Below are 46,913 nucleotides of genomic sequence, written 5' to 3' on the forward strand. Positions count from 1 at the left end.
CAGTTTTCGGAGAGCCGGGCCCTTCGGCGTGTACGACCGCGGACTAGTCGAGGTAGTCGCGCAGGACCTGCGAACGGGACGGGTGGCGCAGCTTCGACATCGTCTTCGACTCGATCTGGCGGATCCGCTCACGCGTGACGCCGTAGACCTTGCCGATCTCGTCCAGCGTCTTCGGCTGGCCGTCGGTGAGACCGAAGCGCATGGAGACCACGCCGGCCTCACGCTCGGAGAGCGTGTCGAGGACGGAGTGCAGCTGCTCCTGGAGGAGCGTGAAGCTGACCGCGTCGGCCGGGACGACCGCCTCGGAGTCCTCGATGAGGTCACCGAACTCGCTGTCTCCGTCCTCACCCAGCGGGGTGTGGAGGGAGATCGGCTCGCGGCCGTACTTCTGGACCTCGATGACCTTCTCCGGGGTCATGTCGAGCTCCTTGGCCAGCTCCTCCGGGGTGGGCTCACGGCCCAGGTCCTGGAGCATCTGGCGCTGGACGCGCGCGAGCTTGTTGATGACCTCGACCATGTGCACCGGGATACGGATGGTGCGGGCCTGGTCGGCCATGGCGCGGGTGATCGCCTGACGGATCCACCAGGTGGCGTACGTGGAGAACTTGTAGCCCTTGGTGTAGTCGAACTTCTCGACGGCGCGGATCAGACCCAGGTTGCCCTCCTGGATCAGGTCCAGGAAGAGCATTCCGCGGCCGGTGTAGCGCTTGGCCAGCGAGACCACCAGTCGGAGGTTGGCCTCCAGGAGGTGGTTCTTGGCGCGGCGGCCGTCCTCGGCGATGATCTCCAGCTCGCGCTTGAGCTTGGGCGCCAGCTTGTCGGAGTTGGCCAGCTTGTCCTCGGCGAACAGACCGGCCTCGATGCGCTTGGCGAGCTCGACCTCCTGCTCGGCGTTGAGCAGCGGGACCTTGCCGATCTGCTTCAGGTAGTCCTTGACCGGGTCGGCGGTGGCACCGGCGACCGCGACCTGCTGCGCCGGAGCGTCGTCCTCGTCCTCGTCGGACAGCACGAAGCCCTTGTTCTCGCCCTCGGCCTCTTCGTCCTCGCCCTTGCCGGGCGCGACGTCGTCGAGCAGCTCCTCGCCCTCGACGGCCTCGTCGGCGTCCTTCTTGGCGGCGGTCTTCTTGGCCGTCGTCTTCTTGGCGGTGGCCTTCTTCGCCACCGTCTTCTTGGCCACGGTCTTCTTCGCGGCCGCCTTCTTGGCCGGCGCTCCGGCCTCGTCGGCCGGGTCCGCGCTCTCTGCCGCCGAGGCCGCCGTGGCGGCCGAGACGGTCTTCGTCACGGTCGTCTTGGCGGTGACGGTCTTGGTGGCGGTGCGCTTGGCCGGGCTCTTCGCTGCGACGCTCTTGCGGGCGCGCTTCGGCGACTCCGCTGCACTGACCATCAGCGTCACACCCTCTTCCTCGAGGATCTGGTTGAGGCTGCGCAGAACATTCTTCCACTGGGTTGGCGGAATCTGGTCAGCCTCGAAGGCCCGACGCACGTCATCGCCGGCGATCTGCCCATCAGCCTTTCCCCGCTCGATGAGCGCCATCACAGACTCGGACTCGGCGATCTCCGGCGGGAGCGTACGGGATGTGCTGGCCGACACGAACAACCTCTCGGAACGATGGAAAACGGCTTCCGGCCCCGCCCGGGATCGGGCCGGAGCCGACGACCATCGGCTGGGAATGTGCCGACGGCGCGGGCTGGACCGGGGAACTGCACAGCGCCTCAAGCGGCTGCTGTATTCCTTCCTCGGCTGTCACCTCTTAAGTCATCGCACGGCTTCGAGGAGTGTTACGCCCAATCCGCGTGGCCCCAGTCACACCTCATTTGCGACGAAGCGGCCAGAACGGGTGTTCGTCGCACATTCGGACCCCCCGAGCCGCCGCGGAACCCTGGGGATGCGCCACGATCCCCGGGTTCCGCATGGCTCCGGCGGCACGCGATGCGTACGGCTCCGCGCCCCTGGCCGTGGCCCGCGGGTCAGTGCTCACGCGGAGCGGGCACGACGCGCTCCACCTCCGGGTGAACGGTCAGCAGCTGACGCATGGCCGTCTCGGCGCCCTGCGCGTCCCCGGTCGCGAGGCAGTCGACGATGCGCGCGTGGTGCGCCAGGCAGTGCTCACCGGGGCGGTCACAGCCGGTGACCGGACCGCCGGAGACCTGGAGCGCGGCGGCGACGATGCCGGAGAGGTGCTCCAGCATCCGGTTCCCGGCGAGCTGGATCAACAGGGAGTGGAACTCGACGTCGGCCCGGGAGAAGGTGATGCCATCACCCTGGGCGTAGGCGTGACCCATGATCTCGACCATGTCGGCCAGCCGCTGCTGGACGTCCTCGCGGCCGTGCCCGGCGGCGAGCCTGGCGGCCAGGGGTTCGATCGTCCAGCGCAGCTCGTTCAGCTCGCGGCGCTGGTCGTCGCGCTGAGGGCCGAAGGCGCGCCACTCGATGATGTCGGGGTCCAGCAGGTTCCAGTCGCTGACGGGCCTGACCCGGGTGCCGACGTTGGGGCGGGCGCTGACCAGGCCCTTCGCCTCCAGGACGCGCAGCGACTCACGCACGACGGTGCGGGAGACCTCGAAGCGCTGACCGATCTCCTCCGGAACGAGCGGGCGGTCGGCACCGAGGTCGCCGGAGACGATCATCTGTCCGAGCTGCTGGACGAGCTGGCCGTGGAGGCCTCGGCCGCGACTGCCGGCCGTGCGACGACCGACCCGGCCGAGGTCCGTCTCCACTCCTTCCCAGGAGGGCGGACCCACACGGTCGGCGACGGACGCCTCCGCGTACGGGTAGCGGTCGTGATCGCCCGGGGCGCCGAGGCCGGAGTCGACGGGGCGGGCGGCGGTCATCATGGTGTGCGCAAGGGTACTCACGCATCCTTTGTCGGCGTGCCCCCCGTGACCCTTGAGGTCTTTGGTGAAAAGCACACGAAAGGGTGATCGGCACCCCCTACACAATTGACGATTAATCGGACATAAGCGGCGATTTTTAAGGGAGTTGCCGCGGAAGCGGAAGCTTTCGATCCGGAAGTGATCACCAACGCGCCTTGCGACGAAGGCCGGTGAACAGATAGGCGCAGAGCAGGGCGGTCAACACCAGCGCCAGCGCCACCCCCACGGGCTGGGCGACCACCCGCAACACCCCCGTCAGCCAGCGGTCGGCCGCGGCCGGCCACTCCATGCTGACGAAACCCCGCAGCCGTGCGGGGAGACCGGAGATCGCACGGGCCGGGTGCCCTGAGGTCGCCATCTGCAGCAGGGGCGCGAGGGCCACCGGCACCGCGAGGACCGCCGCCACTCCCGCCGCGGCGACCCGGAAGACCCCGGCTCCGAGCACCCCGGCCCAGGCGCAGCCGACGGTCAGACCGAGCCAACTCGCACACAACGTCGGCCAGTTTTTCGGCACGGGAATCAACTCGCCGCCGTAGACGAGGCGAAGGGTCATCAGGTCGGCGGCCACGACGAGCACGGCCAGGACAAGGGCGACGGCGGCCGCGACAACGAGCTTGGCGAGCAGCAGTCCGAGACGGCGCGGAACCGCGCCGCGGCCGGTGGTGAGCGCCGGGTATCTGTACTCGTCCGCGAACGAGAAGGCGCCGAGCAGCCCGGCTCCGATGGCAGCTGGCGGCAGCGGGGAGAGGGTGGGCCAGCCGGCGAGGAGGGTGGGCACGGGCGTCCGGCCGTTGCGCGCGAGCACCACCGAGACCACGACCGAGGCGACCAGGACCGCGGCCACGACGAGCGGGGTGGCCGGAACGCCGAGCAGTCTGCGGATCTCGTACCGGAGCGGGCGGAGCGGCGAACGGGTCGGCCGGCGCACCGCCTCCGGCTCGGGCTCGCGCACGACAGCGGCGGCGCCTTCGGATTCGGAGGTGTGGCTGCCCGCGGGAGTGGCCCCTGAGGGTTCGGGCACGTCACGCGGGCCTGTGTCGCCCACCTCGTCGGAGAGTTGGTGGATGAGCACACCGTGCCGGTAGGCGGCCTCGCCGATCGTGGCGCAGTCGCTGCCGTAGACGGAGAGCCGATTGCCCTTCTCGGTGACGACCTCGACGGTGCGGCGCGCGGCGCGCGCCTCCTGCGTGACGACCGAGGCGAGCCGTGCGGCGTGGGGGGTGCGAACGGCCACCCGCGGCCTCAGCCGGGTTCGGGCGAAGTCGGCCGCCTCCTGCTCCGCGACGAGGCGACCGTCGGCGACGGTGACGACCCGGTCGGCGTTGCGGGCCGCGTCCTTCGGGTCGTCGGTGGTGTACAGGACGGTGCCGCCCTCCACGGCGTGGGCACGCAGGAGTTCGTGCAGCCAGGCCTTGTCCCGTGCGGAGAGACCGGCGCCGGGCTCGTCGAGCAGAAGCGCGTGCGGATCGGCCAACAGAGCCGAGGCGAGGCCGAGTCGGCGGTCCATCGCGCGCGGCAGGGTGCCGATGCGCTGGTCGGGGAGGCCGGTGAGCCCCACGGCCCTGAGCATCTCGTCGGCCCTGGACACGGGAACGCCGGTCGCCGCGCACAGCATCCGCAACTGGCTCCGCATGGTGCGCGAGGGGTGTCCGGGGACGTCCCCCAGCAGCACACCGACCTCACCGGCGGGGTGCGCGATGCGATGGAGAGGGCGGCCGCGGAAGTACGTGACGCCACGGCCGGGCTCGAGTTCGAGCATCAGCCGCAAGGTGGTGGTCTTGCCGGATCCGGCGGGGCCGAGAAGGGCGGTGACCTGCCCCGGCCGGGCATCGAAGGTGAGATCGTCCACGGTGGGCGGGCGGTCGCGGCGGGGGCTGCTGGTGAGTCCGATGGCCTGGAGCATCGCTTCTCTCGCGGTAGGTGACACCGCTCCGCGGCAGGGCGGCTGTCGAAGCAAGATAACGCGACATTTCGGACTTTTGGCGCAGGGTTGGAGCCTCGGGTCGCCCTGAAGCGCGCCGTCAGACCTCGGGACGCAGCATGGGCGGGTTGAGCAACGTCGCCCCACCCGCACGGAAGAGCTGCGCGGGACGGCCGCCCTGGCGCGTGGTGGTGCCACCCGCGGGAACCAGGAAACCGGGGGTACCGGTCACCTTCCGGTGGAAGTTGCGCGGGTCGAGCGCGACACCCCACACGGCCTCGTACACCCTCCTGAGCTCGCCGACCGTGAACTCCGGCGGGCAGAAGGCGGTGGCCAGCGAGGAGTACTCGATCTTGGAACGGGCCCGCTCCACTCCGTCGGCGAGGATCTGCGCGTGATCGAACGCGAGCGGCTCCCCCTGCCCCTCCTCGCGCTCGAGGGAACCGTCCTTTCCGAGCACTTCCTCGACCGGCGCCCAGCGTGCATTGTTCGCGTCTCCACCCGCGCGCGGCGCCGGCAGGTCCGGGGCGAGCGCCAGATGGGCGACGCTGACCACGCGCATCCGGGGGTCGCGCTGCGGATCCCCATAGGTCGCCAGCTGCTCGAGGTGAGCGCCGTTGCTCGCCATCGGCGACGGGGCCCCGGGGTCGTGGACGCAGAGCCCGGTCTCCTCCACCAACTCGCGCGCCGCCGCGGCGCCGAGGTCCTCGTCGTCGCGGACGAATCCGCCCGGCAGCGCCCAGCGGCCCTTGAACGGAGCTTCTCCCCGTCTCACGATCAGGGCGCACAGCGCGTGGCCCCGCACGGTGAGCACGACCAGATCGACGGTGACGGCAAAGGGCGGGAAGGCCGACGGGTCGTAGGGAGACATGCCGCGATCATAGTCGTCTTCCTGACGATAAACACTCCCCTCCGCTACATCGAGAATCACTTCCTGTCCCTCCCGTGAGGCTTCCTTCGCGCTGCCACCCCGCATGGTCAGCCTCCCAGCTGAAGGCCGTCGGCGGCCTCCTCGACCATGCCGAGCCCGAGGCGGCTCACCCTCACCGTGAACGGCTCCCCCGCGACCCGCAGACCCGACAGGCGTACCGCGCCGAGCGGAGCCGACCGGACGGGATGCAGGGCCACGGTCCGGCCGGGCGCATCGGGCCGGATCCCGGCGAGGGTCGTCAGGAGATGGACGCCGGCGGCCGCTGCCACTGCGGCCGGACGGCAGGCCGCCGGGTGCGGCACCGGAACACCACCGGCCGTGCGCTGGGCACCGGCGTACATCTCGGGCAGGCGGTGGCCGAACGCCTCCGCCGCGTCGAGGGCGCCACGGAGCAGGGACGCGGCCTCCCTCTCGTATCCCGCCGCTACGAGCCCGGCCACGGCGACCGCCGTTTCATGGACTCGTACGGCTCCCGCCCGGTGTCCGAAGGGGTTGTGTCCGGGTTCCTTGGCACCGAGGCTGCGCAGCCCCCAACCGGAGTCCAGGGCCGGGGTGCCGAGCAACCGGGCCAGCTGTTCGGTCTCTGCCCTGTCCAGCAGGCCGGGGGCGTACCGGCCGCCGCCCAGCAGGCCGGTGTCGAGGAGGTGTGCCGCCCACCCTCCGAGCTGGGTCCATGGTCCGCCGCCCGGCGCCCGGGCGGCGGCGGGTCTGCCGCCGGACCTGTCGTCGAGCCAGAACTCCGCGCGGAATCGGGCTCGAAGGATGCTCGCCCACTCCCGCCAGGCCTCCCCGCCCGGTCGGCCGCAGGCGTCGAGGAGGTCGGCGCCGAGCACGGCCGCACGGTGGGCATGGGCCTGAGTCTCGGCCCGCCAGGGGCCGGAGGGCCCCGGGTCCGGGACGAACCCGTGCGGGTCGGCGGCGGCCCGCAGCCACTGCAGACACCGTTCCGCCGCGGGAAGCAGCTCCTCCAGGTCCTGCTCGGGCAGCCCCCAGCGTCTGGCCTCGGCCAAGGCGGCGGGGAAGGCGAGTGTGGCCTCGATTCCGGTGCAGCGGGGCGGCAGGTAGGGTCCCGCGTCCCTGAGGGGGCCGGGGATGCGCCCCTCCGCCGGGCCCGGTCCACCGATCTGGGTACGGGCCAGCGTTCGGAGCGTGGTGACGGCGAGCCGAGTACCGAGGGGCAGGGCCATACGCGCTGCCCAGAGCGCTTCGGAGGTGGCGGGTCCGCAGCGCCAGGGCACTCCGGCCGCGAGATGGACGTCCGACGGGTGGGCCGCGTCCCGCTGGAGGAGGGCCCGCAGATCGTCGACGGATGTTCGCAGGAGTTCCCCGATCCGAGGATCGTCGCCCTCGGCACGGGCCTCGGCGAGGACGCTGCCGCCGGGCCGCCCGGCCCCCGGCGCCGAGAGGGTGGCGGACCGGGGTGTCCGGTCCGCGCGCACCCTGAGTTCGATGGTGCTTGTGGCTCCGGGAGCCAACTCGACCTCCCACCGCAGGAGACCCGCAGCGGCCAGCGCGTCCATCGGCGGCGGGTCCGCGGTGACGGCCGCGTACCGGCCGTCGTCCGCCGTCCAGCGCATCCCGGTGCCGTGGACGCTGGGGAAGATTTCGGGCCCCGGCTGCCCGGACGCCACCGCGCCCAGATCCGCGAGATCCGTCCCGAGAGCGATTTCCACCGGGAGGCGCAACGGTCGCGCGACCGAGCTGCGCAGGGTGATCCGCTCGGTTCCGTCGGCACCGCGCGAGCGCTCGACGGTGATCCCGGGGTCGGGTCCGTTGTCCCCTGCCGTACGCAGAGCCCCGAGGAACACGGCCCGGTCGGCGGCGGACCGCCTGCCCTGGAGTGCGATGGGTTCGCGTCCGGCCACCCGCAGCACACAGCGGGAGAGAAGTCTTCGTCCGGACAGATAGACCCCTTCGAGGCCGTGCCCGGTGAGCTGTCCGTGGTCCGCACAGATGACGAGGGCGGGCAGGGCGACGCAGATGAGCGCGTTGTGCACCGAGGGCAGCTCGCTCGGCCGTGGGGCGCCCGGGAGGGTGAGTCCGGCGAGGGTCGCGGGGCCGGGTGCCGCTGCGGAACTGGGGGCCATGGGTGGTGTGCGGTGCTCTCTGTGCGATCCGGACTGCCGGTGTGCGGTCGGCGGGACGGGTCGTGGGGCTCCGCCACAGAGCTGAACGCCGCCACGGGCGGCCTGGTCACGGGCGTCATCGGCCGCTCCTCGTCCCCCGCTGTCCGGTGCGCCGGGCCGCGGCGTCCCGCGGAGGCTTCGGTGAGGCCTTGCCAGGGCGGGTGCCGGCGGCGGGCCTGCCCCTCCTGACCGACTGCGGACGGGCGCCCCGCGAACCCGGGCGGCGCGCCCCGGCACGGGGCTCGACGGCCGCCGTCCTCGACTCCCGTTCGTGGCGCAGGCAGCTGCGCAGCGACTCGGGATCGAGCCCTTCGTTGCAGGCCTGGTGCAGCAGGCGGGCGAAGACATATTCCGGGTCGGCGTCCAGCGCGAGGCCGAGCGCGACCCGCGCGGCGGGTTCGTCCCCGGTGGACCAGGCGACCCAGCCGACGAGCGTGAGCGGCGCCGCCGCGTACTCGTCGAACGGCGTCACGCATCGCCGGGCCAGTACTCCCCACAGCCGCAGGGCCGCCGCGCCCTCCGGACCTTCCATCCATTCGGCGGCCCGGTCCCGTGTGTCACGGTCCTGCAGCCCGAGAATCAGTGCCGCGGCCTCGTCGGGGTCGATCAGTGCGTCGTCGGCCGCGTCCCGCTCCGTGGTTCCCGTGCCGCGTACCACCCGGACGGCCTCGGACGTCCCTGCCGGCCCTTCGGCCACGGTGGCCGGCCCGCCGTACCGCCGCAGCATCTCGCGGGCGAGCGTCAGCGTCTTCTCCCTGATGTCCTCCCTGCCAGGGCCCGGCGGGTCGTCGAGGATCTTGGGGACGATCACGGACGCGGCCTCGTTCAGTGCCTTGCGCTGCCGCTCGTCGTCGGGCGACGCCCGCGGCCTCAGTCGCGCCTCCATGTCGCGCAGCGATCCCCTCACCTGGATTCCGGCGTAGGCGGCCGACGCCGCCATGACCGATGTACCGGTCAGGGCGAGGGGGGTGCCGTCGGGCGGACAGCAGCGGGTGTCCGGGCAGACGTACGAGAAGTAGAGACCGTCGGAGATGCACAGGACTTCGTAGACGGGGATGTCGAGCTCGCCGCAGGCCGTACGCAGCCGCTGGGAGAAGGGGCGCAGTCGCTCCATGACGTGGCGGCCGGTCTCGCCGGGCGCGGGGTCCTGGCAGAGGAAGACGACGATGCCGTCCGGGCGGGTGCCGCGCCGGGCGCAGCCTTCGACAAGGCACTCCGCGAGGTGCTCCGCCGTCGAGGGCCACTCGGCGGCCGAGCGCGGGATGCCGAGCCTGACCCTGCCGCCGAAGCGGCCGTGCTCGCCGTGGAGGGCGACGAGGACGACGGAGTCGGTGGGGTGGAAGCCCAGCATGAAGGGGAGAGCGTCGGCCAGTTCGGCTGGGCCACGCAGGGTGATCTGCTGCGATTCGGTCGATCCACGGGATTCGTGCGGGTTCGTGTTCATGGTCACGACGGTCTCGCGGTCGGCGTCGACTCCGAAACCCCTGTGGATAACTCCGGGCTGCCCTCGATCCCGGTTGTCCACAGGTTTCGCGGCTCGTTCGCGCAATGTCCGACCCATCGGGTTGCATGGGGGGATGACCAACGCAGACCGTCTCGCCGACCGCGCGGGCCTCCGAGCCACCGCCGATGCCGTACTCGCCCGTCTCGTCGGGGATCCGACCGGCACGGCGAGACTGCGGGAGGACCAGTGGCGGGCCATCGAGGCGCTCGTCGCGGACAAGCGAAGGGCGCTGGTGGTGCAGCGGACCGGGTGGGGCAAGTCCGCGGTGTACTTCGTGGCGACGTCCCTGCTGCGCGAGGCCGGAAGCGGCCCCACGGTGATCGTCTCCCCGCTCCTCGCTCTGATGCGCAACCAGGTCGAGGCGGCGGCCCGTGCCGGTATCCGTGCCCGCACGATCAACTCGTCGAACACGGAGGAGTGGGAGACCGTCCAGCAGGAGGTGGCCGCGGGCGAGGTCGACGTGCTGCTGGTCAGTCCCGAGCGGCTCAACAACCCCGACTTCCGCGACGAGGTCCTTCCCCGGCTCGCCGCCGCCACGGGTCTGCTCGTGGTCGACGAGGCGCACTGCATCTCGGACTGGGGCCACGACTTCCGGCCCGATTACCGCCGTCTGCGCACGATGCTGGCGGAGCTTCCGGCCGGCGTCCCCGTGCTCGCCACCACGGCGACGGCCAACGCCCGGGTGACGGCGGACGTCGCCGAGCAGCTCGGCACGGGCGCGGGGACGGACGCGCTGGTGCTGCGCGGCCCGCTCGACCGGGAGAGTCTGAGTCTCGGTGTGGTCCAACTGCCCGACGCCGCGCACCGGCTGGCCTGGCTGGCCGACCACCTCGGCGAGCTTCCCGGATCCGGGATCATCTACACGCTCACGGTCGCGGCCGCCGAGGAGGTCACCACCTATCTCCGCCAGTGCGGGCACACGGTGTCCTCGTACACGGGCCGGACGGAGAACGCGGACCGGCAGCAGGCGGAGGAGGACCTGCAGGCGAACCGGGTCAAGGCGCTGGTGGCGACATCGGCCCTGGGCATGGGGTTCGACAAGCCGGACCTCGGCTTCGTGGTGCACCTCGGTTCGCCGTCCTCCCCGATCGCGTACTACCAGCAGGTGGGCCGTGCCGGGCGTGGGGTGGAGCACGCGGAGGTGCTGCTGCTGCCGGGCAAGGAGGACGAGGCGATCTGGCAGTACTTCGCGTCGGTCGCCTTCCCGCCCGAGGAGCAGGTGCGCCGCACTCTGGACGTCCTGGCACATGCGGACCGCCCGCTCTCCCTGCCGGCTCTGGAGCCGCTGGTCGAGCTGCGGCGGACCCGGCTGGAGACGATGCTCAAGGTCCTGGACGTGGACGGCGCCGTGCATCGGGTGAAGGGCGGCTGGACGAGCACGGGACAGTCATGGGTGTACGACACCGAGCGGTACGCCTGGGTGGCACGTCAGCGGGCGGCCGAGCAGCAGGCGATGCGCGAGTACGCGGCGACGACGGGCTGTCGGATGGAGTTCCTGCGGCGCCAGTTGGACGACGAGGAAGCCGCCCCGTGCGGCCGCTGCGACAACTGCTCGGGGTCCCGGTTCGACCCGAAGGTGACCGACGCCGCGCTCGACGCCGCCAAGGGTGAGCTGGGGCGGCCGGGCGTGGAGGTGGAGCCGCGCAAGATGTGGCCGACCGGACTCACGGCGGTCGGTGTCGATCTGAAGGGCCGTATCCCGGCGGGTGAGCAGTCGTTCGGCGGGCGGGCGCTCGGGCGGCTCTCGGACATCGGTTGGGGAAACCGCCTGCGTCCGATGCTCTCGGAGCGGGCGGCCGACGGTCCTGTTCCGGACGATGTGGTGCAGGCGGTGGTCCGCGTACTCGCCGACTGGGCCAAGGGGCCCGGTGGTTGGGCGTCCGGCGCGCCGGACGCTCCCGCTCGGCCGGCCGGCGTGGTCACGATCGCCTCGCGCAGCAGGCCGAACCTTGTCGACTCGTTGGGGCGGCGCATCGCGGAGATCGGCCGGATGCCGCTGCTGGGAGCGGTCGAGTACGTGCCGGAGGCGGAGGAGCTGCGGATCTCGCGAACGAACAGCGCCCAGCGGGTGGTGGGGCTCCATCAGGCACTGACGGTGCCTCCCGCGCTGGCCGAACGGCTGGCCTCGGCCGGCGGTCCGGTGCTGTTGGTGGACGACCTGTCGGACAGCGGCTGGACCCTCGCCGTGTCGGCCCGACTGCTGCGCCGGGCGGGAGCTGACGGCGTGTTCCCGCTGGTGCTTGCCGTCCAGGGGTGAAACAGGGAGTGAACACTAGGTGGCTGGGCAGGGATATGAGTGTCATACCGGCGCATTCCAGTCAGCTGCCTCAATTGCTCGTTGCCGCCCGCGCACAGGCCCGCAAGAATTGGGACCCCGCCCCGCACAGCCTTGTACGCGGTCCGGAAGGACTGTGCTGTGGTGCGCCCTCACTCGACTCTGCCCGCCAGCGGGCGCGTATCCGAAGGGAGGACCGTGACCTTCGGATTCGCTCCGTCCGCAGCCACCTCGATCAACTCGCCGTCCGAGTCCGCCAGCCGCCTCGCCCGGATACTGGAACCGTCCGAGTGGGCCGCGGCGGGGATCCCGCTGCTCGGCAATCCTCGTGAGGTGGTGAGCGGTCTGCACACGCGCCACCGGCCGACACCCACGACCGCTGTCGTCGCCGTCCTCGACCACGAGGAACGGCTGGCCGCCAGTGCGTCGTTCACCCGCCGCGCCGTCCCCGCGGACGGCTGGGAGTTCCGCAACGCGCTCCTCGCGCATCTGCGCCGGGTCATCCCGCACGATCTGCGACGCCGGACCCCGGTGCGGACGGCCGTGCTGCTCTACTGCCGTGACGGCGACGAGCGATGGACCGAGGAGGACGGCGCCTGGATGTGGGGGCTGCGCGACGCCTGCACGCTCCACGGGCTTCGCTGCGGTGCGTACATCACGCTGACCCGCGGCGGTTGGCAGGTGCTCGGTGAGGGCCGGGGTGGCCGGCATCCGGGCTCCGACTCGCGTCCGACCGCCTTGGGAGACGTCGCCTCCGAGATCGGTGTCCTGACTCCGCGTACCGCGGGCGGCGCCACCGAGTTGCTGCGCAGGACGGCGGCACGCTGACGCGGCAACTCCCGCGCCGGTGCGCGGGGCCCTCGGGACCACGGCCCGGCCGCCCCCATGGGGCAGCCGGGTCAGGACCGCGAGACGTACTCCGCGTCAGACACCCGCGCCGAGCACGGCGTTGATGCGCTGCGGGTCACCGCAGACGACGAGCAGCGCGGTCGCGCGTCCCATCGCCAGGGGCAGGGCGTGTGCGGCGGCGTCGTCGGCTCCGCCGTTGACCGCCATGACGACCACGGGTCGTGCGGCGGCCCGCTCCACAGCGGCGGCGTCCGCGAAGAACACGTCGTCGCGGGCGTCCTGCTGGGCCCAGTAGGCGGCGTCGCCGAAGGACAGCTCGTGCGCCGCCCACGGGTGCTGCTCACCGGTGGTGAGGACGAGGATGTCGCCGGGCGGGCGGCCGGTCTCCAGAAGCAGATCGACGGCCTCTTCGGCGGCGTCGAGCGCGCCGTCGACCGGGGCGGGGATCAGCTGGATCTGCGGACCGGACCCTGGTTCGGAGCGATTCTCCGAACGGGGCGACGGGGACTGCCCGGCACCGGGGTGCGGGCGCTGCGCCGGCGGCGCGGGCCTGGCCGGTGCGGGGCCGGGACGCCCTGGACGCGGCGAGGCCGCCGAGCGCGGACCGGGTACGGGACGAGGGGTCGGCGCGGGGTGGCCGGCGGCCATTGCGCGGGGACCCTGGGCACTCTCGTGAATCTGAGGCTCCTCGGGGATGAGAGGCATGGGTGGATGTCTATCAAACGCCGGTGCGCGAGGCTCCGGCGGGTGGGCACAATCGTGCGACCCGGCTGGCGACATGGCGCTGCCGGGACGTTCAGAAGTCGAAGCCGAGTTGGCCCCCGCTTTCCAGTGCGACCGCCTCGGCGGAGATGCGGACCTTCTTGAGGTGCCGCCACTGGGGCAGCGCGTCGAGATACGACCAGGAGAGCCGGTGGTACGGGGTGGGCCCCCGCTCCTCCAGGGCAGCCTTGTGGACCGGCGAAGGGTAGCCCGCGTTGGCGCCGAAACCGAAGGCCACGCACTCCTCCGCCTCGCTCTCCAGCTCGGCCATCATCGCGTCGCGCCGGACCTTGGCGATGACCGAGGCCGCCGCGACGGCGATGCAGGACTGGTCGCCCTTGATCACCGTACGGACCTTCCAGGGGCTGCCGAGGTAGTCGTGCTTACCGTCGAGTATCACCGCGTCCGGGCGTACGGGCAGGGCCTCCAGCGCGCGCACGGCCGCCAGCCGGAGCGCCGCGGTCATCCCGAGCTCGTCGATCTCCTGGGGGGAGGCATGCCCGAGCGCGTAGGCGGTGACCCACTTCTCCAGTTCCGCCGCCAGGGCCGTACGGCGCTTGGGGGTGATCAGCTTGGAGTCGGTGAGTCCCTCGGGGGCCCGGCGCAGGCCCGTGACGGCCGCACAGACCGTGACCGGGCCGGCCCATGCCCCGCGTCCGACCTCGTCGACCCCGGCAACGATCTTGGCGCCGGTGGTGGCTCGGAGCGATCGCTCGACGCTGTGGGTGGGTGGTTCGTACGGCATGGCGCCAGACAGGTTACGCCGGTGGGGACCGCCCGCGATACCCGGATTCCCATCGGATGTCCGAAGCTGCCGCGACAGCTTGCTCACGAGCCTGGAAAGCGGAGCAGCGACACCATGGTCCGATCGATCACGGCGGCAATCCCGCCGGCGAGCTGTTCACTTACGCACACCATTGATCAGCACACCGCCACCCCTGACATGACACCGAAAACAGGCCACCGACGATATCGGCGCACACATCTCGCACAAGTAACACCTGCTCAACCACCCATCAGAGGAGTCGGACGCAGGGGTTCGATCACCGGTCACGACTGGCCCGCGCAACCACTCTTCAGCCCATCCATCACATTCGCGAATACTTCGACCGCAGAGCGAAGTCCGGCTTCCAGGCCGGCTGTACCGCAGCTGTCGGCATCGAGGCCCTGACACGGATCACGGCGGTGGGCCGTGGGCCGGGTACGCAAGAGCGATCTTGACGCGCTCAGCGGCAAGGCCGAGGCCGCGGACCCGGCCGTCCGGAGCGCCGCGGGGCGTTCGCGCGGCTGCCCCTCCCCCGAAGCGAGTGGGGAGGGGCAGCGCCAGTGGTTCCGGTGCGATGGAGGGGCGATCGGACTCAGGGGATGCTGTACGGATCGCCGTCCGCGTCCGGGTCGTAGTCCTCTTCCCTGCTCGGCCCGCCGCACTCCACGGAGGACCGCTCGATCCCACGCTCAGCCAGCATCGAACGGGCCCTCACCTCCGACCAGCTGGTGGCGAACCACCCTCCGTCGTCGGCGCGCAGTCGCGCCTCGATGTCCATCAGGGCGCAGGAACGTTGCGGCTCGGGCAGCCGATCGAGCGCGGGCACGGCGTCGGCCGAGAGCCCCGCGAGATAGGGGACATCGATCTTCTCGAGGCGGTCGTACCGCGCGACGTTGTTCTCGGCGACGATCGCGTCGGGCGAAGCCAGACCGAAGACCAGCACGGCCGCCGCGGCACTCGCCGCCACCGCCCGCGGCAGCAGGCGTGCGCCGAAGATCCCCGCGGCCATGATCAACAGGATGACCAGTCCCAGCCAGATCTCCATCGCGGCGACAGAGATGCGCAGCCGGGTGAGCCCGTACGCGTCCACGTACAGATCCATCCTGCGCAGCGCGGAGGCCACCACGACCAGGGTGAGAACACACAGGGTGCCGAGCACGGCGCGCACGAGGGTCCGGTCGCGGGCCTCCGCGCGTGGCGCCCACCGCAGGGCGAGCCCGATGACCACGAGGGTGAGCAGGGTGGCCATCAGGAGCTGCCAGAAGCCCTGGCGTGCGTACTCGGAGTAGGTCAGGTCGGTCTCTTCCAGCACCTTGTCGTATCCGCCGAAGAGAACCGTGAGTTGGACCGCGTTGAAGGCCGCGAAGAGCAGGTTCAGGACGATCAGCGGCGCGGCCCATTCCAGTCGGGCCCGCGCCCGGCCGGGACGGATGACCATACGGTCCCAGCGCAACGGAGCGGCGGCGGTACGGGCGAGGGAGATCGCACCGAACAGGCCGAGCAGGAAGAAGGAGAGCCGCCACGGCACCTGGGCCGGCGAGAAGTCGGGGATGAGCGAGCCGAGCAGATCGGCGAAGGCGGCGTCGGCGCCCGCGAACAGCGCGCCGAAGACGACGAGGAGGGCGACGGCCACTCCGACCGTACGCACGACCGGGCCCCATCGGCCACGGGAACCGTCGGCCCGGTCGCGCAGCCCTCGCCACGCCCAGGTGGTGCCGGAGCCCAGCGAGTCGATCAGACCGATGGGGCCGAACAACATGCTCGGCCAGCCACGACCGCCGTGCAGGGCGAAGGAGGTCAGCACCAGCGCGGAGACGACCGCGAGGAAGGTCGGCCAACCGGCGTCCCGCAGGGCGGGGATGCCGAGGAGGGCGAGTCCCCCGATCGCCCAGATCAGCGTCCAGGGGCGAAGGCGGCGGCCCGCCGCCCGCGCGGCGAAGGACGCGGCGATCACCGCCGGGACGGCCACGAGCACCAGATTCACGCCGAGTCCGTCGCCGAGGAGCAACGCGCTGAGGAGCGCGGTGGCCCCGACGGCCGCCAGGGTCGCAGTCGTGGCCCGGGCCGGCGCGGCCGGCCGCAGGCGGGTCAGCCAGCTGTCGCTCGGAGGCCTCGGTGGTGCCCAGGGATGCTGAGGTCTCTGTCCCCCGGGCCATCCGGACGACGCCGATGCCCGGTGCTGTGGCGGTACGGGCGGTACGACGCCGGGCGGCGGTATCGCGGCAGCGGGCGGCGGCGTCGCGGCGGCGGGCGGCGGCATGCCAGGCGCCGGCTGGGACGCGGCACCGCCCGTCGGTTGAGGAGTGCTGCTCTCTGGTGAAGGAGTGCTGTCCTTCGGTGGTGGTGCGGACGATGTGTCGGACACGGGACCCCCTCCCGACCCGGTCCGCAAACGGGGCCATGGGGGCGGAGGGCCTGCGTCCGGGTGTCTCGTCGGCGCTCTCTCTTCATGATCAGCGCTTGGGAGTGGCCGACTCTAACCGTGCCCCCGGATATTCGACCCGGGTGGACCGGCGCTGTGGCAGGACCGTGACATGCATCCCGGCCGGGGCTGCGTCATTCCGCGTGCCCGGCGACTCGGCGGATGGGGCTCGCCGGGCAGGCGGAGCGTCGTCAGGGGCGTACGGCGGCCGGGAGCCAGTCCGGCAGTTCCTCGGTCTGGTCCAGCCAGGCGGTGGGAGGTGCACCGGTCGTGGCGGAGGCCACGACGCCTCCGGCGATCGCACATGTGGTGTCGACATCGCCGCCCACCTGCGCGGTCGTCCAGAAGACCCGCTCGAAGTCGCCGAGGCCGCGGGCGGCCGACCAGAGCGCGTACGGCACGGTGTCGTGTGCGCTGGTGCGGCGGCCGCTGCCCAGGACCGCGGCCACCGTCGCCGCGTCGCCGTAGTCGAGCATGTCGCGGGCCCTGCGCAGCCCCGCGCCGACGGCGCTGCGTGGGACGAGCGCGATCACGCCGTCCAGGAGGTCGGTTGGGGTGGGCGGCCCCGCCGGGTCAGCGGCGAGCGCGGCCGCGGCGGCCACGGCCATCGTGCCCACCACGGCCTCGCGGTGCTGGTGCGTGGTGTACGCGGAGATCTCGGCCTGATGGGTCGCCTGCTCGGGGTCGTCGGCGTACCAGGCGCCGAGCGGGGCGATCCTCATCGCGGCCCCGTTCCCCCATGAACCCTGGCCGTTGAAGAGCGCCGCGGCCAGCTCCCGCCAGTCGCCGCCCTCCCTGATGAGCCGGAGCATCCGGTTGACCGCGGGCCCGTAACCCCGGTCGAAGTCATGATGCTCGGCGAACGCCTGAGCGAGCGCGTCCTGGTCGATCCGGTTGTGGTGCGCGAGCACGGCCAGAACGGAACAGGCCATCTCGGTGTCATCGGTCCACTGCCACGGTCCCGACGGCACTTCGCGTCGTTTGAGCAGCGGATAGTTGGCGGGGACGAAGTACTGGGAGCCCAGGGCGTCTCCCACGGCCAGCCCTCGAAGGCTGGCCAGGGCGCGGTCGAAGCGCCGGTCGAGAGAGGAGTCAGCGGTCATCGCTCTGCCACTCTATCCGGTGTGGCCGTACGGTTCGGGGGTACGCCAGCGTTCGAACGGCCGGTCCAGGCGGTATCGGCCGTCCTCGCCGAGCAGCAGCGTCCGCGTCTCGGCGTTGCCCGGGTTGGACAGCGACTCGAATTCGGCGACCGTCCAGTGGAACCAGCGCATGCAGAACAGCCGCATGGTCAGTCCGTGGGTCACCAGCAGCACGTTGGGCGGATGGTCGGGCGCCTCGAAGCTGCGGTACAGGCTCTCCAGGAACGCCCCGACCCGGTCGTACACATCGGCCCCCGACTCGCCCTGGGCGAAGCGGTAGAAGAAGTGGCCGTACGCGTCGCGGTACGCCTTCTGCAGTCGTACGTCGTCCCTGTCCTGCCAGTTTCCCCAGTCCTGTTCCCGCAGCCGCGGCTCCTCGCGCACGCGCACCTGCCCGGGATCGAGGCGGAAGGCCCTGAACGTCTCGTGGGTGCGCCGGTACGGCGAGACATAGACGCTGACCTGTTCCTTCCCGAACAGTTCCCGAAGCCGTTCCCCCGTCTCCTCCGCCTGCCGCAGACCGGTCTCGGTGAGCCTGAGCGCATGGTCCGGCTCACGTTCGTACACCGTGTCGTCGGCATTGCCCTCGGACTCTCCATGCCGTACGAGAACGATGCGCCGCGGTCGTGCCATGCCATGACCCTAGATCGCCCGCTCCGGACGGGCTCAGCCGAGGAGGTGTCCGGAGTCCATCCGGCGTATCCGGCCGGTGAAGCGACGGCGCAACTGACGGTCGTGGGAGACCACGACCAGAGCCCCGGTCCACTGCTCCAGCGCCTCCTCCAGCTCTTCGACGAGGCCGAGTGCGAGATGGTTGGCCGGCTCGTCGAGGAGCAGCAGGTCGGCCGGGCGCGCGAGCAGGCGGGCGAGAGCGAGCCTCCGGCGCTGCCCCGCGGAGAGGCTGCCGACGGGCACCAGGAGGTCCGCCGGGCGGAACAGGCCGTACGACAGGAGCAGTTCGGCCTGCTCGTCCTCGGTGAGCGCGAGCCCGCGCCCGAAGGCGGCGAGGACCCGCTCCGCCGGCCGGTGGGCCGGTATCTCCTGGGCCAGGAACCCGATGCGCCCGCTGCGGCGCACCTCCCCCGCCTCCGGCTCGGCCAGGCCCGCCATGACACGGAGCAGCGTGGACTTGCCCGCCCCGTTGCCGCCGTGGATCAGGAACTTTTCCCCCGCCCGTACGGTCAGACCGTCGACAGTCAGCCGGTCCGCGACGCGCACACCGGTCAGCGTGACCAGATCTCCCTGGGCGCCGGCGGCGACCGGCCGGGCGGCGAAGGTGAGCGGGCGCGGGGGCTTGGGCACCGGCTCGGCCCGGAGGCGGCGCAGGCGCTCCTGGGCGTTGCGCACCCGCCCGGAGACCGACGCCTGGACCCGGCCGCCCGCCCGGTCGTAGGCCATCTTGTTGTTGTCCTTGATGGAGCGTCCGGATGCTACGCCGTGCGCGGTGGTCGCGGTGTACGCCTCGAGTCGCGCCGTCTCCTCGTGCCATTCCTCGTACGCCTGCTCCCAGCGCTGTCGCGCGGCCGCCCGCCCGGCTCGGAATCCGGCGTAGCCGTCGCCGTATCGGACGACCGTGCGGCGGTCGGCGTCGACCTCGAGGACGGCCGTGGCCACCCGCTCCAGGAAGACCCGGTCGTGGGAGACGGCCACGACGGTGCCCCGGTGGGTCGTCAGCGCCTCCTCCAGCCAGCCGAGGGCCTGTTCGTCGAGGTGGTTGGTCGGCTCGTCGAGCAGCAGCACTTCGGGCGCGGCGGCGATCGCGCAGGCGATGCCGAGCCGTGCCTGCTCGCCGCCCGAAAGGCTGCCGAGCCGGCGGTCCCTGTCCATGAAGGCGAGCCCGAGGCCGTGCATGGCCTTGTCGACCCGCGCGTCCGCTTCGTACCCGCCCCGCAGTTCATAGGCGGTCAGCAGTTCCCCGTACGCGTCGAGCGCGCTTCCGTCGGCGGTGCCGAGCGTCGCCTCGAGCTCCCTGAGCCGGCGCTCCATGGTGCGGAGTTCTGCCAGGGAGTCGTCGATCGCGTCGGCGACGGTGTGTTCGGCGGACAGCCGCGGTGTCTGTGCCAGCAGTCCCGTGCCGCCGTCGGCCACGGTGACGACGTCGCCCTCGTCGGGCTCTTCGACTCCGGCGAGCAGGCGGAGCAGGGTGGTCTTCCCCGCCCCGTTCTCCCCGACGATCCCGATTCGCTCACCAGGGCGCACGGTGAGCGAGATCCGGTCGAGCAGCAGCCGTTCGCCGCGGGACACGGTCACGTCATGCAGAGAGATCTGTGTGGGCAAGGGCGCCTCCAATGATGAGCGGGAACGAGCCGGACAGGATGGGACAGAGCGCCGCACACCCGGCCCAGCAAACGCAACCGGAGTCGCGTTATGAGGAGTGTGGCAGACTCGACCCACTAACGCAACGGGAGTAGCAATTGAATGCATCCATCGAAGGGGAGCAGTCGCCCGCCCCGGGCAGCAGGCGCCCCGGCGGCCGTACGGCACGCACTCGCGCCGCCGTGCGCGACGCGGTCCTGACGGGCCTGGCCGAGCACGGCTATCCGGCCCTCACCGTCGAGTACGTGGCGGAGCACTCCGGAGTGCACAAGACGACGCTCTACCGCCGCTGGGGCAGCCTGGAGGGACTGCTCGCGGACGCCCTCGACCTCGCGGGAGAGGACAGCTGGACTCCGCCCGACACCGGAAGCCTCGACGGCGATCTGCGGGCGCTCGCCCGCGAGGTGGTCGATTCCTTCACCGACCCGTCCGCCGCGGCGGCCCCCACCGCGTTCGTCGGCGCCGCCTTCCAGTCCGAGCGGGCCGCCGAAGCCCTGCGCGCCTTCTACACCGAGCGGTTCACCCGCTGCGAGGCGGTCGTCGAGCGGGCAGTGGCCCGCGGTGAGGCACCGGTGGGCACGGACGCCGGCGCGGTCGTCCGCGCCGTCTCCGCGCCCCTGTTCCTGCGCCTGTTCGTCACCCGCGAGCCGGTCGACACCGCCATGGCGGACCAGGCGGCCCGGACGACGCTCGCCGCGGTCACCGAGGGCGCGTTCGTACGGCGAACGGAAGACGGCGGCCGGGAGCAGGCCGCCGAGGAGTGATCAGACGGTCCAGGTCGGCTCGAGCTGCACCACGTCACCGGTCAGCGCCGCCACGTCGGCCTCCGTCTGGGCCCGCAGCCCGAGCCGCTCGACGCGCTCGACCCGGTACTTTCCGTGCTCCGCCGCGGACCGCCACATCGACAGCACCACGAACTCGTTGCCCGGTGCCTCGCCGAACACACCGCGCAGCATTCCGGGGGAACCGGCCATCGCCGGATTCCACACCTTCTCCTGCATCAGGGCGAAGTGCTCGACCCGGTCCTCGTGGACACGGCAGTGCGCCACCCTCGCCACATCGGCGTCGGTGAACTTCGGCTCGAATCCCGTCTTCACATCGAAGCGGTGGTCGAAGAGTTTGACCTGGGCGTCCCTGTACGTGCCCGACTGCGCGGCGGCGAGCCGGTCGTGGGAGCGCGCCATGAAGGAGTCGTAGAAGGCGCGGCTCTCCCAGAACCCGAAGACATGGGCCACATCCGGCCGCGCCCGGCTCCATCCTCCGCCCTGTCCCCGGAATCCCGGCTCACCGAGCAGCCCCGCCCATTTCCGCTGTCCCCGCTCGAACCCCCGACGGTCCACCACGGTGCAGCGAATCCACTTGACCAGCACCGCGCCATCGTACGGGGCGGGACGGGGCCCCCGTCAGAGTACGGAGGAGCGCACTGCGGCAAGTACGGCCGACGGTTCACCACCCGACGCCCCACCGGCGGCGCATGACACCATGAACAACCTGCCCGCGACCACGGGCAGTTGGTCTGACCGGCGGCGCATGTCGTACACGGAGAGGGGATTCACGGTGAGCGGACTCAACAAGGGGGTCGGCAAGGTCGAGGTGACGCTCAAGTGGGATCCGAGTCCGATCGGCGCCTCGGCGCACGACCTGGACATCATCGCCGGGGTGTACACGAGGGACGATCCCTACGGCTCGCCCGCCTATCTGGTGCACTTCGACAGTCGCTCCCCCGACGGCACGATCACGCTCAGCCGGGACAGCCGTACGGGACAGGGTTTCGGCTACGACGAGGCCATGACCCTGGAGCTGAACCGGCTCGCACCCCTGTACGCGCGCGTGGTGGTGGGTGTGGCCATACAGCAGGGCGGGGGCCGACTGACGTTCGGCGACGTCGCCAACACCGGTGTACGGGTCCGCGAGGGCTACACGGACCTCGCCGCGCACGGCTTCGAAGATGTCGCCGAGGCGACGGCCGCGACGGTCGTGGAGTTCACCCGGGACGGCGTGGAGGGCTGGTCGTACCGGTCGATGCGCCGTGGGTTCGACGCGGACCCGCAGGTGTTCGCGACGCTGATGGGTGCCCGGCACTCCTGAGGCTTCCTCGCCGATACGGGACAACCACGAAGGGGACCGGCCACAGGCCGGTCCCCTTCGTCAGTCAGTGCTCAGCGGTTCAGCTGCAGCCGCTGGTCGAGCCGCAGCCCTCGCAGATGTAGCAGGAGCCCGCCCGCTGCATCTTGGTACCGCAGGAGAAGCAGAGCGGGGCGTCCGCGCTGATGCCCAGCTGCATCTCGACGAGCTCCGCCGAGGTGTGCGCCTGCTTGGGCGCCGGGACCTCGGCCTTGACGGCCGGGGCGACGGCCTTCAGGGTCTCCGTCTGGCGCGGGGCGGACTGGGCCAGGCCCTCGACGTCCATCTCGTCGTCGGCGGGCTCGTAGGAGCCCGTCTCCAGGTGGCGCTGACGCTCCTCGGCCGAGTGGATGCCGAGCGCGGAGCGCGTCTCGAAGGGCAGGAAGTCCAGCGCCAGGCGGCGGAAGATGTAGTCGACGATCGACTGCGCCATCCGCACGTCCGGGTCGTCCGTCATGCCGGCCGGCTCGAAGCGCATGTTGGTGAACTTCGAGACGTACGTCTCCAGCGGGACGCCGTACTGCAGGCCGACGGAGACCGCGATGGAGAAGGCGTCCATCATGCCCGCGAGCGTCGAGCCCTGCTTGGACATCTTCAGGAAGACCTCGCCGAGACCGTCGTCCGGGTAGGAGTTGGCGGTCATGTAACCCTCGGCGCCACCGACCGTGAAGGACGTGGTGATCCCCGGGCGGCCCTTGGGAAGGCGCTTGCGGACCGGGCGGTACTCGACGACCTTCTCGACGGCCTCGCGGATCGTCGCCTCGGACTTCGCGGTGACCTCGGCCTTCTCCTCCTCCTTCTTCTTGGCGGAGAGGGGCTGGCCGACCTTGCAGTTGTCGCGGTAGATGGCGAGCGCCTTGACGCCCATCTTCCAGGCCTCGAAGTAGACCTCCTCGACGTCCTCGACCGTGGCCGTCTCCGGCAGGTTCACGGTCTTGGAGAGGGCGCCGGAGATCCACGGCTGGATGGCGGCCATCATGCGGACGTGGCCCATCGCGGAGATGGAACGCTCGCCCATGGCGCAGTCGAAGACCTCGTAGTGCTCGGTCTTCAGGCCGGGGGCGTCGATCACATTGCCGTGCTCGGCGATGTGGGCGACGATCGCCTCGATCTGCTCCTCCTGGTAACCCAGGCGGCGCAGGGCCTGCGGAACGGTGCCGTTGACGATCTGCATCGAGCCGCCGCCGACCAGCTTCTTGAACTTGACCAGGGCGAGGTCGGGCTCGAGGCCGGTGGTGTCACAGGACATCGCGAGACCGATGGTGCCGGTCGGGGCGATGACCGACGCCTGGGCGTTGCGGAAACCGTTCTTGGCGCCGAGGCGGATCACGTCCTGCCAGGCCTCCGTGGCGGCGGCCCAGATCGGCGAGTCGAGGTCGTCCATGCGGACGGCCACGGTGTTGGCGTCGGCGTGCTGCTTCATGACGCGCTGGTGCGGCTCGGCGTTCCGGGCGTAGCCGTCGTACGGGCCGACGACCGCGGCGAGCTCGGCGGAGCGCTTGTACGACGTACCCGTCATCAGCGAGGTGATGGCACCCGCCAGGGCGCGACCGCCGTCGGAGTCGTACGCGTGGCCGGTGGCCATGAGCAGGGCGCCCAGGTTGGCGTAGCCGATGCCCAGCTGACGGAAGGCGCGGGTGTTCTCGCCGATCTTCTGGGTCGGGAAGTCGGCGAAGCAGATGGAGATGTCCATCGCCGTGATGACCAGTTCGACGACCTGGGCGAAGCGCTCGGAGTCGAACGACTGGTTGCCCTTGCCGTCGTCCTTGAGGAACTTCATCAGGTTCAGCGAGGCGAGGTTGCAGGACGTGTTGTCCAGGTGCATGTACTCGCTGCACGGGTTCGAGCCGTTGATGCGGCCGGACTCGGGGCAGGTGTGCCAGTGGTTGATCGTGTCGTCGTACTGGATGCCCGGGTCGGCGCAGGCCCAGGCGGCTTCGGCCATCTTGCGGAAGAGCGTCTTGGCATCGACCTCCTCGATGACCTCGCCGGTCATCCGGGACGTCAGGCCGAACTTGCCGCCCTCCTCGACCGCCTTCATGAACGTGTCGTTCACGCGGACCGAGTTGTTGGCGTTCTGGTACTGGACGGACGTGATGTCGTCGCCGCCCAGGTCCATGTCGAAGCCCGCGTCGCGCAGGGCGCGGATCTTCTCCTCCTCCTTGACCTTGGTCTCGATGAAGTCCTCGATGTCGGGGTGGTCGACGTCGAGGATGACCATCTTGGCCGCGCGACGGGTGGCGCCGCCCGACTTGATCGTTCCTGCGGACGCGTCGGCGCCGCGCATGAAGGAGACCGGGCCGGAGGCGTTGCCGCCGGAGGAGAGCAGCTCCTTGGAGGAGCGGATGCGGGAGAGGTTCAGGCCGGCGCCGGAGCCGCCCTTGAAGATCATGCCCTCTTCCTTGTACCAGTCGAGGATCGACTCCATGGAGTCGTCGACGGACAGGATGAAGCAGGCGGAGACCTGCTGGGGCTGCGGCGTGCCGACGTTGAACCACACCGGGGAGTTGAAGCTGAAGATCTGGTGCAGGAGGGCGTACGCCAGCTCGTGCTCGAAGATCTCGGCGTCGGCGGGCGAGGCGAAGTAGCCGTGCTCCTCACCGGCCTTGGTGTACGTCTTCACGATCCGGTCGATGAGCTGCTTGAGACCGGTCTCGCGCTGCGGGGTGCCGACGGCCCCACGGAAGTACTTGCTGGTGACGATGTTGACCGCATTCACCGACCAGAAGTCGGGGAACTCGACGCCACGCTGCTCGAAGTTGACCGAGCCGTCGCGCCAGTTGGTCATGACGACGTCACGACGCTCCCAGACCACCTCGTCGTACGGATGCACGCCCGGGGTGGTGTGGATGCGCTCGATACGCAGGCCCTTGCTCGCCTTGGCTCCCTTGGCTCGGGAACCTCGTGCCGGACCGCTCGCCGTCTCTGTCATGCCGCCTCCCATATACGGGCAAAACACCTTTAAGTGCCCAGATAGTCCCAGGGCACCGTCTTCTTGTCTGCTGTCGTGAGCACCGCTCGGGGCACTCGCGACACGTCTTTTCGGCCGCGCGCGGCCGGCCTCGGCCGGACCCCCGGTCCGGCCCGCCGGTCAGTCGGCGGCGGTGGCGGGAACGGGGACCTCGGGGGTCGCTCCGGTCCCGCAGTCCACTGCGGGAGGCCGCTGCTCACGGAGTTCCGCGATCGCGGCCTCGAAGTCGTCGAGGCTGTCGAAAGCCTTGTAAACGGATGCGAAGCGCAGGTACGCGACGAGGTCGAGCTCCTGCAAGGGGCCGAGGATGGCCAGGCCCACGTCGTGGGTGGTCAGCTCGGCGCTTCCGGTGGCACGCACCGCCTCCTCGACCCGCTGGCCGAGCTTGGCGAGGGCGTCCTCGGTCACGGGTCGCCCCTGGCATGCCTTGCGGACGCCGGAGATGACCTTGGTGCGACTGAAGGGTTCGGTCACGCCCGACCGCTTGATCACCATCAGCGATGCGGTCTCCACCGTCGTGAAGCGACGGGAGCAGTCGGGGCACTGGCGGCGGCGTCGGATCGACGTCCCGTCGTCGGTGGTGCGACTGTCGACGACACGGCTGTCGGGGTGCCTGCAGAAGGGGCAATGCATGGTTCCGACCCTCCCTCGCGGCACGACTGAATAGCCTCGCCGAGCCCGTCAAGGCCCCTCGAAGCGACCACCAGCATAGGCGATGCGGGCACCGCCGATAGACCGGGGACCACAACTTGTAGGTGGCTGATGCCATGCAACCACTAGATCTGGGGTTGGGTCGCGTTTCCGACACTTCGCGCGTGTCGCGCGTCCGGCGCGCCCGCGACCGGGCACGAGGGTACGGGAGGCGCGCGCCGCCGCCGATTCCGGCCCCAGGAGTGCCACACTGGGAGGGCACCCCCGCTCCCGGGCGACTCGACGACGAACGCTACCGTAATGACCGAATTGCCACCGCAACCGGGGTCTGCGTATACACCTACCTACGCATACACGTAAGGCAATCTGCGATTTTTCACTCGAACGTGTGTTTGGCGCAACCTTTCGAAAGCCACTACCGTTGTGCCAGCCAGGGAGACCATTCGAGAGGGGCCGCCGACGTGACCACCACCGCAGACAGTGCCACCATCACTGCCCAGGACCGCTCCCAGGGCCGACTCGAGCCGGTGCATGCCATGAATGACGCAGCCATGAACGGGGACGGGGAGCCAGGCCGACCTACGCGCTCGCTGCCCGGGCGACCTCCAGGGATCAGGGCGGACAGCTCCGGTCTCACAGATCGCCAGCGGAGGGTCATCGAGGTCATCCGCGACTCGGTCCAGCGGCGCGGCTACCCGCCGTCGATGCGAGAGATCGGCCAGGCGGTCGGCCTCTCCAGCACCTCTTCCGTGGCACACCAGCTGATGGCCCTGGAGCGCAAGGGCTTCCTGCGCCGGGACCCGCACCGTCCCCGGGCGTACGAAGTGCGCGGCTCCGACCAGCCCAGCACGCAGCCGACGGACACCACCGGCAAGCCCGCCGCGTCGTACGTGCCGCTCGTCGGCCGCATCGCCGCCGGTGGCCCGATCCTCGCCGAGGAGTCCGTCGAGGACGTCTTCCCGCTGCCCCGGCAGCTGGTCGGCGACGGTGAGCTGTTCGTCCTGAAGGTCGTCGGAGACTCGATGATCGAGGCCGCGATCTGCGACGGCGACTGGGTCACCGTGCGCCGCCAGCCGGTCGCGGAGAACGGCGACATCGTGGCGGCCATGCTCGACGGCGAGGCCACGGTCAAGCGCTTCAAGCGCGAGGACGGCCACGTCTGGCTGCTGCCGCACAACGCGGCCTACCAGCCGATCCCCGGCGACGAGGCCACCATCCTCGGCAAGGTCGTCGCGGTACTGCGGCGGGTGTGACACCACCACGCCGGCTCCGACCGGGCCCCGGGACCCACTGCGCCGGTCCCGGGGCCCTGCTGTGTCCTCCGGGGCCCTGCCGATGCGGCAGGACCCCGGTCGGCGCTCAGACCCCTGCCGCCTTCGAAGCGGCGTCGATCGCCGCCAGCGACTTGCGCACCTGATTGCGGTCCGTGGTGTACCAGAAGTCGGGCAGCGAAGCCTTCAGGTAGCTGCCGTAACGGGCCGTGGCGAGCCGCGGATCGAGTACGGCGACGACACCACGGTCCCCGGTCGCCCGCACGAGACGGCCGGCGCCCTGGGCCATCAGCAGCGCCGCGTGCGTGGCCGCGACGGCCATGAAGCCATTGCCCCCGGCGTCCTCCACCGCCTTCTGGCGGGCGCTCATCAACGGGTCGTCGGGGCGCGGGAACGGAATCTTGTCCATCACGACCAGCTGACAGCTGGCGCCGGGGACATCCACTCCCTGCCACAGCGAGAGAGTGCCGAAAAGACAGGTCTGCGGCTCGGCCGAGAAGTTCTTGATCAGCTCGCCGAGCGTGTCCTCGCCCTGGAGCAGGATCGGGAACTCGGGGATACGGGAGCGCAGCTCCTCGGCCGCGAGCTGAGCAGCCCTCATGGAGGAGAAAAGACCGAGCGTACGGCCGCCGGCGGCCTGCATCAGCTCGGTCAGCTCGTCGAGCATGTCGCCGCGATCGCCGTCCCGCGCGGGGCGGGCCAGGTGCTTGGCGACATAGAGGATGCCCTGCTTGGGATAGTCGAACGGCGAACCGACGTCGATGCCCTTCCACACCGGAATGTCATCGCCCTGCGTGCCCTCCGGGGCCAGCCCCAGGGAGGCTCCCACCCCGTTGAAGTCACCGCCGAGCTTGAGCGTGGCCGAGGTGAGGACCACGGACCGGTCCGCGAAGAGCTTCTCGCGCAGCAGCCCCGAGACGGAGAGCGGTGCCACCCGCAAGGAGGCTCCGAAGCGGTCGTGGCGCTCGTACCAGACGACGTCGTACTCGGAGCCCATCGTGATCCGCTCGGCGACACCGTGGACGGTCTCCACGGACGCCATCGCCTGCTTGCGCACGGCGTCCTCGTCCTGGACGGACTTGTCACGGGTGGAGCCGAGCGCCGTGATGACAGCGCGAGAGGCATCGCGCAGCGCCATCAGCGCGTACGCCAGGTCTTCCGGAATCTCCTCCAGGCGGCCCGGCAGGGCGAGCTCCATCAGCCGCTCGAAGCCCTCGGCCGCGGTCTGGAGCTGGTCGGCGACCTTCTCGTCGACGAGCTTCGCGGCACGGCGGACCGCCCGATTGACCTGGCCGGGGGTGAGCTCGCCGGTGGCGACGCCGGTGACCCGGGAGACGAGCTCATGGGCCTCGTCCACGATCAGCACCTCGTGCTGGGGCAGCACCGGGGCGCCCTCGATCGCGTCGATGGCCAGCAGGGCGTGGTTGGTGACGACGACCTCGGCGAGCTTGGCGCGCTCGCGGGCCGCCTCGGCGAAGCACTCCGCGCCGTACGCGCACTTGCTCGCCCCCAGGCACTCCCGGGAGGAGACCGACACCTGCCCCCATGCACGGTCGGAGACGCCCGGCGTCAGATCGTCCCGGTCCCCCGTCTCCGTCTCGTCCGACCAGTCGCGGAGCCGCAGCAGGTCCTGTCCCAGCTTGCTCGTGGGGGCCGCGGCCTCGAAGGGATCGAAGAGGCCGTCCTCCTCTTCCTGGGGTACGCCCTCGTGGAGGCGGTGCAGGCAGAGATAGTTCGACCGGCCCTTGAGCATGGCGAACTCCGGACGTCGACGCAGCTGCGGGTGCAGTGCGTCGACCGTCCGCGGAAGATCACGCTCGACCAGCTGCCGCTGGAGCGCGAGGGTGGCCGTGGCCACCACGACGCGCTCACCGTGCGCCAGCGCCGGCACCAGATAGCCGAGGGACTTTCCGGTGCCGGTGCCGGCCTGGACGAGGAGGTGGGAGCTGTCGTCGATGGCCTCGGCCACCGCTTCGGCCATGGTGACCTGGCCGGGGCGCTCCACACCGCCGACGGCGGAGACGGCGGCGTGGAGGAGGTCGGGGAGGGATGGCTTCGTCATAGCGCGTCCAGCCTACGGCGCGGCACCGACAGTGGGATCACGCGAGCGGATTCGGGACCGTCCCGTGGACGGCGGCGTGGGGCCGCTCCGGGCGGTCGCGGTAGCCGTCCAGGTGCAGACGGTTGCGGTTGAGGCAGAGTCGCTCGATCCGGGCTGTGAGGAGATCGAAGAGCTCGAACCGTTCCTTCAGCTCGGGAAAGCGCGCCTGGTGGCGCAGGATCTCGGCGCGTACCAGCGCCCAGAAGTCTCCCTCCGGCACGGCGAGTTGTTCCTCGCACAGGGGCGCCAGAAAGCGGAAAACCCCGACGAAGAGCCCTGAATGGATGAACTGGGTGAGGAAGTCGGGCTCCTCGGTGAGCAGGACGGCCCGGACGTCGTCCGGCATCGCGTCGTGCTCGGGCAGCGGCCGGGCGCTGATGTTCACGTCGTCGACGAAGTCCTTGATCGCCAGCCGCACGGGGACGTCCTGGTCGTCGTAGACGACGATGGCGTTCTCTCCGTGCGGGGAGAACACGGTGCCGTACTGGTAGAGGAAGTGCAGCAGCGGCGGCAGCATGGCCGCGAAGAGACGCTGGAGCCAGATCCTCGGCGCGAGCCCGGAGCGCTCGACCAGTTCGGCGACGAACGCCCGGCCGTCCGGGTCGGTGTGGAGCAGGGAGGCGAGGGTGCGGGCGTGCTCGCCCGGCGGGAGCCTGAGGGGTTCGCGCCAGATCGCGCCGAGGAGTTCCTTGTACTGGTACGGGACCTCGGGCAGCCGGTCGTAGAGGGGGTGCTCGACCGTGACGGAGGCTACTTCGCCGAGCAGGATCACCCCGCACTCGTCGCGCAGGAACGGGTCGGCGTCACGCAGCCCGTGGACCCAGGAGGTGACCGCGGGGGCGGCGAGGGTCCGTTCCGTGGGGAGGCCGCGCCAGACGAGGGTGTTGAGGACCGACAGCGGAAGCTTGACGGTGTGCCTGTCGGGCCGGCTCGTGTTGAGGAACGTGCGGATGGACTGCTGCGGCAATCGAAGGTCCCCGTCGGCCGGCAGCGGCACGATGGCTCCGGCGGCGACGGCGGGGGTGTAGAGCGGGAGGACGATCTCGTCCCACTGCCAGGGGTGGATGGGCAGGAGGAGGTACGTCTCGGGGTCGAGCCCACGGGCCCGCAGCGTGCTGTGGAAGGTCTCGCGGGTGTCGGCGTCGAGCTCGCCCTCGTAGAGGCGGTCCGGGGTGTCGAGGCCGGGGACGCCGCGGTAGGCGGCGAGGTCGGTGCTCACGGCGATCCAGGGGAGCCGAGTGGCACGACGGGCCTCGGGCGCCCAGCGGGCGGCGTCGGTCGCGGAGAAGCCGATCCGGCCCTTGTTGAGAACGAGCCACGGATGCCCGGTCTGGTGGCCTTCGAGTTCGGCGTATCCGAGATCGGCCAGTCGGTCGGCCGTCAGCGCGGTCCGGTCGAGGCGGGCGTCGGCGGCGAGGGTGGTGGTGAACTCGCGGATGAGATGGCCGAGGGTGGCGCCGTCCAGGCGGAGGAGCCTGCGGGCCCGGACGAGGAAGTCGAGGGGGTCTGTCATCGGCCGGCCGTCGAGGGCGAGGGAGTCGGGAGCGACCCGCCAGCTTCCGTACGCGCCACGGCGGGCCGTGAAGGTGAGTGTCGAACCGTTGTCGAGCCGCAGGAGGTAGCGGTCGGGGTCGCCGGCGGTGTCGGTCTCCGGGTCGGCGGAGACAGGCTCGACGATCTCCTCGTACGCGAACTCGCCGATGGTCTTGGCAAGCAGGCGCGCTGCGGCCCTGGTCCAGGCCGCGGCAGTCAGCTCGGGGGGTGTGAGCAGCGCGGAGTCATGGGTGGCAGGGGACGACGGCACGGGGACTCCTCTGGGTGGGAACCGCTGTGGGTCGAGCGGTGTATGTAAGGCAGGGAGGCGTTCACAGGACGTGACGAAGGGCGCGGTCACGGACCATGAGCGCGGCCCGTTTGTCGGGAAGGTCGACTTCCGCCGAGAGCCGGAAGCCGGCGCTCAGGAAGGCTGAGACGGAGGGGGTGTTGCGAAGGTCGGGTTCTGCGATGACTCGGGTGCAGCGAGGCCGGTGGTCGAGCACGAGGTCGGCGACTGCTCGTAGCAGTGTGGTGCCGACTCCGCGGCCGCGGTCGGCGACGCCGCCGAGGAGGAGGTGGATGCCGGTGTCATGGGGCCGGGCGGGATAGTGCCGGGCGAGCGGGTCGAGGTCGGCGCGGTAGATCTCGAAGTAGCTCATCGGTGTGGAGTCGAGGACGCCGAGGCAGGGCACGCTGCGGCCGTCGCCGCCGAGTTGGGTGCGGATATGGGACTCGGTCACCGACTCCGGGCCGGCGAGCTCCCAGAACGCGGCCACCGCCGGGTCGTTCATCCAGCGGGTGAGGAGCGCCAGGTCCCGTTCGATCCGCACCGGTACGAGGTGGAACGAGCCGACAGGGGTGGCCGCGGGACCCCAGGTGGCGACGTCGTCGAGGAGGTCGCCGAACGTCGTCGCCGTGCCGTCGGTGGCGAGCAGGGCGACGAGTTCGTCCGCGAGGTGCAGGTCCAGGGTGTCCTCACCGCCCGTGTCGGTCGGTGGTCGGGAGCCGGCTCCGGGGTCGGTGCCCGTGTCGGTGCTCGCATCGGTGGGGGCCATGGTGGCGCTCCTCTCGGCGGTTCGGTTCGGATCGTGGTCTTTCGGCCGGGCGGTGGGCGTGTGGTCGGGATGAGGGCGGGGTGTGTCCTCAGGAACGGAGGGGGTTGGTGATGGCGACGTAGACGGACTGGGTGTCGACGGGTCCGACGAGTTCGTCGAGGCCGTGCAAGCGGGTGAGGAGGTTGGCCTTGCAGCGCAGGGTCGCGGCTTCCAGGAGCCGGTGCGGCAGCGGAGAGCCGAGGCCGGTGGCGGAGGCCAGGAACTGGCGGAAGCCGGCGAGCAGGACGCGTTCGTCGGCGAGGCGCTGGGCGCCGAAGGCTCCGATGAGGCCGAGGACGTTGTTGATGCCGAGGTAGTAGGCGAATCGCTCGTCGGTGACCTGGTCGGAGACGAACGTGTCGCTGACGGTGCCGATGCCGGGGAGCCGGTTCTCCAGCTCGTCGCGGCGGGACTCGCGGAAGTAGTAGCCCTGGTTGTCGCGGTAGCGGCCGCCGATGGGCCAGCCGTCGGCGTCGAGGAGCACCAGGGTGTTCTGCTGGTGGGCTTCGAGGGCGACGCCCGCGTGACCGTCGAGCCAGAGCACGGGGCGGACGACCTGGTCGAGGTAGCGCAGGAACCACTCCGCGGCGACGGCCGTGGTGGGGCGGCCGGTGCGGGCGGCGAGGCGGGTGACGATGTCGGCGAGGCGTGAGCGCATCCGCGTGGTGCCGGGCCACGGGCGCGGCGCGGTGAGGGCGGCGATGCAGACGGCGTCGTCCCCGGCGGCGAAGGGGTTGTGGCGGACCATGACGTCGAGTCCGGGAATGGGTTCGCCTGCCGGGGTGTCGACGGCGAGCCAGGCGGGGTCGCGGACGATGTCGAAGCCGGGGTGGGCGGCCTGCCACTGGTCGACGAGCCCGGTGCGGAGCAGCCGGTGGACCTCCACGCCACGGTGGAGTTCCTTGCGGAGGTTCTCGCGGCGGGAGTTGGTGATGCGTACGCCGAGGGAGAGCTTGAGCATCGTCCGGGCGCCGGGTCGGTGCACGGTGCGGACGGAGGAGGTGGGGTGCCAGGTGGCGCCGTGGGGACCGAGGTCGTGGAGCAGGCCGGCTTCCAGGAGGGCGGCGACGGCGGGGCGGTGCGACAGCTCGCGTGCCTGCCAGGGGTGGAGGGGCAACGGCACGGTCCCGGAGGGCAGTTCAAGACCTTCGGCGAGGCCGGTGGCGAGCTGGGCTGCGGTGACCGGGCGGCCCTGTTCGGTCCAGGCGGAGTCGGCGGCGAGGATCGTGGGGTCGACGGCCATCCAGTGCAGGGGGAAGGAGCCGTGGAGCTCGGGTGAGTAGAGCCTGGCCTCGGCCTCGGAGAGCCCTTCGCGGCTCTTGGGGGTGGGGTGGAGGGGGTGGCCGAGCAGCAGGGACTGCTCGGCGGTGAGGAAGAGGTCCGCTTCGGGGCCGGGGTTGGGGCGGCGACGGCGCTCGGTGATGAACTCGGCGGTGCGGCGCGTCGAGTCGGCGACGCGGCCGACGAGTTCGGTTCCTTCGGGGCGGCCGGTCTCGCGGCTGAGGAGGGCGGCGACGGTGACGGCGTCGGCCGTGGGAGCGGTGGGGTTCAGTCCTTCGAGGGCGGGAGGCCCGAAGCGATGCCATCCCGTCGGCGACCAGTAGAGGACGGGGACGAGGAGGGCGGTGCCGCTGGCTTCGAGGGGGATGCGGAGGGTCGTGGACTCGGGGGCGGGAAGGTTCTTCTCGCGTACCCAGCAGCGCAGCAGGTTCTCGATGGTCGCGGCGTCGGCGGCGCGGTGGGCGTCCGGGTCGTCGAGGTGGTCCATCCGAGCCGCCGTACCGCCCACGGCCGCCTCGACGGTGACGGGTGCGGGCGGAGCGGGGGTGGGCTGGGGGTCGTACGGACCGACGTGCTGCCGGGGGACGGTGGCCTGTTCGACGGTGAGCGGGCCGCGTGCGGCGCTGCCGGTGTCGGACGCTTCGGATGCGGGGCTGGCGTTCACGGGGGCTTCCTTGTGAGGTGTCCGGGTTCGGTCCGGGATCAGTGGGACGGTCCGATCGGTCCGGTGTCGTTGCCGAGACGCGTACCGCGGGCGTGAGGAGCTGGGCGGTGGACGCGTTCGGCGGCGGCCAGGGCGTCGGCGAAACGGTCGAGGACGGCTTCGGCCTGCTCGTCGGTGAGGGTGAGCGGAGGGAGGAGGCGTACGACTCCCGAGTGGCGGCCGCCGAGTTCGACGATGAGACCGCGGTCGAGGCATTCCCGCTGAACAGCCGTCGCGAGGGCGGGGTCGGCCGGCGGGACGGCGGCACCGAGGTCGCCCGGCTCTTCGGAGTCCGGGTCCACGAGCTCGACGCCGATCATCAGCCCCCGGCCGCGCACATCGCCGATGCAGGGGTGGGCCGCGGCCAGGCCCTGGAGCCGTCCGAGCATCCGGGCGCCGAGGGTGGCCGCCCGGTCGGCGAGCCGGTTCTCCCGTACGTACGCAAGGGTGGCCGCTCCGGCCGCCATGGCGAGCTGGTTGCCACGGAAGGTGCCCGCGTGGGCGCCGGGTTCCCAGGCGTCGAGCTCCGACCTGTAGACGATGACCGCGAGCGGGAGGGAGCCGCCGATGGCCTTGGAGAGGACCATGACGTCGGGGACGATGCCGCTGTGCTCCACAGCCCAGAAGGCGCCGGTGCGTCCGACGCCCGTCTGGACCTCGTCGGCGATGAGTGGGATGGAGCGGGCCGCGGTGATCTCCCGCATCCGGCGCAGCCAGACGTCCGGGGCGGGGATGACACCGCCCTCGCCCTGGACCGGTTCGAGGATCATCGCGGCGGGGGTGGGGACCCCGCTCTTGGGATCGTCGAGGAGGTTCTCCGTCCAGCGCGCGGACAGTTCGGCTCCGCGCTCGCCGCCGACACCGAAGGGGCAGCGGTAGTTCTGCGGATAGGGCAGCCGGGTGACCCGTACGTCCGTCGCACCCCCCGAGGCGTCGAGGGCTCCGGCCGTCATGCCGTGGTAGGCGCCGGTGAAGCTGAGCAGGCCGCGTCGGCCGGTGGCGGTGCGAACGAGTTTGAGGGCGGCCTCGACCGCGTCCGTGCCCGCCGGTCCGCAGAACTGGATGCGCGCGTCGCGGGCGAGTGCGGCCGGCAGCGTGGCGAACAGCTCGGTGGTGAAGGCGTCCTTGACCGGGGTGGCGAGGTCGAGGACGTGCAGGGGGGCTCCGGAGTCGAGGACCTTCTTGATGGCTTCGAGGACCACCGGGTGGTTGTGCCCGAGGGCCAGGGTCCCCGCGCCGGAAAGGCAGTCCAGATATCGTCGGCCGTCCGCGCCCTCGATGGTCAGTCCCCGGGCCCGTACGGGAACGATCGGTAGCGAGCGCGCATAGGTGCGCGCCGCCGATTCGCGGAGCGACTGGCGACGCAGGATGCCTTCGATTGCGCCCCCTTCACCCGCTCTCCGATCCCGCTGGTGCGCCTGCGCGGCCGGCGGTACGGCCGGAGCTGGTTCGGTCACGGCCACGGCTCGGTGTCCTCCCGCTGTAACGGTTGCGTTGCACATCGGTACGTTGCTCCGCCGCGCGAACGGCGTCGCTCAACGCTTCCGCTGTGTCCCCCGTACGTACCAACGACGAGGACTGCCAAGGATCACGGGAAAATCCCAAGATCCTTGAGACGGTGGGGATCACGACCTGGCAACGGCCGCGCGGAGGCCGGAACCGCGGACCTGCCGCGCGCCGTCCCACCGGGCACCGGCATAGTGGGGGCGCACATCGGCGCCGGTCACGGCGCCACCACAGTTCACTCATGCACAAGTTGACGTAGTCCCAGGGGGATCACGAGATGCGATCGATTCGTCCGCTGCTGGCCGCGGCAGCCGCCGTCGCGGCGTTGACGCTGACGGCGACGGCCTGCGGCCCGACCGAGGAGAACGCGGGAGACAAGCCCAGCGCTTCCGCGAGCCCGTCCACCGGCGACAAGATCACGATTCCGGACGATCTCAAGGACCGGCTCAAGGAGCACGGGATCGATCTGGACAAGTGGAGGAACGGCGAGTGGAAGAACTGGGACCGCGACAAGTGGCTTCGTGAGGCGAAGGACTACGTCAACCCGATCATCGAGGACCTCTGGGACCCGGACCGGATGCGGGACGCCCAGCGGCCCGACAAGCCGGTCGAGGAGGAGGACATCTCGGGCGACGACGGTGTCACCGACCCGACCCCCGCGCCGGTCAGGGCGAAGGGCGTGCAGTCGCCGTACCACTCCAACGCCCCCGAGGCGGGCAAGGTGTTCTTCGACGGCCCCGAGGGTTCGATGGTCTGCTCGGCCACGGTCGTGAAGGACCCGGCCAACCCCGGCAAGTCCAACATGGTCTGGACCGCGGGTCACTGCGTGCACGCGGGCAAGAAGGGCGGCTGGTACCGCAACATCGCCTTCGTCCCCTCGTACAACGACCGTGCCCTGCCGACCGCGAAGCTGGAGAACGCGACGCGGGAGCAGGTCGCTCCGTACGGCGTGTGGTGGGGTGACTGGGCGCAGACGTCCGAGCAGTGGATCTCCCAGGGTGCGGCGACGGGCGGTCAGGGTGCTCCGTACGACTTCGCGGTGATCCATGTGACGCCGGAGAAGGGCAGCACGGGCAAGTCGCTTGAGGAGACGGTCGGTTCGGCGCTCCCGGTGGAGTTCAACGCTCCCGCGGTGTCGAAGATCGCGAGCATGACGGCGACCGGTTACCCGGCGGGCCCGCCGTTCGACGGTCAGAAGATGTTCCAGTGCCAGGACAAGCCGGGGCGTCTGTCGGTGAAGGCGGAGCAGCCGACGATGTACCGCATCGGTTGCACGATGACCGGTGGTTCGTCCGGCGGCGGCTGGGTCGCCGCGGGGCAGGACGGCAAGCCCGCGCTGGTCTCCAACACCTCGATCGGCCCGGTGACGGCCGGCTGGCTGGCCGGCCCGCGTCTGGGCGCCGAGGCCAAGGGCGTCTACGACGAGGTCAGCAAGAAGTTCGCCGGCCGCTAGAACGGCGGCCGAGGGGCGGGACCCTGCGGGGTCCCGCCCTTTTCCTACGGGCATACTGTGCACCGCAAGTGACGCGTCCATGGCAACTCGACCGTGGCATTCGGTCCGTGGCGTCGCCCGGACGCGGGAAACATCATCTGGGGGATCTCAACTCATGCGTTCCACACGACTCATACCGGCCTTCGCCGCGCTGGCCTCGGCGCTCGCGCTGACGGCCACCGCCTGCGGCCCGACCGAGACACCGGCGGCCGACAAGCCCTCGGCGGGGACGAGCGCTCCCGCCACCGGAGGCGGCGATGCCGCTCTTCCCAAGGATCTCGCCGACAAGCTGAAGAAGCACGGCGTCGACCCGGACAAGTGGAAGAACGGCGAGTGGAAGAACTGGAACACGGACACGTGGCTCCGTGAGGCCGAGGACTTCGTCAACCCGGTGATCGACGGGCTCTGGGACTCCCAGCGGATGCAGTCCGCGAAGAGCCCGGACCAGACGATGGCCACGACGGCGGGCTCCGGGGGCAGCGACCCCACGCCGCGCCCCGTCCAGGCCCAGCGGGAGAAGACTCCGTACCACCGCAACGCGGCGCCGGTCGGCAAGATCTTCTTCGACTCGCCCCAGGGCCACATGGTCTGCTCCGGCACGATCGTGAAGGACCCGCGTCGGCCCGGGAAGTCCAACATGGTGTGGACCGCGGGTCACTGCGTCCACGCCGGTCAGCGTGGCGGCTGGTACCGCAACATCACCTTCGTCCCCGCCTACAACGACCTCGGCAAGTCGCCGGCAGCGCTGCGCAACGCCCAGCCGCACGAGGAGGCTCCGTACGGCCAGTACTGGGCCGACTGGGCCGTGACCTCGGGCGAGTGGATCCAGCGTGGCGGGTCGCAGGCCGCCTGGCCGTACGACTACGCCGTGCTGCACGTCCAGCCGGCCCGCGGGAAGAAGTCCCTGGAGGAGACCGTCGGCGCCGCGCTGCCGATCGACTTCTCGGCGCCCGCGCCCGCGCAGGCCGGGACGGTGGGAGCCTGGGGTTACCCGGCGGCGCCTCCGTACAACGGTCTGATCATGCACAAGTGCCTGGACCGGGCCACCCGGCTCACCACGGCACCGGCGACGCCGACCATGTACCGCATCGGCTGCACGATGACCGGCGGCTCGTCCGGCGGCGGCTGGTTCCGTGCGCTGCCCAACGGGACGACCGCGCTGGTGTCGAACACCTCGATCGGCCCGGCCGGCGGCAACGGCTGGCTGGCCGGACCGCTGCTGGGTCGCGGCGCGAAGGACGCGCACGAGATGGTGAGCAAGAAGTTCGCCCGCTGACCCGACGGCACTGATGCCCACGCCGGCGGACACCGGCGTACGACATGCGGAAGGCCCCGCCCCCCGATGAGGGGGCGGGGCCTTCCGCATGTGAGCGAACCGGTCAGTGAGCGGCCGGTACGTACGGCGTCAGGAACGCCGCAAGCTCTTCGTGCACACGCGCCTTGATCAGCGTGCCCTCCGGGGTGTGCTCCTCGGAGAGCAGCTCGCCCTCGGCGTGGACCCGGGAGACGAGACCGCCTTGCGTGTACGGCACGAGTGCCTCGATCTCGACCTGCGGCCGCGGCAGTTCGGCGTCGATGAGCGCGAGCAGCTCCTCGATGCCCTCGCCCGTACGGGCGGAGACCGCGATCGCGTGGCGCTCGGCCCGCATCAGCCGCTGCAGGACGAGCGGGTCGGCCGCGTCCGCCTTGTTGACGACCACGACCTCCGGCACGTTCACGGCGCCGACGTCGCGGAACACCTCGCGTACCGCCGCGAGCTGCTCCTCCGGAGCCGGGTGCGAACCGTCGACCACGTGCAGGATCAGATCGGAGTCGCCGACCTCCTCCATCGTGGAGCGGAACGCCTCGACCAGGTGGTGCGGCAGGTGCCGTACGAACCCGACGGTGTCGGCCAGGGTGTACACCCGGCCGCTGGGCGTCTCGGCCCGGCGCACGGTCGGGTCGAGGGTGGCGAACAGTGCGTTCTCCACCAGCACACCCGCACCGGTCAGCCGGTTGAGCAGCGAGGACTTGCCGGCGTTGGTGTAACCGGCGATGGCGACCGAGGGAACCTTGTGACGGCGCCGCTCCTGCCGCTTGATGTCGCGGCCGGTCTTCATCTCCGCGATCTCCCGGCGCATCTTCGCCATCTTCTCGCGGATCCGACGCCGGTCGGTCTCGATCTTGGTCTCACCGGGACCACGGGTGGCCATGCCGCCACCGCCGCCGCCACCCATCTGACGGGAGAGCGACTGACCCCAGCCTCGCAGTCGCGGCAGCATGTACTGCATCTGCGCGAGCGCGACCTGCGCCTTGCCCTCTCGGGACTTGGCGTGCTGGGCGAAGATGTCGAGGATGAGCGCGGTCCGGTCGACCACCTTCACCTTGACGACGTCTTCGAGGGCGATGAGCTGGCCGGGGCTGAGCTCGCCGTCACAGACGACGGTGTCGGCGCCGGACTCGAGCACGATGTCCCGCAGCTCACGGGCCTTGCCGGAACCGATGAACGTGGCCGGGTCCGGCTTGTCACGGCGCTGGATCACGCCGTCGAGCACCAGGGCACCCGCCGTCTCGGCGAGGGCCGCGAGCTCCGCCAGGGAGTTCTCCGCGTCCTGGACGGTCCCCGAGGTCCAGACGCCGACCAGCACGACGCGCTCGAGGCGCAGCTGCCGGTACTCGACCTCGGTGACGTCCTCGAGCTCGGTGGAGAGGCCCGCCACGCGCCGCAGGGCCGCGCGCTCGGAGCGGTCGAACTGATCGCCGTCCCGCTCTCCGTCGATCTCGTGGCTCCAGGCGACGTCCTCTTCCATCAGGGCATCGGCCCGAAGGCTCTCGGTGCGGCTCGTCTCCGCGAAGCTCTGCTCGTCCTGGGAAGGGGATGAAGAGGAGGTCATTTGATCCTTACGTCGATGGAAAGTGGTTGCGTCGATCACAACGTGTGACGGCACGGAAAGATTCCCGGGCCGGCCGCGTCGTCGACCTGACGATGGTGACACGGTCGGGCGTGGCCCGTCACCCCGGTTTTACGGCGCTGCGGGCCTTGGTGACCGGGAGGGAGCGCCAGTCCGAGTGCCCGGGCATCGGCGGGGTCTTCTCCGCGTACAGCCAGCCCGCGAAGAACGACGTGAGGTCACGCCCCGCGACCTCGGAGGCGAGCGCCGTGAAGTCGGCGGTGGTGGCGGTGGAGTCGGCGTGCTCGCTCACCCAGCGGCGTTCCAGGCTCTGGAACGCCTCCTTGCCGATCTCCTGACGGAGGGCGTAGAGGACCAGAGCACTGCCGTCGTAGACGACGGGCCGGAAGAGGCTGATCTTCTGGCCGGGCGTGGGCGGCTCGGGGGCGGCGGGCGGTCCACCGCCGGCACGCCAGATGTCGGAGGCCCCGTAGGCGGCCTTCATCCGCTGCTCCAGGGACTGCTTGGCCGTCTCCTCGGCATACAGCGCCTCGTACCAGCTCGCGTGCCCCTCGTTGAGCCACAGGTCGGACCATGTCCGGGGCGAGACGCTGTTGCCGAACCAGTGGTGGGCCAGCTCATGGACCATGATCGAGTCGACGTACCACTCCGGATACGCGGGCTCGGTGAAGAGCCTTCTCTCGAAGAGAGAGAGGGTCTGGGTCTCCAGCTCGAATCCGGTGTCGGCGTCGGCCACCAGGAGTCCGTACGTCTCGAAGGGATAGGGGCCGACCTGGCGCTCCATCCACTCGATGTGGCCGGGGGTGCGCTTCAGCCAGGGCTCCATGAGCTCGCGGTCGGCGGTGCGCACCACGTCCCGCAGGGGGAGCCCGTGGGGTCCGGCCCGGTGGACGACGGTGGTGCGGCCGATGGAGACCTGGGCGAGCTCGGTGGCCATGGGGTGGGTCGTGCGGTACGTCCAGGTCGTGGTCGTTCCTTCGGCCTTCTGATCCACCGGGAGACCGTTGGCGACTGCGGTCAGCGAGCTGGGGGCCGTGATCCGGAAGGTGAAGAACGCCTTGTCGGCGGGATGGTCGTTGGAGGGGAAGACCCGGTGGGCGGCATCGGCCTGGTTGGCCATGGCGAGACCGTCGCCGGTGCGGACCCAGCCGCCGGTGTCGGCGGGGCCACTGGGATCGCTGGTGTGGGTGACGGCGATGGTCAGCGGGTCGCCGTCCTCGGCCGGCTGGGCGGGTGTGATCACCAGGTCCTCGCCGCTGGTCACGAAGTCGGCCGGTTCGCCGTCGACGGTGACCGAGGAGACCTTGCCGTGCGTGAAGTCGAGGTTGATCCGCTCCAGGTCGGCGGTGGCGAGGGCGTCGATCCGGGTCACCGCGGCGAGCGGCTCGGTGTTCTTGCCCTGATAGGTGAGGTCGATGTCGTACGACAGGACGTCGTAGCCCGGGTTGCCGAGGTGGGGGAAGAGCGGGTCTCCGATCCCGAGCGGCGCGGGGGCGGGGAGGGCGGCGGCGACGAGTCCGGCCGAGGCGGCGACCAGGACGGCGGAACGCAGCCAACGCGCGCGTGGGGAGCGATTTCGGGGTGTGAGCGGCATGGGCTACGGCTACCAGTGCCCGCGCCGCTCCCCCGTGCGGCGCGCTCGCCCGCCACCCGAAGGAGTCACCGCCGTGCTGACGTCACCCCGGTTCTGCCCGTCACGCGCGCCGACGTCACTCCTCGTGCGAGGCGGGGTGCCGGGCGCGGCTCACGTCGTACACCCCGGGCACGTCCCGCATGGCTCTCATCAGGGCGGGCAGCCCTGCCGCGTCGGGAAGTTGCAGGGTGTACGTGTGGCGGACCCGCTGCTCGTTGGGGGGCTCGACCGTCGCGGCGACGACGGCGACTCCCTCGGTGGCGATGGCTTCGGTGAGGTCCGCGAGGAGGCGGGGACGGCCGAAGGACTCGGCGACGAGCGTCACACGGCACTCGGCGGTGTCGCCCCAGTGGACGGGGACCGGAGCGCGCCCGAGCCGTCTCATCGTGTCGACGGCGGCGCAGCCGGCGCGGTGGACGGTGACGGATCCGCCACGGACCTGGAAGCCGGTGATCTCGTCGGGCGGTACGGGGGTGCAGCAGCCGGCCGGCCGTACGACGGCGTCGGTCGCGGTCGCCTCCGGCAGGTCGGCGTGGAGCTTGGCGCCCGAGCGCCGATCGGCGGCGAAGGAGACCGACGGGCGGGGATCGGCCTCGGGTGCTCTCACGGCTTCCGGGTGTGCCTGGAGCCAGGCGGTGATCGCGATGCGCGCGGCGGGGGTACGGGTGTGCTCCAGCCACTCGGGGGACGGCCCCGACGTGGCGTCCTGGGCGAGCAGCAGCTGCACGGTGTCGCCGTCGTTCAGCACCGTACTGAGCGTGGCCAGGCGCCCGTTGACACGGGCGCCGAGGCAGCCGTGGGCGGCGTCGCCGTGCTGCGCGTATGCGGCGTCGACGCAGCTCGCGCCGGCCGGCAGGCTGATCTTGCCGGGGCCGCTGCCGTCGGCGCGGAAGACGGTGATCTCCTGGTCCTCCGCGAGGTCCGCGCGCAAGGAGGTCCAGAAGGTGTCGGGGTCGGGGGTGGCCTGCTGCCAGTCGAGGAGCCGGGAGAGCCAGCCGGGGCGGGTGGGATCGACGCGCTCCCCGTCGTCGGCGGGCTCGGAGCCGTCACCGCCCGCCGGAGGGGTGTACGGGCTTCCGAGCGCGACCACGCCGGCCTCGGCGACCTGGTGCATCTGGTGCGTACGGATGAGGACTTCGGCGACGGCACCGTCCGGGGCGGCGACGGCAGTGTGCAGCGACTGGTACAGGTTGAACTTGGGGGCGGCGATGAAGTCCTTGAACTCGGAGATCACCGGGGTGAAGCACGTGTGGAGTTCCCCGAGGACCGCGTAACAGTCGGCGTCCTCGCCCACGAGGACGAGGAGCCGCCCGAAGTCGCTGCCCCGCAGATCACCGCGCTTGAGGCGGACACGGTGGACGGAGACGAAGTGCCGTGGCCGGACGAGGACCTCGGCGGCGATGTCCGCGTCCCTCAGAACGATGGAGACGCTGTCGGCGATGGCGGCGAGCGCGTCGCCCGCGCCGGTGTTCTCGGCGATCAGCGCCCGGGTCGCTTCGTACTCCTCGGGGTGGAGGATCGCGAAGACGAGGTCCTCCAGCTCGGTCTTGAGCGCCTGGACACCGAGCCGCTCGGCGAGCGGGATGAGGACGTCGCGGGTGACCTTGGCGATCCGGACCTGCTTCTCGGGTCGCATCACGCCGAGAGTGCGCATGTTGTGGAGCCGGTCGGCGAGCTTGATCGACATGACCCGGACGTCGTTGCCGGTGGCCACGAGCATCTTACGGAAGGTCTCCGGCTCGGCGGCCGCTCCGTAGTCGACCTTCTCCAACTTGGTGACGCCGTCGACGAGATACGCGACCTCGTCCCCGAACTCCCTACGAACCTGATCGAGCGTCACCTCCGTGTCCTCGACGGTGTCGTGGAGCAGGGCGGCGGTCAAGGTCGTGGTCTCGGCGCCGAGTTCGGCAAGGATCAGGGTGACCGCGAGCGGGTGGGTGATGTACGGCTCACCGCTCTTGCGGAACTGTCCGCGGTGCGAGTACTCCGCGAGGACGTACGCCCGGCGCAGCACGGCGAGGTCGGCGTCGGGATGGTGGGCGCGGTGCGCCTCGGCGACATGCCCGATGGCGTCGAGCAGCCGGTCCCTGGTGGTGGGACCGAGGAGAGCGGCGCGGCCCAGCCTGCGGAGGTCGATCCTCGGACGGGCGCGCCTGCGGCTGGGAGCGTCGGGGCCGGTGGCCTCCGCTGCGCTCACGGGATTGGTGGCCTCTGCGCTCATGGGGCACCTCCGGCGGCGTCGACCGGCGGTGGGCGGGCAAGGCGTGCCTGCCGGGCCGGTGCTTGATGCTACCGACCCCACCACGCAGCGCAGTCCCGCTCTCGCCCAGCGTGAAGCGGATCACCCATTCGAGCGACGGATCAGTCGTTGACTGTTTCGAATTCTCCGGCGCCGAGCCAGGACGGGTCGATCGTGCCCTCGGCGACGATGACGGCCGGGCCGGTCATCTCGATCTCGCCGTCGGGGTGCTCGGTGATGATCAGCGTGCCGCCGAGGACGTCCACGGTGTACGTGACGGGCGTACCGATCACGGCAGGGTCGGCGCCGTCCCGGCGGGCGGTGGCCACGGCGACGGCGCACGCGCCCGTGCCGCAGGAACGGGTCTCCGCGGCGCCGCGCTCGTGCACGCGCATCGCGACGTGGCGGGGGCCACGGTCGGCGACGAACTCGATGTTCACGCCGTCCGGGTAGACCTCGGCGGGGGCGTACGGCGGCTCGGTGAAGAGGTTGCCCGCGTGGTCGAGGCTGTCGACGAAGGCGACGGCGTGCGGGTTGCCCATGTTCACGTTGCGTGCGGGCCAGCTGCGGCCGTCGACGGTGACGACGACGCCGTCCTCGGGAAGGAGGGCGCGACCCATGGAGACGGTGACGGAGCCGTCCTTGTCGAGGTGGACCCGCTTGATCCCGCCGCGGGTGGCGACGGCGACCTCGCCGGCCGTGACGTGTCCGGCGTGCTGCAGGTAGCGGGCGAAGACACGGACGCCGTTGCCGCACATCTCGGCGACCGAACCGTCCGCGTTGCGGTAGTCCATGAACCACTCGGCCTCGTCGGCCATGGCCCTGGCCTCGGGGTGCGCCGCGCTGCGAACCACGTGCAGCAGCCCGTCGCCGCCGACACCGGCCCGTCGGTCGCACAGCCGCGCGACGGCCCCGGCGGGCAGCTCGACGGCGTTGTCGGCGTCGGGGACGATCACGAAGTCGTTCTCGGTCCCGTGGCCCTTGAGGAATGCGAGCGGCGAGGTCTGCGTGGTGGTCACGGGATCAACTGTACGGGTCGGGTCCGACAAGGTCCTCGACGGTCCACGGAGCGAGCGACGGCGTGCCGTCCGCCGGGGCGCAGGTCGGCGGGGCCGTAAGGCGCCCGGGCGGCGGGGTCAGCGAAGGCGTGCCACGCGCCAGACGGCCAGGACGACGAGGAGCGCGCTGAAGAACACGTACAGGGCGATCACCCGCCAGTTCGGCCGCTCGCCGGAGCCGCGGGCCGGGAGGCCCGGCCAGGTGTGGCCGACCTTGCGGGCGGCCATCATGCCCCAGCCCGCCGCGCAGGAGCTGATCAGCAGACCGAGCATGGCGACGACGGCGCCGCCCTCACCGGAACCGAAGGCGAGGGGGAAGGCGAACATCAGCGAGCCGACGGCGGCGAGACCCACGATGGGCGCGAGCTGCCAGATCCGCAGACGTCGCTGGGGCCGCAGTTCGACCTCGACCTCGTCGGCGTCGACCTCGACGGCGGTGCCTTCGGCGTCGTCCGGACCGTCCGGGCTCAAACCGGGCGCGTCACCCGGGGCTTCGCCCCGGATCGCGCCGTTCTGTTCTCTGTCGCGAGGGCCGGCCTCCATCGCCACGCGCCCTCCCACTCGGACTCCACTTGGTCGATCGATGCTCGATGATGGCACGCCGAAGACCACTGGAATGACGGGCATGGCGTCCCGATGCCATCACGTGATCAGGCTGTAACCGCTCGTTCGACCAACGCCAGCGCCTCTCGGGGGAGTTCCCGCCGGTGTTCTGCCGCACCGCTCAGCCAGTGAACCCGCGGGTCGCGCCGGAACCACGAATCCTGACGGCGCGCGAAGCGCTTGGTGGCGCGCACGGTCTCGGTGCGCGCCTCGTCCTCGGTGCACTCCCCCGCGAGCGCCGCGAGCACCTGCTGGTAGCCGAGCGCACGTGCGGCCGTGCGCCCCTCCCGCAACCCCTGCGCCTCCAGCGTGCGCACCTCCGCCACGAGCCCGGCCTCCCACATCCGGTCCACGCGCGTGGTGATCCGCTCGTCGAGCTCGGGGCGTTCCACGTCGACACCGATCTGCACGGTGTCGTAGACCGAGTCGTGCCCGGGCAGGTTGGCCGTGAAGGGCTTGCCCGTGATCTCGATGACCTCGAGCGCCCGGACGATGCGGCGGCCGTTGCTGGGCAGGATCGCCCGCCCGGCCTCGGGGTCGGCCGCGGCGAGGCGGAGATGCAGGGCACCCGAGCCCCGCTCCTCCAGCTCCGCCTCCAGGCGGGCCCGTACGACCGGGTCGGTGCCCGGGAACTCGAGGGCGTCGATGGCGCCGCGCACATACAGGCCGGAGCCGCCGACCAGGACCGGCGTACGGCCCGCGGCGAGCAACCGGTCGATCTCCGCACGTGCGAGGCGCTGGTACTCGGCGACGCTGGCCGCCTCCGTCACGTCCCAGATGTCGAGGAGGTGATGCGGGATGCCACCACGCTCCTCGAGCGTCAGCTTGGCGGTTCCGATGTCCATCCCTCGGTAGAGCTGCATCGAGTCGGCGTTGACGACCTCGCCGCCCAGCTGCTGGGCCAGAAATACGCCCAGATCGGACTTTCCGGCCGCAGTGGGACCGACGACGGCGATGACCCGCGGGGCGGGAGCTGCACTTCTCACCGCCCCAGTCTCGCAAACCTCTCGGCGGGTCCCCGAATGAGCGACGTGACGGCCCGCTTCCGGGTTCGTTGCCAGTTGCGAGGTTCCGACCGCCGGTTTCCGTACCGGCTGCGCCGGGTGGCGCAATGGGGCGCCCCAGGCGCCGCGGGGCTTCTCCCACACGAGTACGCTATGGAGTGGTAATGGGCGTTTTTGCAATGTTTCGCCGTAAGGGCAAGGAAGCTGCCGAGGCGTCAACGGAGGAGGCCCAGGTCGTCGCTCCGACAGAGACGCCGGAGGACGCGGAGAAGGCCGAGGCGTCCGCGCTCGGCACAGGGGACTCCGAGACCGAGGCGCCGGAGAGTGCCGGGGCCGGCGAGACCGCGGAGACGGCCGATGTCGCGGACGTGGTCGAGCCGGTGGAGATCCCGAAGCAGCAGTCGGTCGAGGCGGCCGCGGACAACGAGGCCGGCGAGAGCGCCCGGAAGTAGCGCCTGGATACAGGGCACGGCATACGGACCGACCGGAGGGAAGGTGACCCATGGGTCTCCTGGATTCACTGAAGGCCAAACTCGCCCCGGCCAAGGACAAGGTCTCCGATCTCGCGCAGCAGCACGGGGAGAAGATCGAGCACGGCGTCGACAAGGCCGCGAAGCTGGTCGACGAGAAGACCAAGGGCAAGTACAGCGCCAAGATCGAATCGGGCACCGGCAAGGCCAAGGGCGCCCTTGACCGGATCGCCCACAAGGACGACGGCCCGAAGGGCGAAGGCCCGACCCCGCCGCCGGCCGCCTGACGCACTGCGTCACCTGACGGTCCCTCCGCACGGCGGAGGGGCGGCGGGGGCGCCGCACCCCCGCCCGCCCCCCGGGGGGGGGGGGGGGCGGGGCGTGTAAAAAACAGTAA

Annotated in this window: 35 protein-coding genes; 9 read left to right on the forward strand and 26 right to left on the reverse strand. The window is 71.1% G+C overall.

The features are described from left to right. Nucleotides 1-43: 43 nt before the first annotated feature. From ACFC0D_RS26245 to ACFC0D_RS26270, 6 genes are all read right to left on the reverse strand, one after another. The gene (locus ACFC0D_RS26245) at nt 44-1,591 is read right to left on the reverse strand and encodes an RNA polymerase sigma factor (protein ID WP_376440604.1); all 1,548 of its coding nucleotides are present in this window, start codon (nt 1,589-1,591) and stop codon (nt 44-46) included. Between the two features lie 377 nt (nt 1,592-1,968). Then, nucleotides 1,969-2,856: a FadR/GntR family transcriptional regulator gene (locus ACFC0D_RS26250; protein ID WP_376440607.1), complete on the reverse strand. Its 888-nt coding sequence runs from the start codon at nt 2,854-2,856 to the stop codon at nt 1,969-1,971. A 160-nt stretch (nt 2,857-3,016) separates the two neighbouring features. Further along, a complete protein-coding gene (locus tag ACFC0D_RS26255) occupies nt 3,017-4,777 on the reverse strand; it encodes an ATP-binding cassette domain-containing protein (RefSeq protein WP_376440610.1) in 1,761 nt (586 codons plus the stop codon). Nucleotides 4,778-4,895: 118 nt separating this feature from the next. Next, the gene (locus ACFC0D_RS26260) at nt 4,896-5,666 is read right to left on the reverse strand and encodes an NUDIX domain-containing protein (protein WP_376440613.1); all 771 of its coding nucleotides are present in this window, start codon (nt 5,664-5,666) and stop codon (nt 4,896-4,898) included. A 107-nt stretch (nt 5,667-5,773) separates the two neighbouring features. Continuing rightward, nucleotides 5,774-7,813, reverse strand: coding sequence for a glycogen debranching N-terminal domain-containing protein (locus ACFC0D_RS26265; RefSeq protein ID WP_376440615.1), 2,040 nt, complete (start codon nt 7,811-7,813; stop codon nt 5,774-5,776). A gap of 115 nt (nt 7,814-7,928) precedes the next feature. Continuing rightward, on the reverse strand, nt 7,929-9,296 hold the full coding sequence (locus tag ACFC0D_RS26270) for a DUF4192 domain-containing protein (RefSeq protein ID WP_376440618.1): 1,368 nt from the start codon (nt 9,294-9,296) through the stop codon (nt 7,929-7,931). 133 nt (nt 9,297-9,429) lie between these two features. On the opposite strand from ACFC0D_RS26270, the gene ACFC0D_RS26275 reads away from it, so the two are divergent. Continuing rightward, entirely contained in the window at nt 9,430-11,613 is a 2,184-nt protein-coding gene (locus ACFC0D_RS26275) for a RecQ family ATP-dependent DNA helicase (protein WP_376440620.1), read from the forward strand. Nucleotides 11,614-11,829: 216 nt separating this feature from the next. Next, entirely contained in the window at nt 11,830-12,459 is a 630-nt protein-coding gene (locus tag ACFC0D_RS26280) for a hypothetical protein (RefSeq protein WP_376440623.1), read from the forward strand. A 96-nt stretch (nt 12,460-12,555) separates the two neighbouring features. Here the strand turns inward: ACFC0D_RS26280 and ACFC0D_RS26285 are convergent, their stop codons facing one another. From ACFC0D_RS26285 to abc-f, 6 genes are all read right to left on the reverse strand, one after another. After that, nucleotides 12,556-13,185: a hypothetical protein gene (locus tag ACFC0D_RS26285; RefSeq protein ID WP_376440625.1), complete on the reverse strand. Its 630-nt coding sequence runs from the start codon at nt 13,183-13,185 to the stop codon at nt 12,556-12,558. A 91-nt stretch (nt 13,186-13,276) separates the two neighbouring features. After that, the gene (locus ACFC0D_RS26290; protein ID WP_376440628.1) at nt 13,277-13,987 is read right to left on the reverse strand and encodes a ribonuclease HII; all 711 of its coding nucleotides are present in this window, start codon (nt 13,985-13,987) and stop codon (nt 13,277-13,279) included. A 613-nt stretch (nt 13,988-14,600) separates the two neighbouring features. Beyond that, entirely contained in the window at nt 14,601-16,373 is a 1,773-nt protein-coding gene (locus tag ACFC0D_RS26295; RefSeq protein WP_376440631.1) for a DUF4153 domain-containing protein, read from the reverse strand. Nucleotides 16,374-16,621: 248 nt separating this feature from the next. Next, nucleotides 16,622-17,533, reverse strand: coding sequence for an ADP-ribosylglycohydrolase family protein (locus ACFC0D_RS26300; RefSeq protein ID WP_376440634.1), 912 nt, complete (start codon nt 17,531-17,533; stop codon nt 16,622-16,624). Between the two features lie 12 nt (nt 17,534-17,545). Then, nucleotides 17,546-18,205 (reverse strand): histidine phosphatase family protein, encoded by a 660-nt coding sequence (locus ACFC0D_RS26305; RefSeq protein WP_376440637.1) that lies wholly within the window; start codon nt 18,203-18,205, stop codon nt 17,546-17,548. 33 nt (nt 18,206-18,238) lie between these two features. Continuing rightward, complete coding sequence (gene abc-f, locus ACFC0D_RS26310) at nt 18,239-19,849, reverse strand: ribosomal protection-like ABC-F family protein (protein ID WP_376440640.1); 1,611 nt, start codon at nt 19,847-19,849, stop codon at nt 18,239-18,241. 137 nt (nt 19,850-19,986) lie between these two features. On the opposite strand from abc-f, the gene ACFC0D_RS26315 reads away from it, so the two are divergent. Further along, nucleotides 19,987-20,652, forward strand: coding sequence for a TetR/AcrR family transcriptional regulator (locus ACFC0D_RS26315; RefSeq protein WP_376440643.1), 666 nt, complete (start codon nt 19,987-19,989; stop codon nt 20,650-20,652). Here the strand turns inward: ACFC0D_RS26315 and ACFC0D_RS26320 are convergent, their stop codons facing one another. Next, complete coding sequence (locus tag ACFC0D_RS26320) at nt 20,653-21,258, reverse strand: YdbC family protein (protein ID WP_376440645.1); 606 nt, start codon at nt 21,256-21,258, stop codon at nt 20,653-20,655. Nucleotides 21,259-21,445: 187 nt separating this feature from the next. Between ACFC0D_RS26320 and ACFC0D_RS26325 the strand changes: the two genes are divergently transcribed. After that, nucleotides 21,446-21,976 carry a TerD family protein gene (locus ACFC0D_RS26325; protein WP_376440648.1) on the forward strand — a complete coding sequence of 177 codons (531 nt, stop codon included), beginning with the start codon at nt 21,446-21,448 and terminating at the stop codon, nt 21,974-21,976. Between the two features lie 79 nt (nt 21,977-22,055). Here the strand turns inward: ACFC0D_RS26325 and ACFC0D_RS26330 are convergent, their stop codons facing one another. Next, a complete protein-coding gene (locus ACFC0D_RS26330) occupies nt 22,056-24,944 on the reverse strand; it encodes a vitamin B12-dependent ribonucleotide reductase (RefSeq protein WP_376440650.1) in 2,889 nt (962 codons plus the stop codon). Between the two features lie 159 nt (nt 24,945-25,103). Then, nucleotides 25,104-25,616 (reverse strand): transcriptional regulator NrdR, encoded by a 513-nt coding sequence (gene nrdR, locus ACFC0D_RS26335; protein WP_376440652.1) that lies wholly within the window; start codon nt 25,614-25,616, stop codon nt 25,104-25,106. A gap of 479 nt (nt 25,617-26,095) precedes the next feature. Between nrdR and lexA the strand changes: the two genes are divergently transcribed. Then, nucleotides 26,096-26,887: a transcriptional repressor LexA gene (gene lexA, locus ACFC0D_RS26340; protein WP_329115078.1), complete on the forward strand. Its 792-nt coding sequence runs from the start codon at nt 26,096-26,098 to the stop codon at nt 26,885-26,887. 106 nt (nt 26,888-26,993) lie between these two features. On the opposite strand, the gene ACFC0D_RS26345 is transcribed toward lexA, so the two are convergent. From ACFC0D_RS26345 to ACFC0D_RS26365, 5 genes are all read right to left on the reverse strand, one after another. Further along, the gene (locus ACFC0D_RS26345; RefSeq protein WP_376440655.1) at nt 26,994-28,967 is read right to left on the reverse strand and encodes an ATP-dependent DNA helicase; all 1,974 of its coding nucleotides are present in this window, start codon (nt 28,965-28,967) and stop codon (nt 26,994-26,996) included. A gap of 37 nt (nt 28,968-29,004) precedes the next feature. Continuing rightward, nucleotides 29,005-30,810: an IucA/IucC family protein gene (locus ACFC0D_RS26350; RefSeq protein ID WP_376440657.1), complete on the reverse strand. Its 1,806-nt coding sequence runs from the start codon at nt 30,808-30,810 to the stop codon at nt 29,005-29,007. 61 nt (nt 30,811-30,871) lie between these two features. After that, on the reverse strand, nt 30,872-31,597 hold the full coding sequence (locus tag ACFC0D_RS26355) for a GNAT family N-acetyltransferase (RefSeq protein WP_376440659.1): 726 nt from the start codon (nt 31,595-31,597) through the stop codon (nt 30,872-30,874). Nucleotides 31,598-31,685: 88 nt separating this feature from the next. After that, nucleotides 31,686-33,581 (reverse strand): IucA/IucC family protein, encoded by a 1,896-nt coding sequence (locus tag ACFC0D_RS26360; RefSeq protein WP_376440663.1) that lies wholly within the window; start codon nt 33,579-33,581, stop codon nt 31,686-31,688. A gap of 38 nt (nt 33,582-33,619) precedes the next feature. Continuing rightward, a complete protein-coding gene (locus tag ACFC0D_RS26365; RefSeq protein ID WP_376440665.1) occupies nt 33,620-35,083 on the reverse strand; it encodes a diaminobutyrate--2-oxoglutarate transaminase family protein in 1,464 nt (487 codons plus the stop codon). A gap of 320 nt (nt 35,084-35,403) precedes the next feature. Here ACFC0D_RS26365 and ACFC0D_RS26370 point away from each other — a divergent pair, with 320 nt between their 5' ends. Both ACFC0D_RS26370 and ACFC0D_RS26375 read left to right on the forward strand, forming a co-directional pair. Continuing rightward, entirely contained in the window at nt 35,404-36,579 is a 1,176-nt protein-coding gene (locus ACFC0D_RS26370; RefSeq protein WP_376440668.1) for a trypsin-like serine peptidase, read from the forward strand. Between the two features lie 154 nt (nt 36,580-36,733). Continuing rightward, the gene (locus tag ACFC0D_RS26375; protein ID WP_376440670.1) at nt 36,734-37,894 is read left to right on the forward strand and encodes a trypsin-like serine peptidase; all 1,161 of its coding nucleotides are present in this window, start codon (nt 36,734-36,736) and stop codon (nt 37,892-37,894) included. 103 nt (nt 37,895-37,997) lie between these two features. On the opposite strand, the gene hflX is transcribed toward ACFC0D_RS26375, so the two are convergent. The 6 genes from hflX to miaA form a co-directional block, all read right to left on the reverse strand. Further along, a complete protein-coding gene (hflX, locus tag ACFC0D_RS26380) occupies nt 37,998-39,491 on the reverse strand; it encodes a GTPase HflX (protein WP_376440673.1) in 1,494 nt (497 codons plus the stop codon). Between the two features lie 118 nt (nt 39,492-39,609). Beyond that, nucleotides 39,610-41,103: a M1 family metallopeptidase gene (locus ACFC0D_RS26385; protein WP_376440676.1), complete on the reverse strand. Its 1,494-nt coding sequence runs from the start codon at nt 41,101-41,103 to the stop codon at nt 39,610-39,612. 115 nt (nt 41,104-41,218) lie between these two features. Beyond that, nucleotides 41,219-43,363, reverse strand: a complete 2,145-nt coding sequence (locus ACFC0D_RS26390) for a RelA/SpoT family protein (protein ID WP_376440679.1) — start codon at nt 43,361-43,363, stop codon at nt 41,219-41,221. A gap of 140 nt (nt 43,364-43,503) precedes the next feature. After that, complete coding sequence (gene dapF / locus ACFC0D_RS26395; RefSeq protein WP_376440681.1) at nt 43,504-44,400, reverse strand: diaminopimelate epimerase; 897 nt, start codon at nt 44,398-44,400, stop codon at nt 43,504-43,506. 117 nt (nt 44,401-44,517) lie between these two features. Continuing rightward, the gene (locus ACFC0D_RS26400; RefSeq protein ID WP_376440690.1) at nt 44,518-44,982 is read right to left on the reverse strand and encodes a hypothetical protein; all 465 of its coding nucleotides are present in this window, start codon (nt 44,980-44,982) and stop codon (nt 44,518-44,520) included. Between the two features lie 107 nt (nt 44,983-45,089). Then, nucleotides 45,090-46,028, reverse strand: coding sequence for a tRNA (adenosine(37)-N6)-dimethylallyltransferase MiaA (gene miaA / locus ACFC0D_RS26405; RefSeq protein WP_376440684.1), 939 nt, complete (start codon nt 46,026-46,028; stop codon nt 45,090-45,092). Nucleotides 46,029-46,210: 182 nt separating this feature from the next. On the opposite strand from miaA, the gene ACFC0D_RS26410 reads away from it, so the two are divergent. Together ACFC0D_RS26410 and ACFC0D_RS26415 are read left to right on the forward strand one after the other, a co-directional pair. Next, nucleotides 46,211-46,498, forward strand: coding sequence for a hypothetical protein (locus ACFC0D_RS26410; RefSeq protein ID WP_376440686.1), 288 nt, complete (start codon nt 46,211-46,213; stop codon nt 46,496-46,498). Nucleotides 46,499-46,548: 50 nt separating this feature from the next. After that, nucleotides 46,549-46,803, forward strand: coding sequence for an antitoxin (locus ACFC0D_RS26415; protein WP_329115105.1), 255 nt, complete (start codon nt 46,549-46,551; stop codon nt 46,801-46,803). The last annotated feature ends 110 nt before the right edge of the window (nt 46,804-46,913 follow it).

This window comes from Streptomyces sp. NPDC056222 (genome assembly GCF_042264065.1).
Taxonomy (GTDB): domain Bacteria; phylum Actinomycetota; class Actinomycetes; order Streptomycetales; family Streptomycetaceae; genus Streptomyces.

Coding starts and splice junctions, on each gene's coding strand:
- ACFC0D_RS26410 (WP_376440686.1), top strand. CDS start 46,211: ATGGGCGTTTTTGCAATGTTTCGCCGTAAGGGCAAGGAAGCTGCCGAG.
- ACFC0D_RS26290 (WP_376440628.1), bottom strand. CDS start 13,987: ATGCCGTACGAACCACCCACCCACAGCGTCGAGCGATCGCTCCGAGCC.
- ACFC0D_RS26400 (WP_376440690.1), bottom strand. CDS start 44,982: ATGGAGGCCGGCCCTCGCGACAGAGAACAGAACGGCGCGATCCGGGGC.
- ACFC0D_RS26255 (WP_376440610.1), bottom strand. CDS start 4,777: ATGCTCCAGGCCATCGGACTCACCAGCAGCCCCCGCCGCGACCGCCCG.
- ACFC0D_RS26345 (WP_376440655.1), bottom strand. CDS start 28,967: ATGACGAAGCCATCCCTCCCCGACCTCCTCCACGCCGCCGTCTCCGCC.
- ACFC0D_RS26265 (WP_376440615.1), bottom strand. CDS start 7,813: ATGGCCCCCAGTTCCGCAGCGGCACCCGGCCCCGCGACCCTCGCCGGA.
- ACFC0D_RS26260 (WP_376440613.1), bottom strand. CDS start 5,666: ATGTCTCCCTACGACCCGTCGGCCTTCCCGCCCTTTGCCGTCACCGTC.
- ACFC0D_RS26285 (WP_376440625.1), bottom strand. CDS start 13,185: ATGCCTCTCATCCCCGAGGAGCCTCAGATTCACGAGAGTGCCCAGGGT.
- ACFC0D_RS26375 (WP_376440670.1), top strand. CDS start 36,734: ATGCGTTCCACACGACTCATACCGGCCTTCGCCGCGCTGGCCTCGGCG.
- ACFC0D_RS26355 (WP_376440659.1), bottom strand. CDS start 31,597: ATGGCCCCCACCGATGCGAGCACCGACACGGGCACCGACCCCGGAGCC.
- nrdR (WP_376440652.1), bottom strand. CDS start 25,616: ATGCATTGCCCCTTCTGCAGGCACCCCGACAGCCGTGTCGTCGACAGT.
- ACFC0D_RS26390 (WP_376440679.1), bottom strand. CDS start 43,363: ATGAGCGCAGAGGCCACCAATCCCGTGAGCGCAGCGGAGGCCACCGGC.
- ACFC0D_RS26300 (WP_376440634.1), bottom strand. CDS start 17,533: ATGACCGCTGACTCCTCTCTCGACCGGCGCTTCGACCGCGCCCTGGCC.
- ACFC0D_RS26305 (WP_376440637.1), bottom strand. CDS start 18,205: ATGGCACGACCGCGGCGCATCGTTCTCGTACGGCATGGAGAGTCCGAG.
- ACFC0D_RS26270 (WP_376440618.1), bottom strand. CDS start 9,296: ATGAACACGAACCCGCACGAATCCCGTGGATCGACCGAATCGCAGCAG.
- ACFC0D_RS26275 (WP_376440620.1), top strand. CDS start 9,430: ATGACCAACGCAGACCGTCTCGCCGACCGCGCGGGCCTCCGAGCCACC.
- ACFC0D_RS26415 (WP_329115105.1), top strand. CDS start 46,549: ATGGGTCTCCTGGATTCACTGAAGGCCAAACTCGCCCCGGCCAAGGAC.
- ACFC0D_RS26385 (WP_376440676.1), bottom strand. CDS start 41,103: ATGCCGCTCACACCCCGAAATCGCTCCCCACGCGCGCGTTGGCTGCGT.
- hflX (WP_376440673.1), bottom strand. CDS start 39,491: ATGACCTCCTCTTCATCCCCTTCCCAGGACGAGCAGAGCTTCGCGGAG.
- ACFC0D_RS26370 (WP_376440668.1), top strand. CDS start 35,404: ATGCGATCGATTCGTCCGCTGCTGGCCGCGGCAGCCGCCGTCGCGGCG.
- ACFC0D_RS26330 (WP_376440650.1), bottom strand. CDS start 24,944: ATGACAGAGACGGCGAGCGGTCCGGCACGAGGTTCCCGAGCCAAGGGA.